The organism is Clavibacter phaseoli (assembly GCF_021922925.1).
Lineage (GTDB): Bacteria > Actinomycetota > Actinomycetes > Actinomycetales > Microbacteriaceae > Clavibacter > Clavibacter phaseoli.
The window spans coordinates 229,350-285,824 of record NZ_CP040786.1 but is presented as its reverse complement, the minus strand read 5'-3'; the positions used below and the strand labels follow the sequence as shown (position 1 = coordinate 285,824).

53 protein-coding genes and 1 tRNA gene (2 of these 54 running past the window's edge) are annotated in these 56,475 nt (G+C 73.7%); 21 read left to right on the top strand and 33 right to left on the bottom strand.

Going from position 1 to position 56,475, the window contains the following annotated elements; all coding sequences use genetic code 11:
- A protein-coding gene (locus FGI33_RS01345; RefSeq protein ID WP_119401529.1) for a three-helix bundle dimerization domain-containing protein crosses the window boundary here: on the bottom strand, positions 1–132 show its 5' portion. The gene continues 78 nt to the left of window position 1, outside the view; 132 of the gene's 210 nt are visible here — the first part of the coding sequence; its start codon is at positions 130–132; the stop codon falls past the left edge of the window.
- Positions 133–203: 71 nt separating this feature from the next.
- A complete protein-coding gene (locus FGI33_RS01340) occupies positions 204–800 on the bottom strand; it encodes a TetR family transcriptional regulator C-terminal domain-containing protein (RefSeq protein WP_119456842.1) in 597 nt (198 codons plus the stop codon).
- A gap of 50 nt (positions 801–850) precedes the next feature.
- On the opposite strand from FGI33_RS01340, the gene FGI33_RS01335 reads away from it, so the two are divergent.
- From FGI33_RS01335 to FGI33_RS01320, 4 genes are all read left to right on the top strand, one after another.
- Entirely contained in the window at positions 851–1,321 is a 471-nt protein-coding gene (locus FGI33_RS01335) for a GNAT family N-acetyltransferase (RefSeq protein WP_119435761.1), read from the top strand.
- A gap of 327 nt (positions 1,322–1,648) precedes the next feature.
- Entirely contained in the window at positions 1,649–3,172 is a 1,524-nt protein-coding gene (locus FGI33_RS01330; protein WP_237582142.1) for a tyrosine-protein phosphatase, read from the top strand.
- Positions 3,169–3,831, top strand: a complete 663-nt coding sequence (locus FGI33_RS01325) for a sortase family protein (RefSeq protein ID WP_204585729.1) — start codon at positions 3,169–3,171, stop codon at positions 3,829–3,831. Before FGI33_RS01330 ends, FGI33_RS01325 begins: the two co-directional genes overlap by 4 nt.
- Positions 3,832–3,893: 62 nt before the next feature.
- The gene (locus FGI33_RS01320) at positions 3,894–4,997 is read left to right on the top strand and encodes an FUSC family protein (protein WP_119435599.1); all 1,104 of its coding nucleotides are present in this window, start codon (positions 3,894–3,896) and stop codon (positions 4,995–4,997) included.
- Between the two features lie 4 nt (positions 4,998–5,001).
- Here the strand turns inward: FGI33_RS01320 and FGI33_RS01315 are convergent, their stop codons facing one another.
- Entirely contained in the window at positions 5,002–5,967 is a 966-nt protein-coding gene (locus FGI33_RS01315; protein ID WP_237582141.1) for an EamA family transporter, read from the bottom strand.
- A gap of 73 nt (positions 5,968–6,040) precedes the next feature.
- Here FGI33_RS01315 and FGI33_RS01310 point away from each other — a divergent pair, with 73 nt between their 5' ends.
- On the top strand, positions 6,041–6,601 hold the full coding sequence (locus FGI33_RS01310) for a CGNR zinc finger domain-containing protein (protein ID WP_204585726.1): 561 nt from the start codon (positions 6,041–6,043) through the stop codon (positions 6,599–6,601).
- Positions 6,602–6,612: 11 nt separating this feature from the next.
- On the opposite strand, the gene rsmI is transcribed toward FGI33_RS01310, so the two are convergent.
- From rsmI to FGI33_RS01290, 4 genes are all read right to left on the bottom strand, one after another.
- Positions 6,613–7,428: a 16S rRNA (cytidine(1402)-2'-O)-methyltransferase gene (gene rsmI, locus FGI33_RS01305; RefSeq protein ID WP_119401522.1), complete on the bottom strand. Its 816-nt coding sequence runs from the start codon at positions 7,426–7,428 to the stop codon at positions 6,613–6,615.
- Positions 7,425–7,766, bottom strand: coding sequence for a hypothetical protein (locus FGI33_RS01300; protein WP_119435297.1), 342 nt, complete (start codon positions 7,764–7,766; stop codon positions 7,425–7,427). Before FGI33_RS01300 ends, rsmI begins: the two co-directional genes overlap by 4 nt.
- A 3-nt stretch (positions 7,767–7,769) precedes the next feature.
- Positions 7,770–8,273 (bottom strand): SRPBCC family protein, encoded by a 504-nt coding sequence (locus tag FGI33_RS01295; RefSeq protein WP_119435298.1) that lies wholly within the window; start codon positions 8,271–8,273, stop codon positions 7,770–7,772.
- 117 nt (positions 8,274–8,390) lie between these two features.
- On the bottom strand, positions 8,391–8,669 hold the full coding sequence (locus FGI33_RS01290; RefSeq protein ID WP_182623349.1) for a hypothetical protein: 279 nt from the start codon (positions 8,667–8,669) through the stop codon (positions 8,391–8,393).
- Between the two features lie 209 nt (positions 8,670–8,878).
- Between FGI33_RS01290 and treS the strand changes: the two genes are divergently transcribed.
- The gene (treS, locus tag FGI33_RS01285) at positions 8,879–11,125 is read left to right on the top strand and encodes a maltose alpha-D-glucosyltransferase (RefSeq protein ID WP_119435325.1); all 2,247 of its coding nucleotides are present in this window, start codon (positions 8,879–8,881) and stop codon (positions 11,123–11,125) included.
- 40 nt (positions 11,126–11,165) lie between these two features.
- On the opposite strand, the gene FGI33_RS01280 is transcribed toward treS, so the two are convergent.
- The gene (locus FGI33_RS01280) at positions 11,166–11,702 is read right to left on the bottom strand and encodes a hypothetical protein (protein WP_237582140.1); all 537 of its coding nucleotides are present in this window, start codon (positions 11,700–11,702) and stop codon (positions 11,166–11,168) included.
- A gap of 1 nt (position 11,703) precedes the next feature.
- Entirely contained in the window at positions 11,704–12,228 is a 525-nt protein-coding gene (locus FGI33_RS01275; RefSeq protein WP_237582139.1) for a hypothetical protein, read from the bottom strand.
- Positions 12,229–12,453: 225 nt separating this feature from the next.
- Here FGI33_RS01275 and FGI33_RS01270 point away from each other — a divergent pair, with 225 nt between their 5' ends.
- On the top strand, positions 12,454–14,193 hold the full coding sequence (locus tag FGI33_RS01270; protein WP_119434778.1) for a dolichyl-phosphate-mannose--protein mannosyltransferase: 1,740 nt from the start codon (positions 12,454–12,456) through the stop codon (positions 14,191–14,193).
- On the top strand, positions 14,193–15,197 hold the full coding sequence (locus FGI33_RS01265) for a YeiH family protein (RefSeq protein ID WP_119434779.1): 1,005 nt from the start codon (positions 14,193–14,195) through the stop codon (positions 15,195–15,197). The genes FGI33_RS01270 and FGI33_RS01265 overlap by 1 nt, the downstream gene beginning before the upstream one ends.
- Before the next feature lie 22 nt (positions 15,198–15,219).
- On the opposite strand, the gene FGI33_RS01260 is transcribed toward FGI33_RS01265, so the two are convergent.
- Positions 15,220–15,651, bottom strand: a complete 432-nt coding sequence (locus tag FGI33_RS01260) for a hypothetical protein (RefSeq protein WP_119434780.1) — start codon at positions 15,649–15,651, stop codon at positions 15,220–15,222.
- A gap of 137 nt (positions 15,652–15,788) precedes the next feature.
- Between FGI33_RS01260 and FGI33_RS01255 the strand changes: the two genes are divergently transcribed.
- Together FGI33_RS01255 and FGI33_RS01250 are read left to right on the top strand one after the other, a co-directional pair.
- Positions 15,789–17,084, top strand: coding sequence for an O-acetylhomoserine aminocarboxypropyltransferase/cysteine synthase family protein (locus tag FGI33_RS01255; protein ID WP_119434781.1), 1,296 nt, complete (start codon positions 15,789–15,791; stop codon positions 17,082–17,084).
- A gap of 236 nt (positions 17,085–17,320) precedes the next feature.
- Entirely contained in the window at positions 17,321–17,839 is a 519-nt protein-coding gene (locus tag FGI33_RS01250) for a CoA-binding protein (RefSeq protein WP_119435346.1), read from the top strand.
- 40 nt (positions 17,840–17,879) lie between these two features.
- On the opposite strand, the gene FGI33_RS01245 is transcribed toward FGI33_RS01250, so the two are convergent.
- Complete coding sequence (locus tag FGI33_RS01245; RefSeq protein ID WP_119435344.1) at positions 17,880–18,389, bottom strand: DUF427 domain-containing protein; 510 nt, start codon at positions 18,387–18,389, stop codon at positions 17,880–17,882.
- Between the two features lie 185 nt (positions 18,390–18,574).
- On the opposite strand from FGI33_RS01245, the gene FGI33_RS01240 reads away from it, so the two are divergent.
- From FGI33_RS01240 to FGI33_RS01225, 4 genes are all read left to right on the top strand, one after another.
- A complete protein-coding gene (locus FGI33_RS01240) occupies positions 18,575–18,835 on the top strand; it encodes a GlsB/YeaQ/YmgE family stress response membrane protein (RefSeq protein WP_043583378.1) in 261 nt (86 codons plus the stop codon).
- A 122-nt stretch (positions 18,836–18,957) separates the two neighbouring features.
- On the top strand, positions 18,958–19,614 hold the full coding sequence (locus FGI33_RS01235) for a hypothetical protein (protein WP_119435345.1): 657 nt from the start codon (positions 18,958–18,960) through the stop codon (positions 19,612–19,614).
- A 9-nt stretch (positions 19,615–19,623) separates the two neighbouring features.
- Positions 19,624–20,991 (top strand): L-serine ammonia-lyase, encoded by a 1,368-nt coding sequence (locus FGI33_RS01230; RefSeq protein ID WP_237582138.1) that lies wholly within the window; start codon positions 19,624–19,626, stop codon positions 20,989–20,991.
- Between the two features lie 37 nt (positions 20,992–21,028).
- Positions 21,029–21,424 carry an SdpI family protein gene (locus tag FGI33_RS01225; protein WP_119435714.1) on the top strand — a complete coding sequence of 132 codons (396 nt, stop codon included), beginning with the start codon at positions 21,029–21,031 and terminating at the stop codon, positions 21,422–21,424.
- Here FGI33_RS01225 and FGI33_RS01220 read toward each other — a convergent pair.
- Genes FGI33_RS01220 through FGI33_RS01210 form a run of 3 tightly spaced genes read right to left on the bottom strand, consistent with a single transcriptional unit; the run spans position 21,421 to position 24,118 of the window.
- On the bottom strand, positions 21,421–22,527 hold the full coding sequence (locus FGI33_RS01220) for a hypothetical protein (protein ID WP_237582137.1): 1,107 nt from the start codon (positions 22,525–22,527) through the stop codon (positions 21,421–21,423). The two genes, FGI33_RS01225 and FGI33_RS01220, sit on opposite strands and share 4 nt — an antisense overlap.
- The gene (locus FGI33_RS01215) at positions 22,524–23,318 is read right to left on the bottom strand and encodes an IclR family transcriptional regulator (RefSeq protein ID WP_237582136.1); all 795 of its coding nucleotides are present in this window, start codon (positions 23,316–23,318) and stop codon (positions 22,524–22,526) included. Before FGI33_RS01215 ends, FGI33_RS01220 begins: the two co-directional genes overlap by 4 nt.
- Positions 23,315–24,118, bottom strand: a complete 804-nt coding sequence (locus FGI33_RS01210; RefSeq protein ID WP_119435123.1) for an NAD-dependent epimerase/dehydratase family protein — start codon at positions 24,116–24,118, stop codon at positions 23,315–23,317. The genes FGI33_RS01215 and FGI33_RS01210 overlap by 4 nt, the downstream gene beginning before the upstream one ends.
- 113 nt (positions 24,119–24,231) lie before the next feature.
- Between FGI33_RS01210 and FGI33_RS01205 the strand changes: the two genes are divergently transcribed.
- Together FGI33_RS01205 and FGI33_RS01200 are read left to right on the top strand one after the other, a co-directional pair.
- Positions 24,232–25,464 carry an enolase C-terminal domain-like protein gene (locus tag FGI33_RS01205; protein WP_182623335.1) on the top strand — a complete coding sequence of 411 codons (1,233 nt, stop codon included), beginning with the start codon at positions 24,232–24,234 and terminating at the stop codon, positions 25,462–25,464.
- On the top strand, positions 25,464–26,432 hold the full coding sequence (locus FGI33_RS01200) for a 5-dehydro-4-deoxyglucarate dehydratase (RefSeq protein WP_237582135.1): 969 nt from the start codon (positions 25,464–25,466) through the stop codon (positions 26,430–26,432). The genes FGI33_RS01205 and FGI33_RS01200 overlap by 1 nt, the downstream gene beginning before the upstream one ends.
- Before the next feature lie 4 nt (positions 26,433–26,436).
- Here the strand turns inward: FGI33_RS01200 and FGI33_RS01195 are convergent, their stop codons facing one another.
- The 4 genes from FGI33_RS01195 to FGI33_RS01180 are packed head-to-tail and all read right to left on the bottom strand — an operon-like array spanning position 26,437 to position 32,067.
- Positions 26,437–28,377 carry a thioredoxin domain-containing protein gene (locus tag FGI33_RS01195; protein WP_237582134.1) on the bottom strand — a complete coding sequence of 647 codons (1,941 nt, stop codon included), beginning with the start codon at positions 28,375–28,377 and terminating at the stop codon, positions 26,437–26,439.
- Positions 28,378–28,417: 40 nt separating this feature from the next.
- Positions 28,418–29,593 (bottom strand): magnesium and cobalt transport protein CorA, encoded by a 1,176-nt coding sequence (locus FGI33_RS01190; RefSeq protein WP_119435445.1) that lies wholly within the window; start codon positions 29,591–29,593, stop codon positions 28,418–28,420.
- A 48-nt stretch (positions 29,594–29,641) separates the two neighbouring features.
- Entirely contained in the window at positions 29,642–30,484 is an 843-nt protein-coding gene (locus FGI33_RS01185; RefSeq protein ID WP_237582133.1) for an aldo/keto reductase, read from the bottom strand.
- Positions 30,481–32,067 carry a long-chain-fatty-acid--CoA ligase gene (locus FGI33_RS01180; protein ID WP_119434816.1) on the bottom strand — a complete coding sequence of 529 codons (1,587 nt, stop codon included), beginning with the start codon at positions 32,065–32,067 and terminating at the stop codon, positions 30,481–30,483. The genes FGI33_RS01185 and FGI33_RS01180 overlap by 4 nt, the downstream gene beginning before the upstream one ends.
- 140 nt (positions 32,068–32,207) lie before the next feature.
- Here FGI33_RS01180 and hrpA point away from each other — a divergent pair, with 140 nt between their 5' ends.
- Positions 32,208–36,026: an ATP-dependent RNA helicase HrpA gene (gene hrpA, locus FGI33_RS01175; protein ID WP_237582132.1), complete on the top strand. Its 3,819-nt coding sequence runs from the start codon at positions 32,208–32,210 to the stop codon at positions 36,024–36,026.
- A 42-nt stretch (positions 36,027–36,068) separates the two neighbouring features.
- Here hrpA and FGI33_RS01170 read toward each other — a convergent pair whose 3' ends face one another.
- The 4 genes from FGI33_RS01170 to FGI33_RS01155 form a co-directional block, all read right to left on the bottom strand.
- The gene (locus FGI33_RS01170) at positions 36,069–36,914 is read right to left on the bottom strand and encodes a sulfurtransferase (protein WP_237582131.1); all 846 of its coding nucleotides are present in this window, start codon (positions 36,912–36,914) and stop codon (positions 36,069–36,071) included.
- Positions 36,915–36,942: 28 nt separating this feature from the next.
- On the bottom strand, positions 36,943–37,476 hold the full coding sequence (locus FGI33_RS01165) for a GNAT family N-acetyltransferase (RefSeq protein WP_119434598.1): 534 nt from the start codon (positions 37,474–37,476) through the stop codon (positions 36,943–36,945).
- Positions 37,477–37,610: 134 nt separating this feature from the next.
- The gene (locus FGI33_RS01160; protein WP_012039117.1) at positions 37,611–38,606 is read right to left on the bottom strand and encodes a ribonucleotide-diphosphate reductase subunit beta; all 996 of its coding nucleotides are present in this window, start codon (positions 38,604–38,606) and stop codon (positions 37,611–37,613) included.
- Positions 38,607–38,769: 163 nt separating this feature from the next.
- The gene (locus FGI33_RS01155) at positions 38,770–41,271 is read right to left on the bottom strand and encodes a ribonucleoside-diphosphate reductase subunit alpha (protein ID WP_119434597.1); all 2,502 of its coding nucleotides are present in this window, start codon (positions 41,269–41,271) and stop codon (positions 38,770–38,772) included.
- A gap of 408 nt (positions 41,272–41,679) precedes the next feature.
- Between FGI33_RS01155 and FGI33_RS01150 the strand changes: the two genes are divergently transcribed.
- The gene (locus tag FGI33_RS01150; RefSeq protein ID WP_119434596.1) at positions 41,680–42,891 is read left to right on the top strand and encodes an MFS transporter; all 1,212 of its coding nucleotides are present in this window, start codon (positions 41,680–41,682) and stop codon (positions 42,889–42,891) included.
- 98 nt (positions 42,892–42,989) lie between these two features.
- Positions 42,990–43,463 (top strand): hypothetical protein, encoded by a 474-nt coding sequence (locus tag FGI33_RS01145; protein WP_237582130.1) that lies wholly within the window; start codon positions 42,990–42,992, stop codon positions 43,461–43,463.
- A 65-nt stretch (positions 43,464–43,528) separates the two neighbouring features.
- Here FGI33_RS01145 and FGI33_RS01140 read toward each other — a convergent pair whose 3' ends face one another.
- On the bottom strand, positions 43,529–44,521 hold the full coding sequence (locus FGI33_RS01140; RefSeq protein ID WP_119403155.1) for an aldo/keto reductase: 993 nt from the start codon (positions 44,519–44,521) through the stop codon (positions 43,529–43,531).
- A gap of 9 nt (positions 44,522–44,530) precedes the next feature.
- Entirely contained in the window at positions 44,531–45,037 is a 507-nt protein-coding gene (locus FGI33_RS01135; RefSeq protein ID WP_237582129.1) for a hypothetical protein, read from the bottom strand.
- Positions 45,038–45,172: 135 nt separating this feature from the next.
- Here FGI33_RS01135 and FGI33_RS01130 point away from each other — a divergent pair, with 135 nt between their 5' ends.
- Complete coding sequence (locus tag FGI33_RS01130) at positions 45,173–46,831, top strand: S1C family serine protease (protein ID WP_237582128.1); 1,659 nt, start codon at positions 45,173–45,175, stop codon at positions 46,829–46,831.
- Between the two features lie 66 nt (positions 46,832–46,897).
- On the opposite strand, the gene arfA is transcribed toward FGI33_RS01130, so the two are convergent.
- From arfA to FGI33_RS01105, 5 genes are all read right to left on the bottom strand, one after another.
- Positions 46,898–48,436, bottom strand: coding sequence for an arabinosylfuranosidase ArfA (gene arfA / locus FGI33_RS01125; RefSeq protein WP_119434340.1), 1,539 nt, complete (start codon positions 48,434–48,436; stop codon positions 46,898–46,900).
- Positions 48,437–48,518: 82 nt separating this feature from the next.
- Positions 48,519–49,439 (bottom strand): carbohydrate ABC transporter permease, encoded by a 921-nt coding sequence (locus tag FGI33_RS01120; protein WP_119434341.1) that lies wholly within the window; start codon positions 49,437–49,439, stop codon positions 48,519–48,521.
- Positions 49,436–50,380, bottom strand: coding sequence for a carbohydrate ABC transporter permease (locus tag FGI33_RS01115; RefSeq protein ID WP_119434342.1), 945 nt, complete (start codon positions 50,378–50,380; stop codon positions 49,436–49,438). Before FGI33_RS01115 ends, FGI33_RS01120 begins: the two co-directional genes overlap by 4 nt.
- Before the next feature lie 93 nt (positions 50,381–50,473).
- Positions 50,474–51,823 (bottom strand): extracellular solute-binding protein, encoded by a 1,350-nt coding sequence (locus FGI33_RS01110; RefSeq protein ID WP_119434343.1) that lies wholly within the window; start codon positions 51,821–51,823, stop codon positions 50,474–50,476.
- 103 nt (positions 51,824–51,926) lie between these two features.
- On the bottom strand, positions 51,927–52,928 hold the full coding sequence (locus FGI33_RS01105) for a LacI family DNA-binding transcriptional regulator (protein ID WP_119434344.1): 1,002 nt from the start codon (positions 52,926–52,928) through the stop codon (positions 51,927–51,929).
- A 120-nt stretch (positions 52,929–53,048) separates the two neighbouring features.
- Between FGI33_RS01105 and FGI33_RS01100 the strand changes: the two genes are divergently transcribed.
- Positions 53,049–53,486 carry a pilus assembly protein CpaE gene (locus FGI33_RS01100; protein WP_119434345.1) on the top strand — a complete coding sequence of 146 codons (438 nt, stop codon included), beginning with the start codon at positions 53,049–53,051 and terminating at the stop codon, positions 53,484–53,486.
- Positions 53,487–53,505: 19 nt separating this feature from the next.
- On the opposite strand, the gene FGI33_RS01095 is transcribed toward FGI33_RS01100, so the two are convergent.
- The 4 genes from FGI33_RS01095 to FGI33_RS01080 form a co-directional block, all read right to left on the bottom strand.
- Positions 53,506–53,901, bottom strand: a complete 396-nt coding sequence (locus FGI33_RS01095) for a DUF3054 domain-containing protein (protein ID WP_119401821.1) — start codon at positions 53,899–53,901, stop codon at positions 53,506–53,508.
- A gap of 9 nt (positions 53,902–53,910) precedes the next feature.
- Positions 53,911–55,533 carry a DUF7059 domain-containing protein gene (locus tag FGI33_RS01090; protein ID WP_237582127.1) on the bottom strand — a complete coding sequence of 541 codons (1,623 nt, stop codon included), beginning with the start codon at positions 55,531–55,533 and terminating at the stop codon, positions 53,911–53,913.
- Positions 55,534–55,643: 110 nt separating this feature from the next.
- Positions 55,644–55,716 (bottom strand) — tRNA-Ala (locus FGI33_RS01085).
- 67 nt (positions 55,717–55,783) lie between these two features.
- Positions 55,784–56,475, bottom strand: partial view of a hypothetical protein gene (locus tag FGI33_RS01080; protein WP_194676076.1) — the 3' portion only. The gene runs 277 nt beyond the window's last position; only the last 692 of its 969 coding nucleotides appear in the window; the start codon falls outside the window, past its right edge; the stop codon is at positions 55,784–55,786.

Genomic DNA, 56,475 nt, shown 5'->3' with positions numbered 1-56,475 from the left:
CGCATCCCGGAGCGTCGCCAGCTCCTCCTCCACCACCGCCCGGAGCTCCGCCTCCGGACGATCGGGGTACTTCTTCTGGAGCTGCTCGGTGGAGTCGCGGACGATCTGGTCGTAGTCGACGTCGGTTGTCATGGCCTCATCATCCCCCGGGCGGGCGGACGCCAGCCCGGGGCGGCGCCTCCCGCGCCTGCGGAGAGGGATCCCTACGCGGGCGCGCCCGCGGACGTCACGGCCAGGATCACCGGGCCGACAGCCGCGACCTGCCGTGCCGCGGTCCACCGCTCGGGATCACCGGCCGCGAGGCTCGAGACGCCCTCGACGGCGGCGACGAGGGCGGCCGCTCGATCGGCCGCGTCGGCGACGAGGTCGGGGTGCGCGGAGACGATGAGGCGCGCGACCCTGTCGACGAAGGCCCTGCTGTTCGCGGCATGCCGTTCGGCGAGGACCGGGTCCGCGAGCGCCGCGGCGAGGAAGCCCACCCACACCCGCGCCTCGGCCAGCCGCTCGCGGTCCGCGGGCAGCGCGCCCAGCACGACGGCCCGCAGGGCCGACCCGGCGTCGGGGGCATCGGCCTCGAGCGCGTCGGAGCGATCGCGCGTGCGCTGGTGCATGAGGTCGCGGGCGTGCAGCAGGAGGGCCCGCTTGTCCCGGAACGTGTGCAGCACGAGTCCCGTCGTGCAGCCCGCGCGCTCGGCGACGGCGCGGAGCGTGAGACCCGTCGGGCCGCGATCGGCGAGCGTCTCGAACACCGCCTCCGACAGCCGCAGCCGGCTCGCCTCCGCATCCCGCGTCCTGGTCATGCAGTCACCGTAACAGGTGTTACCGTAACGATCGTCACGAGAGGATCCCCATGACCTGGACGATCGCCCCCACGCCCTTCGACCACCCCGACGCCGACCGGCTCCGGCGAGCGCAGCGCGTCGAGCTGGACGCGCGCTACGGGAGCGACGACCACGAGCCGGGCACTCCCCCGTCGGCGGACGACGTGCCCGTGTTCCTCGTCGCGCGGACGAGCGACGGTCGGCCCGTCGCCTGCGGGGGACTCCGCCCCCTGGCCGACGAGGTCGCCGGGCCCGGGAGCGTCGAGGTCAAGCGCATGTACGTCGATCCGTCGGCGCGGGGATCCGGGGTGGCGGCCGCCGTCCTCCGCGCCCTCGAGGCCGCCGCCCGCGATCGGGGCGCGCAGCGCGTGGTCCTCGAGACGGGCATCCTGCAGCCCGACGCCATCCGCTTCTACGAGCGCGAGGGCTACGCGAGCATCCCCCTGTACGGCCCCTACGTCGGGTGCGCCGAGTCCCGGTGCTTCGCGCGCGCCCTCTGAGCGACCGCCCCGGAGAGCTCCCGGTCGCGGCGGCGCCGGTCTGAGAGGCATCGTTCGCCGGACACCCGCCGACGCGCGGCCGGTGGTGCGGGAGACGGCCGACGGGAGACGGGCGACGTCACCCGATCCGCGTCGTGCAGCGGAAGCGATGCGCCGGTCGCGTCGGGAGCGCACGGGGCGGCAGGAGTTCACGGAAGCAGAACATCGCGTTCATGCACGGCCTCGCGCCGTGCCCCATGCTCCTGTCGCCGAGCCCGGCGCGTCCCCCGCGCGCCCGCACGGCGATCCCCGCGCGCCCACGCGCGCTCCTCCCACAGAAGGACGAACGTGAAGATCCCCCCTGCCCGCCGTGCCGCCCCCGCGCGCATCGGCGCCCTCACCGTGGCGGCCGCCGCGGTGGCGCTCTCCGTCGGCATCGGCGCGCCCGCGCACGCCGCCGACCCCGCGCTCCAGCCGGCTCCCACCGCGAGCGACCACCTCATCACCGACGTGCCGGGCCTCGTCAACGGGCGCGAGCTCGGCGCGTTCGCCGGCGTCGACGGGCGCACGGTCGCCGCGAGCCGCCTGATCCGCACGGAGTCGCTCGACAGGATCACCGCGGCCGGCGCCGCGACGCTCGCGAGCGTGCACCACGTCGACCTCGTGATCGACCTGCGCACCCCCGGCCAGATCCAGGCCAAGCCCGACGTGCCGATCCCCGGCGCGAAGACCGTCGCCATCTCGATGTTCGGCGACGCCGGCGACTACCCGGACGACACGGTCATGTACCGCGACCTCATCGACAAGGGCCACGTCGACGCGGGTACGCCCGGCGTCATGATCAACGCGTACCGCAGCATCCTGCGGACGCTGGCCGCGCACACCGGGGACGGCACGATCCTCATCCACTGCTCGCACGGCATGGACCGCACGGGCACCGTCATCGACCTGCTCGACCGGATCCTCGGCGTCGGCAGCTCCGACATCCTCCACGACTACCTGCTCTCGAACACGCAGCTCGGCGTCACGTGGGCCACGCCCGCGCTCCTCCAGGGCACGTTCGAGGCGGGCATCGCGTCGCGCTACGCGGGGATGGACTCCTACATCCGCACCACGCTCGGCGTCGACGACCAGGAGATCCGGGCCCTCCGCGCCGAGTTCCTCGTCTCGGACGACGCGGCGGCGGCCTCCATCACCGTGGGCGGCGTGGCCGTGCCGCTCGGCGACGCGGCCGGATCCGCCGGGGCCGTCGTGCCCGTCGGCCTCCCCGCCGTCACTCCCGCCGACGTGCGGGTGACCACCGCGGACGGATCAGCCTCGTCGTCCGTCGCGGTCGACGGCCGCACCGTGACCGTCACCGTGACCGCGGCGGACGGGCGCACGACGCGCACGTACCGCGTCACGGCCGGGCTCGCGGAGATCGCGCTGCCGGGCGGATCCGCTCCCACCGCGGGCGGCACCGTCGCGTTCCGCGCCGCCGGCCTCACGCCGGGCGCGACGTACCGGGTGATCCTGCGCTCGACGCCGACCGACGTCGGTTCCGTCACCGCGGCATCGGACGGCGCCGCGTCGGGCACCGTCACGATCCCCGCGGGCACCGACCCCGGCACGCACACGCTGACCCTCGTGGACGCGCAGGGCCGGGCGGTCTCGGATCCCGCGACCATCACCGTGAGCGCCGCGGCCGTCTCCGCCGTCACGGCGACCGCGACCGGCGCGCGTCACGCGGGCCCCATGGTCGCGACCGGCGGCGCGGCCGTCGCCGCCGACCCGTGGCCGGGCCTCGCGCTCGCCGCGCTCGGCCTCGCGGGCCTCGCCGCGATCGCGGGCCGCACGATCGCGCGCCGTCGCGTCGCGCCGCGCAGGCCGTGACGACGACTGCGACGACGGCTGGTCGGGCGACCCGGCGGCGGCTCCTCGCCGCCGCCGGCGTCGTCGTCGCGTCCGCGGCCGTGGTCGCGGGCGGGCTCGCCGCGGTGGGCGGGTGGCCGGTCCCGGCCGACCTCCCCCGCGACCTCGCGGGCGCCCCGGTGCAGGCTGACGTCCCCGCGCCCGCCGCGGGCGCCGACGGCGCCATCACGGCGGTCGACTCGGGCCTCGGCCGGTTCCGCGCCCCCTCGGTCGGTCTCGACGTGCCGCTCGGCGCGGTCGACGTGGTCGGCGGCGTCGTGGATCCCCCGGGCTTCTCCTCCGCGTACCGCGTGCGCGACCTCGGCGTCGCGCCCGAGGACGCCGCGACGGGCACGGTGTTCGTCGTGATGCACTCGGTGCGCGGCGGCGGCACGGGCCCCGGCGACCTGCTCATCGACGACCGGGCGGGCAGCGCGAGCGTCGCCCCCGGCGCGGTGATCGAGGTGGCGGGCGTCGACTACGCCGTCGGATCCAGCCGCGCGGTGCCCAAGGGCCAGCTGCCCGACGACGCCGAGGTCTGGGCCGACACCCCGGGCCGGCTCGTCGTGATCACGTGCCTGCAGCGCCCGGACGGCAGCCCGTCGCGCGACGACATGGTGATCGAGGCGACCCGCGCCTGATCGAGGCGGGGAGCGCGGCGGCCGATGCGGCCCGGCGCTCCCCGCCTCGATAGCCTCGGCACATGCGCATGGGGACAGCACGGCACGAGGTCGCGCGCGCCTGGCACGCCGCCGTCTCCCCCGACCGGCTGCTGCTCGCCGCCAAGACCGCGCTCGCGGTCGGCATCGCCTGGGCCGTCGCGCCGTACGTGCCCGGCGTCGCGAACGAGTACCCCTACTACGCGCCGCTCGGCGCGCTCGTGAGCATGTACCCGACGCTCATGGGATCCGCGCGCACCGGCGTCCAGACGCTCCTCGGCCTCGCGGCGGGCATCGTCCTCGCGACCGCCGTGATCCTCACCACCGGCCCCTCGTGGTGGTCGATCCCCGTGATCGTCGGCATCGGCGTGATCCTCTCCGGCTCCGGCTGGTTCGGCGCGGGCCGCGAGTACGTGCCGATGGCGGCGCTGTTCGTGCTCATCGTCGGCGGGCAGGACGCCGACCAGTACTCGCTCGGCTACCTCGTGCAGATGGCGGTCGGCGTGGTGACGGGACTCCTCATCAACGTGCTCGTCGCGCCGCAGCTGTCGAGCGGGGCCGCGGGCGCGCGCATCAGCGCGTTCCAGCGCGAGGTGGCCGACCGGCTGCGCGACGTGGGCGACGCGGTCGAGGCTGACTCCCCGCCCGCGCACGACGACTGGATCCGCGCGAGCGAGGACCTCGCGGGCACCGCGCGCGCCGTGCGGGCCGAGCTCGCCGAGGCCGACGAGAGCCGCAAGGGCAACCCGCGCGCGCTGGTGAACAAGCGCGACGTGCGCATCGACCACGCGCGGCTGGAGGCGATGGACCAGATCGTGTTCCACGTCCGCGACGTGTCCGCGGCGCTCGCGGACACCACCTGGCGGGAGCGGGGCGCGATGGGCCTCGACCGCGAGATCGCTGGGCCGATCCACGACGCGTGCCACGCGGTCGCGGGCGTGCTCGACCTCGACGACCCGGACTCCCCCGAGCGCCACCGCGCGATGGGCGAGGCGGCCAGGCAGGTGCGCCTGCTCGTGGAGGCGGTCGACCGGCGGGCCCAGGAGCTCGGCCAGGCGATGGGGCCGGGCGTGCTCACCGCGATGCACCTCAAGCGCGTGCTGCGGCACCTCGAGCCGGTCGACGCGGCGGAGTCGCCGGCGCCGTAGCGGATCAGCCGGCGGGCGAGGCCGTCGCCGCCGCTCCCGCGTCCTCGCCCACCGGCAGCGCCTCCGCCCGCGCGTCGAACCGCACCGCGACGATGCCCGCCACGATGAGCGCGCCGCCTACGAGCTGCAGCGCCGTCAGCTCCTCGCCGAGCAGCAGCCACGCCCAGGCGCCGGCCGCCGCGACCTCGAGCAGCCCCGTGAACGACGCGAGGCGGGATCCGAGCATCGCGCCCGCCGTGATCCCCGCGCCGTACGCGAGCGCCGTCGCGACGACCCCGACCACGAGCATCGGCACCCACCACGGCACGACGCTGCCCAGCATCACGACGTCGGCGACGGATCCCGTGAAGGGCAGGATCCCCGTCAGCCCCACGAGCGCGAGCAGCACGGCCGCGACCAGCAGCCCCGCGGCCGCGAGCGCCACCGGCGGCAGCCCGTCCGCTCCGCGGGCCGCGATGGCGAAGTAGCCCGCGCAGCCGACCATCGCGCCGATCGCGAAGAGGAGGCCGACGGGATCCAGCGCCCCGCCGCCCGACGGCGACACCACGAGCGCGAGCCCGCCCGCCGCCGCGACGGATCCGAGGAGCACGGGCACCGCGGGCCGCCGCCGGGTCATCGCCCACGCCACCGCCACGAGCAGCAGCGGCGCCATGAACTCGATGAGGATGGCCGTGCCGACGGGGATCCGCTCGATGGCGGCGAAGTACATGACCTGCGCGCCCGCGACGCCCACGAGCGCCATGCCGAGCACCCGGCGCCACGCCCGCAGCACCGGCCGCAGGTCGCCGCGCAGCTGCACGAGCGCGATGGGCGCGAGCAGCAGCCCGCCGATGAGCGCCCGCAGCGCGACGGCGGCGACCGGGCTCCACCCGGCCTCGAGCAGCGGCTTCACGAACGCGCCCGACAGCCCGAAGGAGGCGGCGGCCACGACCGCGAGGACGAGTCCGGTGGTCAGGTGGCGTCGTTCCATGGTGCGCTCGTCTCGTCAGGGGCCACGCGGCCTACGGTCCTGACGTTAGACTCGTCGCGGATAAGGAGTCAACTTGCTTTTCACCCCTGACACGGAGGACGTGCTCGCGTTCGACGCCGTCATCCTCAACACGGCCCCGCGCGCCACCCGCTCCGGCGACGACCTGCTGGCGACCCCGGAGCAGCTCGCCGACCTGATGACCCGCAGCGGCTTCTCCGGCCGCTTCGACCGCGACGACCGCGAGCTCCGCGAGGTGCACCGCGCCCGCGCCCGCCTGCGGGAGATCTGGGACCTCGACCGCGACGCCATGGTGGATCCCGTGAACGAGCTGCTCACCCGCCATCACGCGGCGCCGCGGCTCGTCCGGCACGACGCCCTCGACTGGCACCTGCACGCGACGCCGGAGGACGCGCCGCTCGCCGACCGGATCCTCGTGGAGGCCGCCATGGCCCTCGTCGACGTCGTGCGCTCCGACGCCACCGACCGCCTCCGCGTGTGCGCCGCCGACGACTGCGACGGGGTGCTCGTCGACCTCTCGCGCAACGGGTCGAAGCGGTTCTGCAGCGTGCGCTGCGGCAACCGGATGAACATGGTCGCGTTCCGCGAGCGCCGCGCGGCCGATCCCGTCGGCTAGGCGCGCTCCGGTCAGCGGGCGGCGAGCGCCGCCTGGTACAGGTCGCGCTTGCCGAGGCCGGTCGCCTCGGCGATGGTGCCCGCGGCGTCCTTGAGGCGCGCGCCGTCGGCGACCAGCTCGAGCACCTGCGTCACGCCGGTCGCGAGGTCGACCTCGAGCGCCGCGGCGCCCTCCGCGACCACGACGATCTCGCCGCGCACGCCCTCGGCGGCCCAGGCGGCGAGCTCCGCGGCGGATCCGCGGCGCACCTCCTCGTACAGCTTCGTCAGCTCGCGGCACACGACGAGGCGACGGTCGGGTCCCCACTCGGCGACGACGTCCTCGAGCGACGCCTGCAGCCGGTTCGGCGACTCGAAGAAGACCATGGTGCGGCGCTCGCGCACGAGCTCGCGGAGCACGCGGCGCCGGTCGCCGCCCTTGCGCGGCAGGAAGCCCTCGAACGTGAAGCGGTCGGTGGGGAGTCCGGAGACGGCGAGCGCGCTGAGGACGGCGCTCGGTCCGGGGATCACCGTGACGCGCACGCCCGCCGCGGCCGCTGCCTCCACCAGGTGGAAGCCGGGGTCGGAGATCGCGGGCATGCCGGCGTCCGAGAGGACGAGCACGTCGGTCTCGCGCGCGAGCTCCACGAGGTCGGCGGAGCGCTCCTGCTCGTTGTGGTCGTGCAGCGCGATGAGGCGCGGCCGGTTCTCGACGCCGAGCGCGCCGAGCAGGCGGATGGTCGTGCGGGTGTCCTCGGCGGCGATGACCGTCGCGGAGGTGAGCGCCTCCACGAGCCGCCGCGACGCGTCGCCCAGGTTGCCGATGGGGGTCGCGCCGAGGATGATCACCGGTCGATCATCCCATCCGGGGCGGGGCGGTCCCGGCCGGTGGCGTCCACCTCCGTCGCCTCCTCGTCGGGGAGGCCCGCCCGGTCGCCGACGTGCTCGGGGTCGTCGACCTCCTCGTCGCCCGGGTCGCTCCAACCGCGGATGGCGTTCGCGATCCCCATGCCGATCACGACGAGGCCGATGGGCACGCCCAACAGGACGATCGTCGAACCGCGCCCGGCTGCGCTGATCTCGCCGAAGACGCCCGTGAGGCCGAGCACCGACACCACGCAGAGGCCGACCCCCAGGATCACCAGCCCGAAGGTCTCGCGCCCGCGCGACCGGCTCCTCAGGAACACGCGTCAGCTCCCGTCGGACGCGAGGGCGCCCGCACCCACGTGCGCGAGCACCACCGGATCCGCGCACCCGCGCGCGAACCCGTCGATGCGCCGGTCCATGTCGCGCTGCAGGATCCACGCGCCGATGCGCTCGGCGACGGGCGCGAGCCAGGCGGGCCGGCACGCGAAGTTGTAGCGCCAGGTCGCGAGCGTGCTGCCCGGCTGGCCCTCCGCGGGCGCGAACCGCCACCCGCCGCCCATGCGCGCGAAGAACCACGACCCCTGCGTCATCTTCATGCCCACGTTCGACGGCGGCTGGTGCGAGACGTACTCGCTCACCATGCTGAGGCCGAGGCGCGAGACCGTGAACGTCCGGACGCCCTTCGCCGGCTCGGTCGCGCCGCCCATGAGGTGCTGGTGCGCGATGAAGGGATCCCACCGCTTGCGGATCGCCCCCTGCGTCTGCGAGATCGCGAACGCCACGGCGGGCTCCACGGGGACGATGCGGCGGGACTCGACGACGGGCACGGATCCATGCTGGCACGGCGGGTGCGGGCGGCGGCCGGCCGGCGCCCCCGCGGCACGCGGCGCGCCCTCCTCACCGGCGGCGGACCACGGCGGACCCGCGAGCACAGCGCGTCGCGCTCACGGCATGCCGAGCACGGCCAGCCCATCGGCACGCGGAGCGGCGTCGTAGTCCTGGACGCGGAGGACCCAGGTCCGCCCGCCGGACTGCGTCCACGCGGTCATCGCCACGGCAGGACGCAGACCCCACGAGCGCAGGACCGCGCGCAGCAGGCTGCGCTCTTCCGCCTCGCTGATGCCGCGGAAGCCGTCGGGCAGCGCGAGCGTGCGCCCGGGGACGTGCATCCCCCACGTCTGGGCATCGCCGTCGTACTCGATGGTGGCCAGCGCGGTAGTCATGCACGGACCGTACGCGGGCACCCGTGACCGGACCGCGACCGCCCCGTCACGCCCCCGCGCGCCCCGCCGCGCGCGCCGACCGAGACGATGCCGAACGACGGGCGACCCCGCACGCCGCCCCCGCATCCTGCGTACGCTCGTCACAGCGGCCCCGCGGGCCGACGGCGCCCGGATCGGGCACGACGCACCACCACCCCCGAGGAGCACCAGTGGACGACGCCATCGAGACGAACGCGATCCCCGAGCCGGAGCCCACGGAGATCACGTACGACGAGGACCGCTTCCCGGCGCGCCCCGCCCGCCTCCGTGCCCGTCCGCAGCTGCGCGCCAGCGGGATCCGCCGCTCGTCGAACGACCCGCGCGCCGCGGACGCGTCGAACCCCTCCTACGTCGAGTGGCTCCGCCGCCAGTCGATGCTCGGCGACGCCGACGTGCTGAGCCGCGGCCTCTCGGGATCGCCCAGCATGTGGTCGAACCCCTACGCCCGGCCGGACGCGCGCCGCGCCATCGACACCGCGTCCGTGTGGTTCACGGCGTACCCGATCTCGCTCATCACGAAGCCCGGCGAGTCGTACCTCGGCGCGCTCGGCGACCCGCAGCTGTGGGAGATCTTCCAGTCCATCGGCATCGAGGCCGTGCACACCGGGCCCGTGAAGCTCGCGGGCGGCATCACCGAGTGGTCGCAGACCGCGAGCGTCGACGGCCACTTCGACCGCATCAGCACCCAGATCGACGCCGCGTTCGGCACGGAGGACGAGTTCCGCCGCCTCACCGAGGTAGCCGACCAGCACGGCGGCAGCGTCATCGACGACATCGTGCCCGGGCACACCGGCAAGGGCGCCGACTTCCGCCTCGCGGAGATGGGCTACAAGGACTTCCCCGGGATCTACCACATGGTCGAGATCCCCGAGGAGGACTGGGGACTGCTGCCCGACGTGCTGCCGGGCCGCGACGCCGTCAACCTCGACGTGGCCGCCGAGCAGGCGCTCGCCGACCAGGGCTACATCATCGGCCGCCTGCAGCGGGTGATCTTCTACGCGCCCGGCGTCAAGGAGACCAACTGGAGCGCCACCGCGCCCGTGCTCGGCGTCGACGGCCGCACCCGCCGCTGGGTGTACCTGCACTACTTCAAGCAGGGCCAGCCCTCCATCAACTGGCTCGACCCCACGTTCGCGGGCATGCGCATGGTCATCGGCGACGCGCTGCACTCGCTCGGCGACCTCGGCGCGAGCGCGCTGCGGCTCGACGCGAACGGCTTCCTCGGCGTGGAGAAGAGCGTCGAGGGCCCGGCCTGGTCCGAGGGCCACCCGCTCTCGGAGGCGGCGAACCACCTCATCGCGAGCATGGTGCGCAAGGTCGGCGGGTTCTCCTTCCAGGAGCTGAACCTCACGATGGAGGACATCCGCGACACCGGCCGCGTCGGCGCCGACCTCTCCTACGACTTCATCAACCGGCCCGCGTACCAGCACGCGCTCGCGACCGGCGACACCGAGTTCCTGCGCCTCACGCTCCGCACCTCGCTCGAGGTCGGCGTCGAGCCCGTCACCCTCGTGCACGCGCTGCAGAACCACGACGAGCTCACCTACGAGCTCGTGCACTGGGCGACCGAGCACTGCGCCGACGTGTTCCCGTTCCGCGGCGACGAGATGACGGGCGCCGACCTCGCGGAGACGATCCGCGGCGACCTCCTCGAGGAGCTCACGGGCGACAGCGCCGACTACAACCACGTGTTCACGACGAACGGCATCGCCTGCACCACGGCGTCCGTCATCGCGGCCGCGCAGGGCTTCACGACCCTCGACGCGATCGGCGAGGGCGACGTCGACGGGATCCGCGCCGCGCACCTCCTGCTCGCGAAGTTCAACGCGTGGCAGCCGGGCGTCTTCGCGCTCTCCGCGTGGGACCTCCTCGGCGTGCTGCCGCTGCAGGCGTCGCAGGTGGCCGACCTCATCGAGGGCGGCGACACCCGCTGGGTGCACCGCGGCGGGCACGACCTGCTGGACGCGGCGCCCGAGGCGACCGGGTCCGGATCCGGCATGCCGCGCGGCCGCTCGCTGTACGGATCGCTCCCCGCGCAGATCGGCGACCCGTCGTCGTTCGCGTCGGGGCTCCGCAGCGTGCTCGAGGTGCGCGAGCGCTTCGACGTCGCGCTCGGCACGCAGCTCGACGTCCCGGACGTCGGTCACCCCGGCATGCTCGTCATGGTGCACCGCCTCGACAACGGCGACCTGGAGGCCGACGCGCGCCTGCAGCTCACGGTGCTCAACTTCACGGGCGAGCCGATCCTCGCGACGGTCCGCTCGGAGCACCTGCCGAGCCGCCGCGTCGTGCGCGACGCGACCACGGGCGAGGAGGTCGGCACGGTCGACGACCTGTCCAGCTTCCCGGTTCAGCTCGAGCCCTACGCGGGCCTGTTCCTCATGCTCGACGAGGAGCAGGAGGCCGAGGAGGCCTAGGCCTCCCCGCCTCCGGGCCGCGCGATCGCCGACCGGCGGATCAGCACCACGCCTCGAGGGCGACGTCGCGGATCCGCCGGTCGCGGATGTCCGCCCACTCCACGGCGATCCGCGGCGCGGCGATCGGGTGCCGCACGAGGTCGACGACGCGGTTCGTGAGGAGCCGCGGCGTCACGCAGCCGGACGCGAGGATCCCCGTCACGGCGACGTCCGCGCCGCGCGTGCGCTCGAGCCCCGCGTGCGTGCGCACCACCCACGCGTCGAGCGCGCGGAGATCCGGCCGGATCGCGCCGATCCGCCCGCCGACCACGACCACCAGGTGCCGCAGCTGCGGCAGGTGGTCCGGCACGCGCACGGCGCGGAGGCACCGGGCGGCGGCGTGCACCCCGCGGATCCCGCCGGCCTGCGCGTCGACGCCCACGACGAGCGCGCGCACGGGACGCGGATCCTCCTCGCCCCGGCCGTCGAGCGCGGCGCGGAGGTCGGCGAGCGCCGGGAGGGCGTCGCCCGCGAACGCGATGCGCGGCGTCCGCGCCCGGCTGCCGCCGGCGGACGGGTCGAGGAGCGGCGCGCGCACCTCAGTGCCTCCGCCGACGACGCGGCGGCACGCGGCGCTCCCCCGCGCCGCGCCCGCCCACGCGCCCGGTGCCGACGGGACGGCCGCCGAGCCGCACGTCGTGCAGGGCGGGCGATCCCCCGCACGGCACGACGACGAGGTCGCCCACCGCCAGGTCGGCGGGCAGCGCGACCGCGGCCGTCCCGGACGTCGGCGCCCCGGCCACGATCCGGACGACCGAGGACCGGCCGGATCCCCGGCCGAGGACGCGCGCCTCCCCCCAGCGCGCGTCCACGCCGTCGAGGTGCCCGTCGACGCACACGACGCGCTCCCCTCCGGCTCCCGCGAGGACGGCCGTCACCGCGACGACGACGAGCGCGCCGCAGCCGTCCTCGTCGCCGCGGATCCCCATGGCCTCGCCCGAGTGCACGCACGGGGTCCCGCACACCTCCACGAGCCGCCGCATCGAGACCCCGGCCACCACGACGTCGTCGAGCACGGCGGACGCATCCGAGCGCGGCGGCGCGACCGCCGCGAGCACGCTCATCGCCGCACCCCCGTCGGGCGGGCGGGGACGGGACGGACGGGGACGGGAGGCACGTGGCACGGGAAGGGCATGCGCCCAGTCCACCTCCGCGCGGATCCCGCCCGCGAGCGCGCTCACGACACCCCTACGGCTCCCGCCGGGAACCTCACGGGGTCCCGACGCGCAGCCGGAGCCGCGGAGGGTCCGCGACCCGGGCGCCCGCGCACCTGCATGCGATGATGAGCCGTGCCCGACTCGCCCTACCGCCCCGCCGAGCACGGGGACGACGGCACGGCGGCGGACGGCACGGCCGCTCCGGTCGCCGCGGACACCGCCCGCGAGCCCGCCCACGCTGACGACGCGACGCCGACCCGGGCATCCCAGCGCGCCGACGAGCGCGCCGTCACCGCCCGCGGATCCCGCCTCGACGACCTCTGGGCGCGCCTCGTCTCGACCCCCGCCCGCCGCCGCGCCTGGCACTGGGGCGGACCCATCGCCATCACGCTGCTCGCCGCGGTCCTCCGGATCCAGAGCCTCGGCCACCCCGCCACGCTCGTGTTCGACGAGACCTTCTACGTGAAGGACGCGTGGACCCTCCTCCACCTCGGCTACGAGGGCTCGTGGCCCACGGATCCGAACCCCGACTTCATCGCCGGGCAGACCGACGGCTACCTGCAGGCGCCCGCGTTCGTGGCGCACCCGCCGCTCGGCAAGTGGATCATCGCGCTCGGGCTCGCGGTCTTCGGCGCGGCGGATCCCGTGGGCTGGCGCATCGCGACGGCCGTCGTCGGCACGCTCGCCGTCCTCCTCCTCATGCTCATCGCCCGCCGGCTCACGGGCTCCGCGGTCGTCGCGACGATCGCCGGCTTCCTTTTCGCGATCGACGGCCACGCCATCGTGATGAGCCGCATCGCGCTGCTCGACACCCACGTCATGTTCTTCGGCCTGCTCGGCTTCGGCGCGATCCTCCTCGACCGCACCTGGCACGAGCGCCGGTTCACGGCGCTGCTCGCGCGCCGCCGCGCCGCCCGTCCCGACGACGCGCGCCCGATGGAGTTCGGCCCGGTCGTGCTGTGGCGTCCGTGGCTGATCGCGGCCGGCCTCGCGTTCGGCGCGACCTCGTCCGTCAAGTGGTCCGGCATCTTCTTCCTCGCCGGCTTCGGCCTCTACGTGGTGCTCACCGACATGCTGCTGCGCCGCCGGCACGGGCTCGCCGCGTGGTTCACGGCGGGCGCCGCGGTCCAGGGTCCCGTCTCGTTCCTCCTCCTCGTCCCGCCCGCGATCGCCGCGTTCCTCGCCTCCTACGCGGGCTGGTTCGCCACCTCGAACGGGTACTTCCGCAACTGGGCGGCCGAGGGCGCGAACGCCTGGCAGGGCTCTCTCGCGTGGGTGCCCCTGCCGCTGCAGAGCCTCTGGCACTACCTCGCGCAGCAGTACGCGTTCAACGTGGGGCTCGACGTGACGCACCCGTACCGGGCGGATCCGCGGCTCTGGCTGCTGCTCTACCGGCCGACGCAGTTCTACTACGAGGGCTACGGCTACGGGGAGTCGGGCTGCACGATCGACGCGTGCTCGGCGTCCATCACCTCGATCGCGAACCCCATCATCTGGTGGCTGTCCGTCGCCGCGATGCTCTACCTCGTGTACCGGCTCGCCGCCCGCCGCGAGTGGCGCGTGGGCCTCGTGCTCATGGGCATGGTCGTCGGATACCTGCCGTGGCTGCTCTACGTGAACCGCACGGTCTTCCAGTTCTACTCGATCGCCTTCGAGCCGTACCTGATCCTGTGCCTCGCGATGGTGCTCGGCATGATCCTGGGCGACCGCGGGGATGCGCGCTTCCGCCGCACGCGCGGCATCGTGATCGTGGGCGTCGTCCTCGTCGTGTGCGCGCTCGTCAGCGCGTTCTTCTACCCGCTCTGGACCGGGCAGCTCGTGCCCACGTGGTTCTGGCGGCTGCACGCGTGGATCCCGTCGGGCTGGATCTGATGCCCGCCACCGCCACGCGTCTCCACCCCGCGCTCCCCGGCCTCGGCGCCGCGGCAGCGGCCGCGCTCGTGGCGTGGGCCGTGCACGCGCTCGTCCCGGCGATCCCGCTGCTCACGGTCGCGGTCGCCCTCGGCATCGTCGCCGCGCAGATCCCCGCCGCCCGGCCCGCGCTCACCGGCCCGCTGAAGCCCGGCCTCACGCTCGCGTCGAAGCGGCTGATGCGGATCGGCGTGGTGCTCCTCGGCCTCCAGCTCGGCCTCTCCGACATCGTCGGCCTCGGCTGGCGCGCCGTGCTGCTCGTGGTCGCGGTCGTGGTCCTCGCGTTCGCCGGCACCTACGCGATCGCCCGCGCGCTCCGCATGCCGGGACAGCAGCCGCTCCTGCTCGCCACCGGGTTCTCGATCTGCGGCGCGAGCGCGATCGGCGCGATGGCCGGCGTCACGCGCGCGAAGCCCGCCGACCAGGGCGCGCCCGTCGCGCTCGTCACGCTCTGCGGCACGCTCGCGATCGCCGTGCTGCCGCCGCTCGCGGGCCCGCTCGGCCTCGACGACGTCGCCTTCGGCCACTGGGTCGGCGCGGGCGTGCACGACGTGGGGCAGGTCGTCGCGACCGCCCAGATCGCGGGATCCGCCGCCCTCACCGTCGCGATCGCCGTGAAGCTGACCCGCGTGCTGCTGCTCGCGCCCGTCGTCGCCGTCGCGGGCGTCGTGATGCGCCGCCGCGAGGGCCGCGTCGAGGGCGCCGCGCGTCCGCCGATCGTGCCGCTGTTCGTCATCGGCTTCCTCGCGGCCGTGCTGATCCGCACCTTCGTGCCGCTCCCGGTCGGCGTGCTCGACGCGGCCCAGGTCGTGCAGACCGCGCTGCTGGCGATCGCGCTCGTGGCGCTCGGATCCGCGGTGCGCCTCCGCGAGCTCGTCGGCCAGGGCGGATCCGCGCTCGCCGCCGGCCTCCTCTCCTGGGCGCTCATCGCCGCCCTGGCGCTCGCCGCCGTGCGCCTGTCCTGAACGGCGTTCGGCGATCCCCGCCTCACCGCCTCAGCGCGGTCCACCTCCACCAGAGCGCGTGGTGCTCGCCCTCCTCGACGCGGAAGCGCCGGCCGCACACGGCGCACGCGCACTCGTAGGTCACCGGCCACCCGGAGAGGTCGCGACGGAGGACCGTCGCGTGCCCGCGCTCCTCCTCCCGGGCCGGGTCGAAGGCGAGGAGCCTCGGGTAGTCGTCGCACCAGCAGCGCCAGCTGCGGTAGTCGCGCACCTTGCCGAGGGCGTGGTCGAGGGCGTCGCGGTTCGGCCGGATCATCCCGCCGAGCTCGACGTCCGCCGTCGCCCGCTGGATCTCCGCGAGCGCGGTCCGGAGGTCCTCGAGCAGCGCGGTGTCGCGCGTGCGGATGACCTCCCACGACGCCTGCCAGATGCGCTGCGGATCCGCGGAGAGCAGGTCGTCGAGCGCGTCGGTCACCCGGCCACCCTAGGGCGCCCCGGAGCGCCACGAGCCATCGCAGACGGGCCCGCGAGAGGACCACGATCCCCGCGCACGAGACCTCCTGTTACGCCCGCGCGCCGGACGCCCCGGGAGCACGGGTTAGCGTGAGGACCATGGTCGATCGCGAGTACGGGTTCAAGACGAGGGCGATCCACGCGGGCAACATCCCCGACGCCACCACGGGCGCGCGCGCCCTCCCCATCTACCAGTCGAGCGCGTTCGTCTTCGACGACACCGCCGACGCCGCCGCGCGCTTCGCGCTGCAGAAGTACGGCAACGTCTACTCGCGCCTGTCGAACCCCACGGTCGCGTCGTTCGAGGAGCGCGTCGCGAGCCTCGAGGGCGGCCTCGGCGCGGTCGCGACGGCGAGCGGGCTGAGCGCGCAGTACATCACCTTCGCCTCGCTCGCGGGCGCCGGCGACCACATCGTCGCCTCGGCGAACCTCTACGGCGGATCCATCACCCAGCTCGACGTCACCCTCCGCCGCTTCGGCGTCGAGACCACCTTCGTGCAGTCGAGCGACCCGGCCGACTACGCCGCCGCCATCACCGACCACACCAAGCTCGTCTTCGCGGAGACCGTCGCGAACCCGTCGGGCGAGATCGCCGACATCGAGGGCCTCGCCGCCGTGGCGCACGCCGCGGGCGTCCCGCTCGTCATCGACTCCACCATCGCCACCCCGTACCTCAACCGGCCCATCGAGTGGGGCGCCGACATCGTGATCCACTCGGCCACCAAGTTCCTCGGCGGGCACGGCACGACGCTCGGCGGCGTGGTCGTCGAGTCGGGCCTCTTCGACTGGGAGAGCGCCCGGTTCCCGCTGCTGGACCAGCCCGTGCCGAGCTACGGCGGCCTCAACTGGACCGGCAACTTCGGCGAGTACGCGTTCCTCACCCGCCTCCGCGCCGAGCAGCTCCGCGACATCGGGCCGTCGCTCGCGCCGCACTCCGCGTTCCTGCTCGCGCAGGGCGTCGAGACGCTCCCGTACCGGATGCAGGCGCACATCGACAACGCGCGGGCCGTCGCCGAGTGGCTGGACCAGGATCCGCGCATCACCGCCGTCAACTGGGCCGGCCTCCCCGCGCACCCGCACCACGAGCGGGCGCGCAAGTACCTGCCGACGGGACCCGGATCCGTGTTCACGTTCGAGGTCGCGGGCGGCCGCGCGGTCGGCCAGCGCTTCATCGAGTCGGTCGAGCTCGCGAGCCACCTCGCCAACATCGGCGACGCCAAGACGCTCGTCATCCACCCCGCCTCCACGACCCACGCGCAGCTGAGCGAGTCGCAGCTGGTCGACGCGGGCGTGCTGCCCGGCATCGTCCGCATCAGCGTCGGCATCGAGGACGTCGCCGACATCATCCACGACCTGGACCAGGCGCTGGCCGCCGCGACGGAGGGAGCGAAGTGAGCTTCGACACCGGCGGCGGGCCGCCCGAGCGCACGGGATCCACACCCCACCCCGCGGCGGACGCCGCCGACCTCGCGCCGCTCGACCCGGCCGAGGAGGCCGCCGACCGCGCGGCCGGCGACGCGGCCGAGGCGCAGGACGCCGACACGGACGCCGCGACCCCCGCCGAGCCGGTCGGCGACCCGGATGCCGACGGCACCCAGACCACGCAGCTCCAGAACGGCCTCACCTGCGCGATCCCCCGCTCCAGCCCGCTCGCCACGCTCCTGCGCAGCGAGCGCACGTGGACGGGCCCGACCGCCAAGGAGCGCCAGGCGATCCTCCGCCGCGCGAAGAGCGTCGCCATCGTCGGCGCCTCGCCGAACCCGGCCCGCTCCAGCTACTTCGTCGGCACGTACCTCCAGCAGTCGAGCGACTACCGCGTGTACTTCGTGAACCCGAACGCCACCGAGATCCTCGGACAGGAGGCGTACCCCGACCTCGCCTCGCTGCCCGAGGTGCCCGACATCGTCGACGTGTTCCGGAAGGCCAGCGACATCCCGTCCGTCGTGGACGACGTGGTCGCGATCGGCGCGCCCGTCATCTGGGTGCAGCTCGGCATCTGGAACCAGGAGGCGGCGGAGGACGCGGAGGCCCGCGGGCTCACGGTCGTGATGGACCGCTGCGTCAAGGTCGAGCACGCGCGCTTCCACGGCGGCCTGCACCTGCTCGGCTTCGACACCGGCGTGATCAGCGCGCGGAAGGCCGCGGTCTAGCGGAGGCGGTCGCGGCCGGGCGCACGAGGGCGCCCGCGGCTCACCAGCCGAGCGTGCCCGGCGCTCCCTTGAACGGGCCGACCACGCGCGGCGTGATCCAGCCGCCGTAGAAGTCGCCCTCCTGCGCCTCGACCTGGACGCCGTCGACCGTGATCCGGTCCATCGCGGAGGGGTACACGGCCACCTTGTCCGCGAGCATCTCGTAGCCGCGCGTCGGCGACGGGTACCACCAGGCCGCGCGGTCGGCCGTGACGCCGCCGGCGGTGAGCGAGAGGTACGAGGCCTCCCCCTTGTACTCGCACCACGACCGACCGGCGGCGGAGGCGAGCACGCCCGCGGCGAAGTCGGCCGAGGGGAGGTAGTAGACCGGCGGGTGGCTGGTCTCGAGCACGCGCACCGCGGATCGGCTGTCGAGGACGACGCGGCCGCCGAGCTCGATCACGACGCGCTCGGACGACGGGTCCACGCGCGGAGGACGCGGGTAGTCCCACACCGACTCCTGCCCCTCGCCGGGGATCTCGCGGGGACGGCGGGGCGGTGGGATGCGCATGCGCCGACGGTACCGCGGGTGCCTGAGCGCCCCGGATCCCGCGCCGGCACGGGCCGATCGCCCCCGTCCGGTAAAGGCGTATCCACTAAACGTTTTTGCACGAATGGTCCTCTGGGTGCTTGACTGGGGCACGTCCACCCGCATTCGGGTGTCACACAGCACGAAATCTTCGAGGAGTAACGCACATGGGCATCATCGGTTTTCTGGTTCTGGGTCTGATCGCCGGAGCGCTCGCCAAGCTGATCCTCCCGGGCAAGCAGGGTGGCGGAATCATCGTCACGCTGATCCTGGGCGTCGTCGGGGCCTTCCTCGGCGGCTTCATCGGCAGCGCGCTGTTCAACAAGCCGGTCGACGGCTTCGACCTCGGCTCGCTCGCGCTCGCCATCGTCGGCGCGATCATCGTCCTGCTGGTCTACGGCGCGATCGTCGGCCGCAAGAAGGCCTAGTCCTTCCTGCTGCATCCGGAGCCCCCGTCGCCCGACCCTCGTGGTCCGGCGGCGGGGGCTCCCTGCATGTCGGCTCCCTGGGCCGGGCGGGTCGCGCCGCGCGCCGTGCCTACGATGACCGCATGCCCGACGCCGTCGCCCTACCCTCCTCCCCCGCACGATCCCGCACCGCCGCCGTGCTCGTCGCCGTCGCGCTCCCGCCGCTCGCCCTCGCGGCCGCCGGCCTCTCGCACCCGAGCTCGCTGACCGACGGCACCGCGACGCACTGGCGGGACCTGCACATCGCGCTCCTCCCCGTCTTCCCGCTGCTCGCGATCGCGCCCATCCTCCTCACGCGCCGCCACGACCGCCGCCTCGGGATCCTCGCCGTGGTCCTCGGCTTCGTCTACGCCGTCTGCTACCAGGCGCTCGACATCCTCGCGGGCATCGCGGCCGGCGCCCTGAAGCTCGAGGGCGGGCAGGGCGTGACGACCATGTACGCGCTCGCGGACGGGATCGTCGTGGCGGGCGTCTGGTCGTACGTCGCCGTCACCGTGCTCGCGAGCGCGCTCGTGATCCGGCACGCGGGGCTCCGGGCGCTGCCGGGCGCCGTCATCGCGGTGATCGCGGCCGTCTCGTTCGTGGACAGCCACATCTTCTTCCCGCGCGGCGTGATCACCATGCTCGGCCTCGCGATCGGCTGGACCTGGCTGGCGCTCGCCTCCTCCGGTCCCGCCCGACGGGCGCCCCGCGGATCCGCCGGCGCCCTCGCGTCCGACCGCGCGGAGGCGGCGGCATAGTCTGACGGGATGACAGCGTACGTCTCGGCACTCGACCTCTTCTCCATCGGGATCGGGCCGTCGAGCTCGCACACCGTCGGCCCCATGCGCGCGGCGCTGCTGTTCGCCGAGGAGTGCGCGGCGTCGCCCCGGCTCACGGAGATCACGCGCGTCACCGTGCGCCTGTTCGGCTCGCTCGGCGCCACCGGACTCGGCCATGGGACGCCCGACGCGGTCGTCGCGGGCCTCGCCGGCCTCGCGCCCGAGACGTGCGACCCGGACGAGGTCCGCGGCCGCTGGTCCGGGCTCGGCGAGGGCGTCGACGTGCCGCTCGCCGGGATCCACCCCGTGCGCATGGTCGGCCGCGACCTCACGTTCGAGCCGTTCACGCGACTCCCCCGCCACCCGAACGCGATGCACCTCGCGGCGCTCGACGCCGACGGCGGCACGGTGCTCGAGAGCACGTGGTTCTCGGTCGGCGGCGGATTCGTGCTGCGCGAGGACCAGGCGCCGTCCGCCGTGCTGCCCACCGGCCTCCCCCACTCCTTCTCCAACGCCGACGAGCTGATCGCGCTGGCCGAGTCGACCGGGCGCTCCATCGCCGACGTCGCGCGCGACACCGAGGAGTCGATCCACGGATCCCGCCGCGCGGTCGCCGGGCTCGACGCGATCTGGGACGCCATGGCCGCGTGCGTCACCGCGGGGCTGGGCGGCCAGGGCACGCTGCCGGGCGGGCTCAACGTGCGGCGGCGGGCGGCGCGGGTCGCGTCGCAGCTCGCGACCATCGACGCCGGGGGAACGCGCGACACCTCGCACGAGTGGCTGCACGCGTTCGCGCTCGCGGTCAACGAGGAGAACGCGTCCGGCGGGCGCGTCGTCACGGCGCCCACGAACGGCGCGGCCGGCATCATCCCCGCGGTCGGCTCCTACTACCTGCGGTTCGTGCCCGGCGCCGACCGCGACGGGATCCGCGACTTCCTCCTCACCGCCACGGCGATCGGCTCGCTCGTGAAGGCCAACGCGTCCATCTCGGGCGCGGAGGCCGGTTGCCAGGGCGAGGTCGGCACGGCGTGCGCGATGGCGGCCGGCGCCCTGTGCGCGGTGCTCGGCGGATCCCCGCGGCAGGTCGAGAACGCCGCCGAGATCGCGATGGAGCACCACCTCGGCCTCACGTGCGATCCCGTGGGCGGGCTCGTGCAGATCCCGTGCATCGAGCGGAACGCGATCGCCGCGTCCACCGCCGTGAACGCGGCCCGCATGGCGCTGCACGGCGACGGCACGCACCTCGTCTCGCTCGACACCGTGATCGAGACGATGCGGCAGACGGGCCTCGACATGTCCACCAAGTACAAGGAGACGTCGACGGGCGGCCTCGCGGTCAACGTCATCGAGTGCTGAGCGCCCCGGGCGCCCCCGGCCGTGTCAGGCTGGGCGCATGGGTGTCCCCGCGCTGCTGCTCGCCGTCGCGGCGCTGCTGATCCTCGGCACCACGCAGCTCGCCGCCTGGGGCCTCCTCAAGCGCAACGGGTGGATCGGGATCCGCACGCGGCCCCTCATGGCGAGCGACGAGGCCTGGCGCGCCGGGCACGTGGCCGCGCTCCCCGCGCTCCGCAGCACCTGCCTGCCCGTCGCGATCGGCGGCGTCATCGGCGGGATCGCGGCCGGCGCCGGGATGAACAGCGTCGCCAGCTGGGGCGGGCTGCTGCTCCTGGGCGGCATCGTCTGGAGCACGTTCCGGGCGGGGCAGGCGGCGAAGCGGGTCGCCCGGCGACGCGAGGCCGAGCGGCAGGACGCCGAGCGGTACGGGCCGCCGCGCATCCGGCGCGACTAGGCCGGCGCGGCCGCCGCGCGCAGGGCGTCGCCCACGGCGTCCAGGCGCTCCCGCCCGATGAGGCCGAGGTGGTACACGTACGTGTCGTCGAGCCCGCGCACGGCGTCGGGCCAGCCCGCGCGGATGCTCGCGGGGGTCGCCGGCGGCAGCGCCCAGAGGTAGCCGCCGAGGCGCGTGCCGGGCAGCCGGTCCCGGAGCGCGCGCATCGCCTCCGCGTCGTGCGCCACGGCGTCGAGCACGACCGCGCCGTCCACCTCGTCGAGGTCGTCGAGGAGCGCGGCGAACGGGCCGGTGGCCCACGGATCCGCCTGCGCGTGCACCACCACGCGCGCAACGCCCGCGGCGCGCGCGGCGGCGACGCACGCGTCGAGGAGCATCCGCCGGGCCCGGCCGCGCACGCGCAGCACGGCGTCGAGGCCCGCGAGCCCGCCGCCGGCGTCGACGCGGGCGCGCACCTCGGCACGGAGCGCGTCCGGATCCTCGCCCTCCTCCGCGAGCAGCGCCGCGCACGCCGTGCAGAAGCAGATGGAGAGCAGCGCCTCCTGCTCTGCCGACCAGTCGGCGCCCGCGGTCTTCTCGTGGTGCCCGAGGTGGCCGACTCCCATCGGGCCGCACGCCTCGAGCATCACGCCGTCGAGGTCCGCCGCGGCGGCCGTCTCCGCGACCAGGGCCGTCGCGTACTCGCGCACCTCGGCGCGCGCGGGGCAGAGCGCGTACGGGTACGCCTCGCCGAACGCGTTGACGACGCGGCTGGCCGGGTTGCGGGTGCCGACCGACGTCGAGTGGGTGAGGACGATCCACGCCTCGACGCGCAGGCCCGCCGCGCGCGCGACCCGGGCGGCGCGCGCGAAGGCGTCGGGCCCGACCCAGGGCGTGTCGTCGTCGGGACGGAGCCCGCCCCACGCCCCCTCGCGAACGGGCAGGTAGAGCGCGGCGGAGCGCGCGTCGACGATGCGGTGCCGCGGATGCAGCGGCGTCGCGGCCCGGACCGAGTGGTACGCCGCCGCGATGGCCACGCCGTCGGCACCTGCGGCCCGCACGCGGGAGGCTGCATCGGGATCGTCGATGAGGTCCCACGGGTAGGCGCAGAACGCGACGCTCACCGCACGCCCGCCGACCGGAGCGTCTGGGCCAGCCGGTCCGAATGCGCGCGGATGATGCCCGCGACGCGCTCGACCTCCTTCGTCGTCGCGCGGTCGATCGGCATGGAGCAGCTGATCGCGTCGGTCGCTGGGATCCGGTACCCCACGCTCACCGCCACGCAGCTGACGCCGGCCAGGTTCTCCTCGCGCTCGTGCGCGTAGCCCCGCTCGTGCGCCCGGTCGAGCTGCGCGTCGAGGGCCGCGCGATCCGTCACGGTCTGCGGGGTGAGCGCGGCGAGCCGGCCGGATCCGAGCGCCTCCCGCCGCTCGTCGTCGCTGAGCTCGGCGAGCAGCGCCTTGCCGAGCGACGTCGCGTGCGCGGGCAGCTGCCGGCCGACGCGCGAGGTCGCGCGCCGGGACTCGGTCGTCTCGCGCGTGGCGAGGTAGAGCACCCGGTCGCCCTCGCGGCGCGCGTAGTGCGCGGTGTACCCGGTCTCGTCGCGGATCCGCTCGAGGGCGGCGAGCGCGTGCGGCAGCGCCCGGTCGCGGTCGAGGTAGGCGGTGCCGACGACGAGCGCGCGGGATCCGATGGACACGTGCGTGCCGTCCTGCAGCATCTCGATCCAGCCGCTCGCGGCCATGGTGTGCAGCAGCTGGTGCAGGCTCGAGCGCGGGTAGCCGGACGCGCGGTGGAGGTCGACGACCGCGACGGGTTCGACCGCCTCGGCGAGGCGCTCCAGGAGCCCGAGCGTGCGCTCGGCGGACTTCACCGGGGTGACGACCCGCCGCCCGTCGGAGGGGCCCGCGGTCACCACGGCTCCCCCAGCGGGTGCGCGTCGGCGGCGAACTCGCCGCCGATGAGCCCGTTCGCGTCCCGGTCCTCCCCGTCGCCGGCGCCCGCGAGGACCGCGGCCGCGAACGCCTCCGAGTCGTCCTCGGGGTGGTAGCCGATGCGCTCCCCGGCGTCGGGCGAGAACCAGGCGCGCGTGTTGCGCGAGACGCCCCAGACGACGTGCGCCCCGGGGGCGTCGAGCACGGCGGCGGCCTCGACGAGCCGCGCCAGGTCCGGGAGGGAGAGCCAGGTGGAGAGCGTGCGCCGGCTCACGGGCCGGTCGAGCACGCTCCCGATCCGCACCGACACGACCGACAGCGCGTGCCGGTCGGCGAAGACCGAGCCGAGCGCCTCCATCGCCGCCTTGCTCGCCCCGTAGTAGCCGTCGGGACGCGGCTCGAGCCGGTCGACGGGCTCGGCGGGGACGGGGTGGAAGCCCACGGCGTGCGTCGAGCTCGCGAGCATCACGCGGCGGACGCCCGTGTCGCGCGCCGCCTCGAGCACGATGCGGGTGCCCTCCACGTTCGCGTCGGCGAGAGCCGCCCACGGGCGCTCGCGGCTGAGGCCGCCGAGGTGCACCACGACGTCGGCGTCGCGGATGGCCTCGCGGACCGCCGCGGCGTCCGTGACGGAGGCGATCACGGCCGTCTCGCCGTCCACCGGATCCGGGTCGACGAGGTCGAGGAGGACCAGCCGGTGCCCGGCCGCGCGGAGGAGGGGCCGCACCCCGCGGGCGGCGGCCCCGGCGGCCCCGGTGATCACCATGCGTCGTGCGTCCATGCCCGCCCCCCTGCGGCCCGTCGACGTTGACGGCGGGTCCGATGCGGCCTACGTTAGCAGCGCATTCATGCTGCTGGTATGCATTCGCGTACATGAACGCGAGGGAGGGTTCCATGATCATCCACGACCTCGTGGTCACCCCCATCGCCTTCCGTGACCCGCCCCTCCTCAATGCCGACGGCGTGCACGAGCCGCTCGCGCTGCGCACCATCGTCGAGCTCGTCGTCGACGGCGGGGTCGTCGGCCTCGGCGAGGGGCAGGGCGGCGAGGTCGTGGCGGCGCGCGTGGCGTCCGTGCGCGACGCCGTCGTCGGCCTCCGCGTGACCGACCTCCACGGCATCGAGCGGGCGGTGGACGCCGCGCTCGGCGGGGACGCCGGACCGCTCAGCCGCCAGGAGCGCCGCGTCGTCCTCTCGATGATCGACGTCGCCGCGCACGACGCGTGGGGCCGGATCACCGGGCTGCCCGTGAGCGAGCTGCTCGGCGGGCGCGTGCGGGACGCCGTGCCGTACAGCGCGTACCTCTTCTACAAGTGGGCCGCGCACCCGGGAGAGGACCCCGACGCGTTCGGCGAGGCGCTGGATCCCGCGGGCGTCGTCGCGCAGGCCCGCCTCCTCATCGACCGCTACGGCTTCGGCTCGATCAAGCTCAAGGCCGGGGTGTTCCCGCCCGACCAGGAGGTCGCCGCGATCCGCGCCCTCGCCGAGGCGTTCCCGTCGCACCCGCTGCGCATCGACCCGAACGGCGCGTGGACGCACGAGACGGCGCTGCGCGTCGCGGCCGAGCTCGACGGCGTGCTCGAGTACCTGGAGGATCCCGTGCTCGGCATCGACGGCATGGCACGCGTCGCCGCCCGGGTGCCGCAGCCGCTCGCCACGAACATGTGCGTCGTGACCTTCGAGCAGATCCGCGAGGCGTTCGCGAAGGACGCCGTGCAGATCGTGCTCTCCGACCACCACTACTGGGGCGGGCTCGCGCACACCCGGGAGCTCGCGGCCATCTGCCGCACCTTCGGGGTCGGGCTCTCCATGCACTCCAACTCGCACCTGGGGATCTCGCTCGCGGCCATGACGCACGTCGCCGCCGCCAGCCCCGAGCTCGCGTACGCCTGCGACACGCACTACCCGTGGAACCGCGGCGACGACGTGATCGTGCCGGGCGCGCTCGAGATCGTCGACGGATCCGTCGCCGTGCCGACCGCCCCCGGCCTCGGCGTCGAGCTGGACCGTGACGCCCTCGCCCGCCAGCACCGCGTGTTCGTCGAGTCGGGGCGCAGCGCGCGCGACGACTCCGGCTACATGACGAGCATCCAGCCCGCCTACGACCCCACCCTCCCGAGGTTCTGATGACGACGACCGACACCGCCGCCCACCCCGCGCCCGCCGCCGCACCCGCGACCGCTGGCCTCCTGCCGCCCTTCGAGGGCGTGCTCTTCTTCCCCGTCACGCCGTTCGACGCCGCCGACCGTGTCGACGTCGACGTGCTGGCCGCGCACGTGTCCCACGGCCTCGACCAGGGCGCGGGCGCCGCCTTCGTCGCGTGCGGCACGGGCGAGTTCCACGCGCTCGACATCGACGAGTACGCCCAGGCCCTCCGCGCCGGGGTCGCCGCGGCGGGCGGCCGGCACCTCGTCATCGCCGGGGTCGGCGGCCCGCTCGGGCACGCCCGGCGCTGCGCGCGGCTGGCCACCGAGCTCGGCGCCGACGGGATCCTCGTGCTCCCGCCGTACCTCGTCGCCGGCCCGCAGGAGGGCCTCGCCGCCTACGTCGAGGCCGTCGCCCGCGCGACGCCGCTCCCCCTCATCGCGTACCACCGCGGCACCGCGCAGTTCACGGAGGCCACGGTCGAGCGGCTCCTCGCACTGCCGACGCTCGCGGGGATCAAGGACGGCGCGGGCGACGTGGCCCTGTTCCAGCGCTTCGTGCTCGCCGCGCGCCGGGCCGGGCGCCACGACGTGCAGTTCTTCAACGGGCTGCTCACGGCCGAGTCGAGCCAGGCCGCGTACCGGGCGATCGGCGTGCCGCTGTACTCGTCGGCCGTGTTCGCGATGGCGCCCCGCATCGCGGGCGCCTTCCACGCGGCGTACCGCGCGGACGACCACGAGCGGCAGCGGTCCCTCCTCCACGAGTTCTTCACGCCGCTCGTGCGCCTGCGCGACGAGACGCCCGGGTTCGCGGTGTCGCTGATCAAGGCGGGGCTGCGGCTCGGGGGCGTGCCCGTGGGATCCGTGCGCGCCCCGCTCGTGGATCCGTCGCCCCGGCAGCTCGCCGAGCTCGAGCGGATCCTCGCCCACGGGGAGGACGTGGTCGCCTGAGCCGTCAGGCCGCGTCGTCCAGCTGCGCCCGCAGCGCGTCCGCCGTCGTCACCGGGAGGCGGCAGACGAAGTCGGCGCACAGGTACGCGGTGGCGGCGGATCCCGCGGCACGGTCCGCGAGGAGCTCGAAGCCCGCGTCGGCCCACGCGCGCGCGGCCGTCTCGGTGACCACGAGCGCCACGTCGGGCGGGCGGATGCGGCCGCGCGCGAGCTCCGCGAGCGGGTCGCCCGCCGCGTCGGCGCCGTCCGGCAGCACCACGACGAGCTGGCGGCCGGCCGCCTCGAGCGCCACCGCCTGCTCGAGCGCCCCGCCGAACGCGATCGGCCGGGTGACGCCGCCCGCCGCGACCGTCGCGAGCGCGGCGCGGGCCGCCCGCTCGTAGCGCGGATCCGCCGTCAGCCGCCCGAGCACGCGCGCGGCCGAGGAGGCGGCGGTGAGGCCCGACGGGTAGGCGCCCTCGGACGGGTCGGCGGCGAGGTCGAGGCCGAAGCCCGCGAGCACCGGATCCGCGCCCGTGGGCACGCGGAACCCCGCGGCGCCGGGCTGCGACTGTCCCGACCCGGGCTGCCCGGCGGCGGCTTCGCCGGCGTCGGCGTCGGCGGCATCGACGAGCGCGTCCACGATCCCGCGGGCCCGCACCGCGTAGCCGACCTCGCCGGTCGCCAGCGCGAGCGCGAGCAGCCCGTCGGCGAGCATCCCATGGTCCTCGAGCGTCGCGACCGCGGGCGACACGCGCCCGTCGATCGACGCGCGCACGAGCGACCCGTCGGCGCGCACGTGCTCCTGGAGCAGCATGTCGGCGGCGGCGCGGGCCGCGTCGCTCCACGCGGGCCGGCCGAACGCGCGGCCGGCCCGGGCGAGCGCGCCGATCGCGAGCCCGTTCCAGCCGGTGAGCACCTTGCCGTCGACGGCCGGCGGCTCCTCGGCCGCGCGCCCGGCGGCGTCGAGCGCGTAGTACCCGCCCTCGACGCGGCGCCCGCCGACCGTGCTCTCGGAGTCCTGCGCCGACGCGAACCCGCCGGACGCGCGCCGCAGCGTCCCCGTGAGGAACGCCGCGATCCCCGCCGCGACCTCCTCGTCCCCGGCGCGCGCGTAGGCGTCGAGGAGCAGGGCGTTGTCGTAGAGCATCCGCTCGTAGTGCGGCTCGGACCAGTCGCGGCGCGTGGAGTAGCGGAAGAAGCCGCCCTCGACCCGGTCGCGCAGGTCGGATCCGGCCATCGCGTCGAGGGTGCGGCTGACGAGCGCGCCCGTCGCCGTCGCGCGCTCGGGCGCGAGCGCCCCCGAGGTCGCGAGCGTGTCGAGCAGCAGCACCACGGGCGCGACGGGGAACTTGGGCGCGGATCCGAACCCGCCGTGCTCGGGGTCCTCGAAGCCCGCGAGCTCGGCGGCGACCCGGTCGAGGGCCGCGCCGTCGGGGAGCGGCGAGGCGACGGATCCGCGCGCGGACGCCTCGCGGATCGCGGCGCTCAGCTGCCCCGCGCCCTGCTCGACCTGGTCGCGACGGGTGGTCCACGCGTCGGCCACGGCGTCGAGCACCTGGCGGAACGACGGGTGCCCGGCGCGCGGCTCGGGCGGCGAGTAGGTGCCCGCGTGGAAGGTGCGGCCCTCCGGCGTCGTGAACACGTTGAGCGGCCAGCCGAGCTGGTCGGTGAAGGCGCCGGCCGCGGTGATGAGCGCCGCGTCGACCTCCGGGTGCTCCTCGCGGTCGACCTTGATCGCGACGAACCCGTCGTTGAGGCGCTCGGCGAGCGCCGGATCCGAGAACGTCTCGCGCGCCATGACGTGGCACCAGTGGCAGGTCGAGTAGCCGACCGAGACGAGCACCGGCACGTCCCGTCGCGCGGCCTCCGCGAACGCCTCCTCGCCCCACGGCCGCCAGTCGACCGGGTTGTCCGCGTGGCTGAGGAGGTACGGGCTGACGGCGTCGGCGAGGCGGTTGGGCATGCGTCCACGCTACGCGCGGGGCGCGGCGCCGACCCCGGCGTCAGATCCAGTCGCGCTTGCGGAAGATCCCGTAGAGCACGCCGCTCACGCCGAGCATGAGCACGAGGGAGAAGGGGTAGCCCCAGTCCCAGTGCAGCTCCGGCATGAGGTCGAAGTTCATGCCGTAGACGCTCGAGACGAGCGTGGGGGCGAAGAGGATGGCCGCCCAGCCGGAGATCTTGCGGGTCTCCACGCTCTGCCGGTTGCTCGACTCGCTGAGCTCGCGCATCTCCTCGTTCTGGCGCTGCCCGACGAGCGTCGAGTTCACGGTGAGGATGTCGCGCAGCAGCACGCGGAACTCCTCCACGCGCTCGTTCACGACGATGACGTGGTCGGCCACGTCGCGGAGCGCCTGCTGGAGGTCCTCGCTCACCTCGTACTTGCCGGATCCCGCCTGCAGCTGCTGCAGCATGCCGCCGAGCGGCCGCACCGCGCGCTGGAAGTCGATGACCTCGCGGGAGAGCTCGTAGATGCGGCGGGACACGGCCGGATCCCCGTCGAACACCTGGTCCTCGATCTCGTCGATGTCGTTGGCGAGGCCGGTGACGACGGGCGCGTACCCGTCGACGACGGCGTCGAGGATCGCGTACAGCACCGACTGCGGGCCGTGCGAGAGGAGCTCGGGCCGCTCCTGCATGCGCGTGCGGATCGCGGAGAGGTCGGGCGACTCGGCGTGCCGGACGGTGATCACGAAGTTGCGCCCGAGGAACACGTGCAGCTCGCCGCACTCCACCTCCTCGCGGTCGTCCACGTAGCGGGCGGCGCGCAGCACCGTGAAGAGCGTGGAGCTGTAGCGCTCGGTCTTGGGGCGCTGGTGGGCCTGGACCGCGTCCTCCACCGCCAGCTCGTGCAGGTCGAACTCCTCGGCGAGCGCCTGCAGCTCCTCGACCGTGGGCCGGTAGAGGCCGATCCACGCCATGGCCTCGGGCCGCTCGTCCAGCTCGCGGAACGTGTCGGCGAGGGTGGCGGGCGAGGCGACGCGGCAGCCGTCGACGTACACGCCGTTGTCGACGAGGCTCGGGCGGCGGACGCCCGTCGGGTCGGCCACGCCGTCCGCCTCCCGCTCGGCCCGCGCGCGCGACGCCCCGCCGCCGGCATGCGCGCCGAGGGGCGAGATGCCCCGGGCGACCACGGACTTCAGGCGCGTGCGGATGCGGTGCTGGGACATGACGGACACCGTACCCGCCGCAGGTGACGCGATCGCCCGCGCGGGGGAGCGCCCGGGTCAGACCACGGCGTCCGGGTGGCTGCCGACGCGTCCGGCGGCCTCGAGCGCGGTGATCCCGGCCATCTCCTCCTCGGTCAGCGCGAAGTCGAAGACGTCCGCGTTCTCGACGAGCCGCTCGCGGCGCGTGGTCTTCGGGAAGACGATCGTGCCGCGCTGCACGTGCCAGCGCAGCACGACCTGCGCATCGGTCCGGCCGTGGGCGCGGGCGGCGTCGCGCACGACCGGCGCGTCCGCGACGGCGCCGCGCGCGAGCGGGCTCCACGCCTGCACGGCGATCCCGTGCTCCGCGAGGTGCGCCGTGGTGTCCCGCTGCTGGTGCCGCGGGTGCAGCTCGATCTGGTCGACCGCGGGTGCCGGGAGCCCGGCCGCGTCCAGCGCCTCGAGGTGCGGCACGAGGAAGTTGGAGACGCCGATCGAGCGGGTGAGCCCCTCCTCGCGCGCCGCGGCGAGCGCCTCCCACGTCTCGACGTAGAGGCCGCGCTCGGCGGCGGGCCAGTGGATGAGGATCAGGTCGACCGCGGGGAGGTCGAGCCGGTCGAGGCTGCGGCGCATCGCCGCATCCGCCCGCTCGCGCCCGTGGTCGTCGTTCCAGACCTTGGTGGTGACGAACAGCTCGTCGCGCGGGACGCCGGACGCGCGGATCGCGCGTCCGACGCCCTCCTCGTTGCCGTACATGGCCGCGGTGTCGATGTGCCGGTAGCCGACCTCGAGCGCCTCGGCGACGACGCGCTCGGCGTCGGCGTCCGTCACCTTGTAGGTGCCGACGCCGAACTGCGGGATGGGGATCCCGTCGCCCATCGGCACCGACGGGATGGGCGTGCGGAGGACGCCGCCGCTCACGCGCCGAACCGCTCGACGAGCGTCCGCTTGAGGACCTTGCCGCTCGGCCCGAGCGGCAGCGCCTCGACCACCTCGACGCGGCGCGGGTACTTGTAGGACGCGATGCGCTCCCTCATGTAGGCGACGACCTCCGCGGCGTCGACCGTCGCGTCCGCCTTCGCCACGATCGCGGCGACGATCTCCTGCCCGTGCTCCTCGTGCGGCACGCCGAACACCGCGCACTGCGCGACGGCGTCGTGCCGGGCGAGCACCTCCTCGACCTCGCGCGGGTACACGTTGTAGCCGTTGCGCAGGATCATGTCCTTCGTCCGGTCGACCACGCGGATGTAGCCGTCGTCGTCGATCGTGCCGAGGTCGCCCGTCCGGAACCAGCCGTCGACGACCGCGCGCGCGGTGTCCTCGGGGCGGTGCAGGTAGCCGTTCATGAGGTTGTGGCCGCGGATCACGATCTCGCCGAGCGTGCCGCGCTCGACGAGCTCCACGCGGTCCTCGTGCTCGGGGTCGGCGATCTCCACCTGAACGCCCCAGATCGGTCTCCCGACGGTGCCCGGCCGGGCCTCGACGCCCACGTGGTTGAACGACGCGACGGGCGAGGTCTCGGTCAGGCCGTAGCCCTCGTGGATCTCCGCGTCGAACTGCTCCCGGAACGCGTCGATGACGGCGACGGGGATCGCGGCGCCGCCCGAGATGGCGTACCGGAGGTGCGGGCGCGCGGGGTTCCGCCCGGCCGCCGCGAGCAGGGCGTAGTACATGGTCGGCACGCCCATGAACACCTGCGTGTCGTGCTCGACCATGAGCGCGAGCGCGGTGTCGCCGTCGAAGCGCGGCACCATCACGATGGTCGCGCCCGCGCGGAACGACGCGTTCATGGTGCACGTCTGCCCGAAGGTGTGGAACAGGGGCAGGCAGCCGAGGATCCGATCGCCCGCGCGCAGGTCGAAGGTGTCGAGCAGCAGCACGTCGACCTGCATCACGAGCGCGAGGTGGCAGCCCTCGGCGCCCTTCGGCTGGCCCGTGGTGCCGGACGTGTAGAGGATCGTCGCGGTGTCGGACGGCCGGCGCGGCACGTAGGTGCGGATGGGCGTCGCGGCCTGCGCGAGCTCCTCCAGCCGGTCGGGTCCGCCCTCGGTGGCGGCGGGCACGAGCACGCTGATCACGGGCACGTCGGCGAGCGCGGCGCCCTTCGCGCCCTGCTCGAGCAGCGGTCCGGCGCAGACGAGGAGCGCGGATCCCGAGTCGCGCAGCACGTACGCGATCTCGTCGGCCTTGAGCAGCGCGTGCACGGGCACGACGACGCCGCCGAGCGCGAGCACCGCGTAGTAGACGCGCGGGAAGTCGGCGACGTTCGGGATGAGCATCGCGACGCGCGTGCCCTCCCCCACGCCGCGCTCGGCGAGGGCGCCGGCGTAGGCGCGCGTCTCGTCCCAGAGCTCGCGGTAGGTGGTGGAGACGTCCCCCACCACCACGGCGACGCGGTCGGCGTGCCGCTCGGCGGACTCGGCGAGGATCGCGGCGACCGAGACGGAGGCGAACCCGCCGTGGGGCTGCTCGTGCTCGGGCTGGAGGGGCGTGTCGGAGGTCATGGGCGGATCCCGTCGGTCGTCGTCGACTCGGACGACGGATGCCGCCCGTGCGCCCAGCGGTCCGGCGCCTCCCTCACGACGATAGCCACCGGCGCCCGCCCCCGGGGTGCTCGACGGCCCGCGGATAGACTGACACCAGCATGGAATCCAGCATCGCGTACCCGCCCGAGCTCCCCGTCAGCCGGATGCGCGATGAGATCGCCGACGCCATCCGCGACAACCAGGTCGTCATCGTCGCCGGGGCGACGGGCTCCGGCAAGACCACGCAGCTGCCGAAGATCTGCCTCGAGCTCGGCCGCGAGAGCATCGGCCACACGCAGCCGCGCCGTCTCGCCGCGCGCACCATCTCGGAGCGCATCGCGGAGGAGCTCGGCGGCGAGGTCGGCCAGCTTGTCGGCTACCAGGTGCGCTTCACCGACAAGGTCTCGGCCGACACCCGCATCAAGCTCATGACCGACGGGATCCTGCTCAACGAGCTGCAGCGCGACCGGCTGCTGAAGAAGTACGACACGATCATCATCGACGAGGCCCACGAGCGCAGCCTCAACATCGACTTCCTGCTCGGCTACCTCAAGCAGCTGCTGCCGCGCCGTCCCGACCTCAAGCTCATCATCACGTCGGCCACGATCGACCCGCAGAGCTTCTCGAGGCACTTCGGCGACGCGCCCATCGTCGAGGTGTCCGGGCGGACGTATCCGGTGGAGATCCGGTACCGGCCGCTCGTGGCCGAGGCCGCCGTCGCGGGCGAGGACGACGACCTCGCCGACGCCCCGCTCGAGCGCCCCGCCGACGACCGCGACTTCCTCGAGGGGATCAACGCCGCGCTCGACGAGCTGGCGGCCGAGTCGTCGGGCGACGTGCTCGTGTTCCTCAGCGGCGAGAACGAGATCCGCGACGCCGAGGACGCGATCCGCAGCCGGAACCTCCCGCACACCGAGGTGCTTCCGCTGTACGGCCGCCTCTCCTCGGCGGACCAGCACCGCGTCTTCCAGCCGTCGACGCAGGCGGGCGTCCGCCGCCGGATCGTGCTCGCCACCAACGTCGCCGAGACGAGCCTCACCGTGCCCGGCATCAAGTACGTGATCGACGCCGGCACCGCGCGCATCTCCCGCTACTCCGTGCGCTCCAAGGTGCAGCGCCTCCCCATCGAGGCGATCTCGCAGGCGTCCGCCAACCAGCGCTCGGGCCGGTCCGGCCGCACGAGCGACGGCATCGCGATCCGCCTGTACTCGGAGGAGGACTTCGCCCGCCGGCCCGAGTTCACGGAGCCGGAGATCCTGCGCACGAACCTCGCGGCCGTGATCCTGCAGATGGTGTCGCTCGGCCTCGGCGACATCGCCGCGTTCCCTTTCCTGCAGCCGCCGGACTCGCGCGGCATCAAGGACGGCGTGGACCTCCTCACCGAGCTGGGCGCGGTCGTCCGCTCCCCCGACGGCACGCCGGCGCTCACCAAGGTGGGCCGCGACCTGTCGCGCCTGCCCATCGACCCGCGGTTCGCGCGCATGGTGGTCGAGTCGCGCAAGCACGGCGTGAGCCGCGAGGTCATGATCATCGTGGCCGGCCTCACCATCCAGGACGTGCGCGAGCGCCCGCTCGAGAAGCGCCCGCAGGCCGACCAGCAGCACGCGCGCTTCGTGGATCCGTCGAGCGACTTCATCACGCTCCTCAACCTCTGGAACCACCTGGAGGAGAAGGAGGCCGAGCTCTCCTCCAGCGCGTTCCGCCGCATGTGCAAGGCCGAGTTCCTCAACTACGTGCGCGTGCGCGAGTGGAAGGACGTCTTCCGCCAGCTGCGCCAGCTCGCGCGCCCGCTCGACCTCCAGATGAACGAGCCGAAGGCCGACCCGGACGGGATCCACAGGTCGCTCCTCGCGGGCCTCCTCTCCCACATCGGGCTGAAGGACGCGCAGAAGAAGGACTACGTCGGCGCCCGGCAGTCCCGCTTCGTGGTGTTCCCCGGATCCGCTCTCGCGAAGAAGCAGCCCGACGCGATCATGAGCGCCGAGCTCGTGGAGACCAGCCGCCTGTTCGCGCGCACGAACGCGGCCATCGACCCGGCGTGGGCCGAGCCGATCGCGGGCGGGCTCGTGAAGCGCACCCACAGCGAGCCGCACTGGGAGAAGAAGCAGGGCGCGACGGTGGCGTGGGAGCGCGTCACGCTCTACGGCGTCCCGATCGTGCTCAAGCGGCGCGTGCAGTTCTCCCGCATCGACCCGGCGTACGCGCGCGAGCTCTTCATCCGGCACGCGCTCGTCGAGGGCGACTGGGAGTCGCAGCAGGCGTTCGACCGCGCGAACCGGAAGCTCCGCGAGGAGCTCGCCGAGGTGGAGGAGCGCACGCGCCGCCGCGACATCCTCAACGACGACGAGGCCGTCTTCGAGTTCTACGACAAGCGGATCCCGCGCGACGTCGCCTCCACGCGCGCCTTCGAGGGCTGGTGGAAGAAGGCCCGGCAGGAGACGCCCGACCTCCTCACGATGACCGCCGAGGAGCTCCTCGCCGAGGACGCGGTGGACGTCGACGAGGCCGCGTTCCCGCCCACCTGGCAGCAGGGCGACCAGCGCCTGTCCCTCACCTACCGCTTCGAGCCGGGCGCGCCCGACGACGGCGTCACCGTGCAGGTCCCGCTCGCGCTCCTCGCGCGCCTCAGCCCCGCCGGGTTCGACTGGCAGGTGCCGGGCATGCGGCGCGACCTCGTGACCGCCATGATCAAGGCCCTCCCGAAGGCGCTCCGCAAGAACGTGGTGCCCGCCGCCGACTGGGCCGATCGGCTGCTCGAGGGGCTGCCCGAGCCGGATCCGCAGCACCCGGTGGCCTTCACCACCACCATCGCGGGCCTCATCATGCGGAAGGCGCACGTGCGCGTCGCGGACGACGACTTCGACCTCGACCGGATCCCCGCCCACCTGCGCATGGCGTTCCGCGTGGTCGACGAGCGCGGCCGCGAGGTCGCCGCCGGCCGCGACCTCACCGAGCTGCAGGCGCGCCTGTCCAGCCGCGCGCGCGACAGCGTCGCCCGCGCCACCGCGCGTCCCGCCGAGCGCGTCGCCGGAGCGAAGGGCCCCGCCACGCGCGGCATGGAGCGCACGGGCCTCACCACGTGGGACCTCGACGAGCTGCCCCGCTTCGTCGACACCGCGCAGGGCGGCACGGGCGACAGCCGGCACGTCATCCGCGCGTACCCCGCGCTCGTCGACGAGGGATCCACCGTCGCGATCCGCCTCATGGCGACCGCCGAGGACCAGGGGCGCGCCATGCCCGGCGGCGTCCGGCGCCTGCTCGTGCTCGCCATCGCCAACCCCTCCGCCTACGTGAAGCAGCACCTCACGAGCCAGGAGAAGCTCATGCTCGCGACGAGCCCGTACCCCAACGTGCAGGCGCTCTTCGACGACTGCCTGCTCGCCTGCATCGACCAGGTGCTCGAGCGCGTGGCCCCCGGCGGCGCGATCTACTCCAAGGAGCTGTTCGAGACGGCGCGCGACCGCGTGTCCGGCGTCGTCATGGACTCGATGTTCGACACCGTGGCGCTCGTCAACCGCGTGCTCACGGGCGCGCGCGACGCCGAGCGGGCGATCAAGCAGGCCACGAGCATGCAGCTGATCGGCGCGCTCACCGACGCGCGCGAGCAGCTCGCCGGGCTCGTGCACCCGGGCTTCGTCTCGGCCACCGGGCTCGCGCGCCTGCAGCGCCTGCCCGCCTACCTGTCCGGCCTCACGCACCGCGTGCAGCGCCTCCCCGACCAGCCCGCGCGCGACCGCGCCTGGATGACCGAGGTGCAGAAGGCGACCGACCTCTACCGCGAGGCCGGCGGCGTGATCCCGTCCGCGCCGCATGCGCCCGAGTCGCTCGTCCACGCCCGCTGGATGCTGGAGGAGCTGCGCCTCAGCCTCTTCGCCCAGCACCTGCCGACGGCCGAGCCGGTGTCGCTGCAGCGGATCCGCAAGGTGCTCGCGGGCTGAGGGGGGCGTCGTCACCCCGGGCGCGCGCCGGACGCGGCCGGGTCAGACCCCGCCCGGCTGCGCCCCCGTCGCCGCGGGCCGCTCCGGCCGGTTCGACCACGCCGACCACGATCCCGGGTAGAGCGCCGCGTCGATCCCGGCGATGGCGAGCGCCGCGATCTCGTGCGCGGCCGTGACGCCCGAGCCGCAGTAGACACCCACGGCGTCGCCCGGCCGGATCCCGAGGTCCGCGAACCGCGCCCGCAGCGCCTCGGCTGGCAGGAACGCGCCGTCCGCGTCGAGGTTCCGGGCGGTCGGCGCGCTCACGGCGCCGGGGATGTGGCCGGCGCGCGGGTCCACCGGCTCGACCTCGCCGCGGTACCGCTCCCCCGCGCGCGCGTCGAGGAGCGTCCCGGAGCGTGCGATCCCCGCCGCGGCGTCCTCGTCGATGCTCGGCAGCGCGCCGCGCGTGAGCGTCACGTCGCCGGCCTCCGGCGCGGTGGATCCCGTCTCGAGCGGCAGCCCCGCCGCTACCCACGCGGGCAGCGCGCCGTCGAGGATCCGCACGTCCCGGATCCCCGCGTCGCGCAGCAGCCACCACGCGCGCGCGGCCGCCGTGTTGCCGCCGCCGTCGTGCACGACGACCACGTCGCCCCGCCGGATGCCCCACCCGCGCGCCGCCCGCTGGAGGTCGGCCGTCGCGGGCAGCGGATGCCGTCCGTCCTCGGGCGCGCCGTGCCCGGCCAGCTCGGTGTCGAGGTCGGCGTACACGGCACCCGGGATGTGCCCGGCCTCGTGCAGCGGCCGGCCGGGAGGGCCGCCGAGCGACCAGCGCACGTCGAGCACGCGCACGTCGTCGCGGGTGCGCAGGGCGTGGTCGAGCTCGGCGGGGGCGATGAGGATCTCCATCGCCCCATGCTCGCAGCGTGGAGCGGGATCAGCCCAGCGGCTTCTCGAAGCAGACCGAGTTCGTGACGGGGATGTACGGCGGGTACACGTCGATGGGCAGCCACCCCGCGGTCGCGTACAGCTGGATGGCGTCGGGCTGCCGGTCGCCCGTCTGCAGGATCAGGCGACGCGCGCCGCGCTCGTGGGCCACGCGCTCCAGCTCCGCCATGAGCACGCGGGAGAGGCCCGTGCCGCGGTGCCCCGGATCCACGACGACCTTCTTCAGCTCCAGCTCGTCGCCGAGGTGCCGGATGACGCCGTGCGCGGCCGCGTCCCGGTCGTCGCCGTCGAGGACGAGCAGCACGATGGCTTCCACGTCGGCCGGGTCGAACGCGAACGCCACCGCCGCCTTCGCGGGCCAGTCGGGATCGTCGTCGTGCCGCCCCTCGTACCGCTCGTCCATCTCGGCCTCCATGGCCTGGCGGATCCGCGCCCCGCGCGGGTCGTCCCAGCCCACCACCTCGGTGCGGTAGACCCGCCCGTCGCGCGCGACGTGCCGGGCGCCGGTCTCCTGCTCGGTCATGCTCCCTCTCCCTTTCCGTCCCGGCCGATGACGGCGCGGGCATGACGACGCCCGCACCGGCATCCGGGTGGATGCGCGGCGCGGGCGGCGTCGATGGTGCGGTGCCGCGGTCTCCCGCGACGAGTCGATCGGCCCTACTTGGCGCCGACGGTGGCCGACGCGTTCGACTCGTACGACGTGTTGGTCGACTCGAAGAAGTTGACGAGCTGCAGCGTGTCGTTCGCCGTCGCCATCCACTTCGCCGGGTTCGAGACCTTGTACTCGGCCTCGAAGCCGAGCTCCTCGAGGCGGCGGTCGGCGAGGTACTTCACGTACTGGTTGATGTAGTTCGCGTTGAGCCCGAGGATCCCGTTGGGCAGGAGGTCGCGGTTGTACTGCTCCTCCATCTCGACGGCGTCGAGGATCATCTGCTTGATCTCGGCGGCGAACTCCTCCGTCTGCAGGTCGGGGTTCTCCTCGAGCACCGTGAGGATGAGGTTGATCCCGAACTTCAGGTGCAGCGACTCGTCGCGCACGATCCAGTCCATGAGCGAGCCGAAGTTGCGCAGCAGGTTCCGCTGGCGGAACGACAGCGACACCATGAAGCCCGAGTAGAACCAGATGCCCTCGAGGATCACGTTGTACGCGACGAGGTTCCGGACGAAGTCCTTCTTGCCCTCGGTGGTGGTGATGTCGAGGGTCTGCTCGGTCATGCGCTTGATGAACTTGACCTCGAACTCCTCCTTGCGCGCCATCGACGGGATGTCGACGTGGGAGTTGTACGCGGCCTCGCGGTCGATCGGGAACGTCTCCAGGACGTACTCGAACGACATGCAGTGGTTCGCCTCCTCCCACATCTGCTTCGCCAGGTAGAGGTGGCACTCCGGCGCGTTGATGTAGGGGTAGACGCCGAACGCCAGCGCCTTGTTCACGAGGAGCTCGTTCGGGTTGAAGTAGCTCATGAGGAACGTGATCGCGTGGCGCTCCTCGTCCGTCATCTTCTTGAAGTCCGCGATGTCCTCGCCGAGCTGGATCTCGTTGGGGAACCACGTGTTGGCGACGGCCTGGTCGTACAGGTCCATGGCCCACTGGTAGTTGACGGGCTTGAGGAGGAGGCCCTCCTGGATTCCCGTGCCGAGGATCTTCGACATCTGCTTCTTCTCTCCGAGTGCGTGGTGCGTGGTCGTGCGATGGGGGCGGCCGGTGAGGCCGGGTGGGCTCTAGGAGCGACGCCTGCCTACTGGCAGGAGTCGCACTGGAGCTCGTCCATGGGGTCCATGGGGACGACGTAGTCGCCGAACGTGTCGTCGTTCATCAGCGTGCACCTCCCACTCCGCCGAAGCCGAAGCCCTTGCGGGGCGCCGGAGCGGACTGCGGGGCCGGGGCCTCCGCGGTCGCGGTGGACGCGGGGGCCGACGCGGGGACGGCCGCGGGAGCGCCGCCGCCGAATCCGCCGAAGCCCTTGCGCTTGGTGCCGTCGGCGTCCTGCGACTTGTCGACCTTGACGGTCGACTGCTCGGCCGTGTGACGCGGCTTCATGTGCAGGTAGTACGTGGTCTTGACCCCGCGCTCCCAGCCGGCGAAGTAGATGTCCATCATGTCGCCGAGGTCGCGCGTCTCGAGGTACATGTTGCGGCTGATGGCCTGGTCGATCCACTTCTGCGCGCGCGCCGCGACCTCGAGGAACGCGTACGGCGAGAGCTGGAAGCTCGTGCGGTACGTGGCCTTGACCGAGTCCGGGATGGCGGCGATGTTCTGGATGTCGCCCTGGCTGCGGAGGATGCTCTCGCGCACCGTCTCCCAGAGGCCGAGCTCCTGCAGGTCCTTCACCAGGTTCCGGTTGACCTCGAGGAACTTGCCCGAGGAGGTGGAGCGGCTGAAGATCTGCGAGAACTGCGGGTCGAGGCCGGGCGTGGTGCCGGCGACGAGGCCGATGGACGCGGTGGGCGCGATCGCCATGAGCGTCGCGTTCCGCATGCCTCCCTTGACCTTGGCGCGCAGCGCGTCCCAGTCGAGGCGCGTGGTGCGGTTGACCTTGACGGGCACGCCGCGGTCGGCCTCCATGAGCGCGATCGAGTCGAGCGGCACGAGGCCCTCCGACCAGCGCGATCCCTCGAAGTTCGGGTACGCGCCGCGCTCCTTCGCCAGGTCGGCCGACTCGTCGATGGCCGCGTAGGAGACGTGCTCCATGATCTCGTCGATCAGGTCGTACGACTCCTCGGACTCGTACGAGAAGCCGAGCTTCTCGACGACGTCCGTGAAGCCCATGACGCCGAGGCCCACCGCGCGGTTCTGCTGGTTGGAGAAGTCCGCCTCCTTCACGCTGGAGCGCGTGATGTCGATGAGGTTGTCGAGCTGGCGCACCGCGAGGCGCGCGCTCTGCTCGATCTTCGCGAAGTCGATCTTCCCGTCGGAGAAGTGCTGCGACAGGTTGATGGACGCCAGGTTGCAGACGGAGACGTTGTCCTCGTCCTGCGGCAGCGTGATCTCGGTGCAGAGGTTCGAGAGGTGGATCGTGCCCGTGTTGTTGTTCAGGGCGCGGTTGTTGATCGTGTCCTTCCAGGTCAACCACGGGTGGCTGGTGGTCTGGAGCGAGATGAGGATCGACTTGAACTGCTCCCGCGCCTTGATGCGCTTGAACATGCGCAGGCGCCCGGCCTCGGCCTCGCCGACGTAGAACGCGTAGCGCTCCGAGAACGCCTTGCCGTACAGCTCGTTGAGGTCGGAGACCTCCAGCGGGTCGAAGAGGAACCAGTCCTCGTCGTTCTGGACGCGCTTCATGAACTCGTCGCTGATCCACACGGCCGTGTTGGCGGTGCGGGTGCGGCGGTACGGGTCGCCCGAGTTCTGGCGGAGGTCGAGGAATTCGGGGAAGTCGAGGTGCCAGTTCTCCATGTAGAAGCACAGGGCGCCGAACTTCTTGCCGCCGCGGCTGACGGCGCGGAGGACGGAGTCGATGGTGTGCATGAACGGGATCGGGCCCGTGGAGGTGGTGTTGTTCGAGCGGATGGGCGAGCCCTGCGCGCGCAGCTTGGAGACGGAGAGGCCGATGCCGCCCGTGCCCTTGGTGAGCCACATGACGTCGCGCGTGGTCTTCGCGATGTGCTCGATGTCGTCCTGCATCTCCATGACGAAGCAGTTCGCGAGCTGCGGGTAGATGGTGCCCGCGTTGACGAGGGTGGAGCCGGCCGCGAGGTACTCGAGCTTCGACATCTTCTCGTAGAAGGCGATGGCGGTCTCGGTCGGGTCCTGCTCGTTGAGCGTGAGGCCCATCGCGATGCGCATCCAGAAGTACTGCGGAACCTCGAGGGCGTCGCCGTTGCGGCCCTTGATGCCGTAGCGGTTGTTCAGCGTGACGACGCCGATGTACTTGAGCAGCTCGTCGTGCGCCGGCTCGAGGGCCTGGGCGAGGCGCTCCAGGTCGAACAGCTGCACGAGGCGGGAGTCGAGGAGCATCTCGTCGACGCCGCGCTGGATGTTGCGGGCGAAGTGCTCCGCGTGGAGGCGCTTGAGCTCCTCGGGCGACGAGTAGTCGCCGAGGACGCGCTTGTAGATGGTCTTGAGGAGGAGGCGCGCGGCGACGGTGTCGAACGCCGGGTCGTCCTTCACGTTCTGGAGCGCGACCTGGATGACGGCCTCATCCAGCTGCTGCGTGGTGATCCCGTCGAAGAGGGTGATCTCCAGCTCGGAGGCGATCTGCGTGACCCAGCCGATGTTCTCGTCGAGGCCCTGCGTGGCGTCCTCGATGGCCAGGTTGATGCGGTTCGCGTCGTACGGCTCCCGCGTGCCGTCGCGCTTCACTACGGTGATGGACACTCTTTTTCTGCTCCCTTAGGTCTGCGCGCTGAGCCTTCACGTGCTCTGCAACTCGTATGACGATGACAGCCTCACGGCCGAGCCGATCGCTCCGGATTCCTGCTGTCGCAAGCGGATCCCGGTTGATGGCTCCGGGCGCCTGCGATCGAGACTTTGAAGCGTCCCCGCTCGTTCACTATGCCACATCTGAGGAGTAGCGAGAACTAGATGCGGGGGTGTCGCAAGACATCGGACCCTACATGTAGTGCTCGCAGTTCCACAGGCTGTGGAAAAGCTCGCGTGGCTTATCCACATGGCTGAACCTACGAGGGGCCCCCGTCATTCAGGGGCTTGGGGCCCCCGATGCGCCTATCCGGACGCGTCGTCAGTGCTGATCTGTCCACAGGCGGCCGGTAGGATCTGACCCTCGTGAGCACGTACGGAAGCCTCCTCAAGACCCGCGGCGTGGGCCGGATCATCGCCGCCCAGCTCGTGGCGCGCTTCCCGGGCGGCATGCTCTCGCTGGCGTTCCTCATGCACGTCGAGCGGATCCACGAGTCGTACGGCGCCGCGGGCCTCGTGCTCGCCGCGACGAGCATCGGCCAGGCGGTCGCCGGTCCCCTCACGAGCCGGTGGATGGGCGTATGGGGCATGCGCCCCGTCCTCATCCTCACCTCGGCCGTGTGCACGGTCGCCGTGGTCGCGGTGGCGCTCGGCGACGCGGGCACCTCCGTCCCCGCGTTCATGGGCCTGGGGCTCCTCGCCGGCCTCGCGAACCCGCCCGTGCAGCCGGCCGTCCGCACCATCTACCCGAAGATGGTCAACTCCAAGCAGCTCACGCCGCTGTTCTCGCTCGACGCGTCGGCGCAGGAGATCATCTGGGTGCTCGGGCCCGTCATCGCGACGTTCCTCGCGATCCAGGTCGACACGAGCGCGGGGATCCTCGTAGCGGCCGCGTTCCTCGTCGGCGGCGGTGCGTGGTTCATCTCCTCCCCCGAGCTCGGCCGGGTCCGCATCCCCCGCAGCAAGCGGCGCTTCGGCGTCGTGCTCGGGCGTCCGCCGGTGCTCCTCAGCACGATCGTCGGCTTCCTCCTCATCGCGGCGTGCGCGGCCATCGAGGCGGGCGTCGTCGCCGTGTTCGGGCACGGCGGGCCCGAGGCGGGCTTCGTCCTCGCGATCTTCGCGGTCGGCTCGCTCATCGGCGGCCTCGCGCTCGGCCACATCCCCATCAGCCCGTGGGCCATGGCCCGGCGCATGGCGATCATCCTCGCCGGCACCGCCATCGCGGCCGTGTCGATGAACGTCGTCTGGCTGTCCGTGTTCCTGTTCTTCGCGGGCGTCGGCATCGCGCCCGCGCTGGCCGTGCTGTTCGCCGTGGTCTCGTCGTCGGTGCGCTTCAGCGACACCGCGGAGGCGTACGGCTGGGTCGGCACCGGGCAGCTCATCGGCGCCGCGCTCGGCTCCGCCGCCGCCGGCTTCGTCATCGACGCGCAGGGGGCGCAGGGCGCGTTCGTCGTCGCGGCGGCGCTCCTCGCGGCGGGCGCGGCCATCGCCGCCGTCTTCCACCGGCACAGCCCGGACCTCCGCGGCCGCGACGCGGGCCCCATCCCGGACACGGAGCCCGTCCCGGTCATGACCTGACGGCCGGCCGGCCGCCTGGACGACGACCCACCGGATCCGCGCCCCAGAGTCCCCGCCCCCGCGGAAGATCGCCTCGCTGCGCTGGATAGTGTGAGGGCATGACCTCTCCGCAGACCCCTCTGACCACGCGCCGCCTGCGCGCCGGGATCGCCGGGCTGGGCCTCGTGCTCGGCCTCGCGCTCGCCGGCTGCAGCTCGCCGGCCGCCGACGACGCCGCGACGCCGACCCCGTCCACCTCCGCATCCGCCGAGGCCGCGAGCCCCACGCCCGAGGCGACGACCGAGGGCGACGCCGGATCCGGCGACGCCGCCGCACCCGGCTCCCGCGAGGCCATCGCCGCGAAGACCCGCGACATCGCCTGCGGCCTGAAGGACAAGTCCACGCTCGAGGAGTCGGACGTCCAGGCGTTCCGCGACCTCGGCACCGAGATCTCCGCCTCGACCGAGAGCGGCGCCGCCGCGGCCGGCGAGCAGATCACGGCCCTCGCCGACCAGCTCGCGCCCGGCGTCGGCCAGCCGATCAGCGACGAGCTGAAGACGCAGATGTCGAGCGCCTGCGACTCCCTGCAGTAGCGCTCCCCGCACGCACGACGGCCCGGCCAGCGCGAAGCTGACCGGGCCGTCGTGCGTCCCGCGGACTACCAGCGCGGGTGGACCGCCGCGCGGAAGTACCGGTCGTAGACGTCCGCCACCTGGCGCTCGAAGACCTCGCCGAGCGCGGGGGCGTCGCCGGCGCGCGCGTTCGCCTGGGCCTGCTCCGCGTTGCGGGCGCCGGGGATCACGGCGGAGACGCCCTCGCGCTGCACGATCCAGGCGAGCGCGACCTGCGCGGGCGTGAGGTCGGGCGCCGCCTCGTGCGCGGCGGCCGCGAACTCGCGGGCCGCGGCGACGCCGTCGTCGTAGTCGACGCCCGAGAAGGTCTCCCCCACGTCGAACGCGGCGCCTCCGCGGTTGAAGTTGCGGTGGTCGGTCTCCGCGAAGGTGGTGTCCGCGGTGTACCGGCCGCTGAGGAGGCCGGACGCGAGCGGCACGCGGGCGATGATCCCGACGCCCGCCTCGACGGCGGCCGGCAGCACGCGGTCGAGCGGCTTGAGGCGGAACGCGTTGAGGATGATCTGCACGCTCGCGACGCCGGGGCGCGCGATGGCGAGGAGGGCCTCGTCGGTCGTCTCGACGCTCACGCCGTAGGACGCGATCGCGCCGTCGGCGACGAGCTCGTCGAGGGCGTCGTACACGCGATCGCTCGAGAAGACGGGCGTGGGCGGGCAGTGCAGCTGGACGAGGTCGAGGGTCTCGACGCCGAGGTTGCGGCGCGAGCGGTCGGTCCACTCGCGGAAGCGGTCGAGGGTGAAGTTCGCGGGGTCCTGCGCGTCGCGCCGGCCCATCTTCGTCGCGACCGTGACGCCGGCGTCCGGGTGCGCGCGGAGCCAGGATCCGATGATCGTCTCGCTGCGGCCGTCGCCGTAGACGTCGGCCGTGTCGAAGAAGGTGATGCCCGCGTCCGCCGCGGCGTCGAGCACCGCGAGCGCGTCGTCCTCGGCCACGTCACCCCAGTCGCCGCCGAGCTGCCATGTCCCGAGTCCGATGACCGAGACGTTCCGATGGGTCCTGCCGAGGCTTCTCTGCTCCATGGGTCGAGCCTACGCGCGGGGGACGCCGGCCTCGCGGTCGTCGGTCGCGGCCCGGGCGGGCCGGCGGCGCAGGGCGTGCACGGCGAGCGCCGCGATCACGGCCATCGGGCCGCCCGCGACGACGCCCGGCGCCAGGGTCACGAGCAGGGGCACGAGGTCGAGGAGCCAGCGCTCCCCCAGCGGGTCGCCGAAGCTGGAGTACGGCATCGAAGTCGCGATACCCGCGGCGAGCGCGCGCAGGCCGAGGCCCCCGGCGGGGAAGGCGAAGGCGAGGATCCAGAGCGCCGGGGCGAGCCAGCGGGCGACGGTCAGGCGATCGACGGTCTGCGCTCCTGGCTGGCTCTGCGCCGACGCCCGCTGCGGATCCTCGGGAGGCGGGGCCGGAGCCTCGGCGTCGGCGCCCGTACGCGGATCCGGCCGGGGAGCGGGCGGAGACGCCGCGGCCCGCTGGAAGGCCGGGTCGAACCGCGGATCCACGCCGGCCGGCTCGTCCTCGCCCTCCGACCTCCGCGTCATGCCGCTCAGGGTACGCCCGGGCAGGGCCCAGGATGCATGGCGGACGCTCGTGCGCGTCATGGGCTGCTCATAGGGTCGCCGGGTGTGATCTCCTCATGGCCCCCACCGGGCCACCCGAGACACGAAGGACCCGTCATGAACGAGACACCCCAGGAGCCGACCGGACGTCCGGACGAGGCCCCCATCGACGCCACCCGCCCGACCGACGCCGCGACCCCGGCTGCCGCTCCGGCCGCGCCCGCCGCTCCGGCAGCGCCTGCCGCTCCGGCCGACGGCGCGCCCGTGCCCGCGCAGCCCGCCTGGCCGGCGCCCGCCGGTCCCGCGGCCAGCGGCCCCGCCGCGCCCAGCGCGCCTGCCGCGCCCTCCACCCCCGCCGCGCCCGCCGCCTGGACCGCCCCGACCGACGCGCACGCCACCGCGGGCCCCGCGGTCGGCGCCGGCGCCCCCACCACGCCCCAGCCCACCGCGCAGCAGCCCACGGCCGCCTACGCGACCGCGATGCCCGCCGGCGGCCACCCCGCCGGACAGCCCTGGCCGGCCCCCGCGACCGACGCCTTCGGACGCCCGTTCGCCGTGGACGCCATGGGCGACCCCGTGCCGCCGAAGCGCATGCGGCGCGGCCTCCGCACGGGCCTCATCGCCGGGGCCTCGGCCCTCGCGCTGCTCCTCTCCTTCGGCAGCGGCACCGCGGTGGGCTTCATGGCCGACCTCGGCCGCTCGAGCTCGCAGGCCTCCGACACGCAGATCCAGGACCCGGGCTCGTTCACGCCGGGCCAGGGCTTCGGCCGCGGCACGACCACGCTGCCCGGGCAGGGATCCGGAAGCGGCTCCGGCTCGGGATCGGGCACGCAATCCGGCACCGGGACGGGCACGTCGGTCACCTCGCCCGAGGCGTCTGATGCGCAGATGTCCGGCGTCGTCACGATCGACTCCGCGCTCACCTACGAGAACGCGGCCGGGGCCGGCACGGGCATCATCCTGTCGTCCGACGGCACGATCCTCACCAACAACCACGTCGTCAGCGGCGCGACCAGCATCCGCGTCACGGTCGAGTCGACCGGCAAGGCGTACGTCGCGAAGGTCGTCGGCACCGACGCCACGAACGACGTCGCGGTCCTGAAGCTCGAGGGCGCGTCGGGGCTCACCCCGGCGAAGCTCGACACCGACGGCGTCCAGGTCGGCGAGGCCGTCACGGGCGTCGGCAACGCGGGCGGCACCGGCACGCTCACCGCGGCGAGCGGCCAGGTCACGGCGCTCGGCCAGACCATCACCACGCAGTCCGAGGGCACGGCGGCGGGCGAGACGCTCACCGACCTCATCCAGACGGACGCGCCCATCGTCTCCGGCGACTCCGGCGGGCCGCTGGTGGACGCGGAGAACGAGGTGGTCGGCATCGACACGGCCGCGTCCTCCGGATCCGCGCAGATCGCGGGCTTCGCGATCCCGATCGAGAAGGCCATGTCCATCGCGAAGCAGATCGAGAGCGGCGTCGAGTCCGGCACCGTGAAGATCGGCTACCCGGCGTTCCTGGGCGTGCTGCTCGCGAACGGCGCGGGCACCGTGGCGGGCGCGCCCGTGCAGGGCGTCGTCGACGGATCCGGCGCCGCGAAGGCCGGCCTCGCGCAGGGCGACGTCGTCACCTCGGTCAACGGGAAGGCCGTCGCCTCGGCCTCCGAGCTCAGCGCCGCGATCTCCGCGCACAAGCCGGGCGAGTCCGTGGAGCTCGGCTGGACCACCGCGGCCGGCGCCGCGAAGACCGGCACCGTGACCCTCACCGAGGGCCCCGTGAGCTGATCGGCTCCCCCACGACGACGGCCCGCCCTGCATCGCGCAGGGCGGGCCGTCGTCGTCGTGCGCGCGTCAGCTGCGGGTCACGTCCAGCACCACGACCGCCCACGACAGCGCCGGGAGGGTGAGCGCGAGGCGCCCGCCCTCGGCGTGCACGCCCTCGAGCGGCACGAGTCCGACCTGCTCGCCGGACTCGAGCGTGTTGCTCGAGTACCGGTCGCCGCCCTCGGGGACGCGCAGGACCTCGGCGCGGAGGATCCGGCCGGCGTCGAGCCCGCGCAGCGCGACCTCGGTGGACGCGTCCTCCTCGAGGCCGCGGTTGGCGAGGAAGAGCGAGACGGTGCCGGCCTCGTCATCCCAGGTGGCGCTCACGTCGACCACGTCGGCGGTGCCGAACCGGTCGTTGTCGTAGCGGTCGCTGTCGACCTCCACCTGGAGGATCCGGCCCGTGGCGAGCTGCGCCATGCGGGCGAACGGCCAGAAGATCGACTGCCGCCAGGCGGGCCCGCCCTCCTCGCTGCGGATCGGCGCGATCACGTTCACGAGCTGCGCCTGGTTCGCGATCTTCACCCGGTCGCCGTGCCGCAGCAGCGAGTTGAGCAGCGTGCCGACGACGACCGCGTCGGTCACGCTGTACTCGTCCTCGATGACCCGCGGGTGCTCGCGCCAGCCGGACTCCTCGATGCGATGCGGCTGGTCCTCGCCGTCGAGCCCGCGCTGGTACCAGACGTTCCACTCGTCGAACGAGAGGTCGATCCTCTTGCGGTTCTTGAGCCGCGCGCCGGTCGCGTCCGCGGTCGCGACCACCGACTCGATGAAGAAGTCCATGTCGACCGCGCTCGCGAGGAAGCTCCGCACGTCGCCCTCGTGCTCCTGGTAGTAGGCGTGCAGCGAGACGTAGTCGACGACGTCGTAGGTGTGGCCGAGCACGGTCTGCTCCCACTGCCCGAACGTCGGCATGCCCGAGTTGGAGCTGCCGCACGCGACCAGCTCGATGGACGGGTCCACGAGCCGCATGGCCTTGCCCGCCTCCTGCGCGAGGCGGCCGTACTCGTCGGCGGTCTTGTGCCCGATCTGCCACGGCCCGTCCATCTCGTTGCCGAGGCACCAGAGCTTGATGTCGAAGGGCTCCTCGGCGCCGTTCCTCCGGCGCATGTCAGAGTGCTTGGATCCACCGGGGTGGTTCGCGTACTCCACCAGCGAGCGCGCCGCGTCGACGCCGCGCGTGCCGAGGTTGACGGCCTCCATGACCTCGACGCCCGCGGCCTTCGACCAGCCCACGAACTCGTGCAGGCCGAACGCGTTGGTCTCCACGGTGTGCCACGCGCCGTCGAGGCGGCGGGGCCGGTCCGCGACCGGGCCGACGCCGTCCTCCCAGTCGTAGCCGGAGACGAAGTTGCCGCCGGGGTAGCGCACGACGGTGGCGCCGAGCTCCTTCGTGAGGTCGAGCACGTCCTGCCGGTAGCCCTCGGGCGTGGCGGTGGGGTGGCCCGGCTCGTAGATGCCGCTATAGACGCACCGGCCCATGTGCTCGACGAACGAGCCGAAGAGCCGACGGGGCACGTCGCCGATGGTGAAGTCGCGGTCGATGGTGATGCGGGCGCGGGTCATGGGCGTCCTCCTGGACGTGGGGTCCGGGCACGTGCGTCCCGGGCGGGATGGGCGGATGGGGCGGAGCGGGGCGCGGGGCGGGTCACTGGCCGCCGAACCCGGTGGTCGAGATGCCCTTGATGATCTGGCGCTGGAAGAAGAGGAACACCAGGATCAGCGGCAGCGCGGCGAGCACGGCCGAGGCCATGTTCTGCGCATACTGGATCCCGTAGGCGTTCTTCACGGTCTGCAGGCCGACCGGAAGGGTCATGAGCGTGGCGTCGTTCGTGGCGATGAAGGGCCAGAGGAAGTTGTTCCACGCGCCGATGAAGACGAAGATCGCCACCGCCGAGAGGATGGGGCGCGACAGCGGCATCACGATCTGCAGGAACACGCGGACGCGTCCGGCGCCGTCGACGCGCGCGGCGTCCTCGAGCTCGATCGGGATCTGGTCGAAGAACGCCTTCAGGATGAACACCATGGCGGGCTGCACGATCTGCGGCAGGATCACGGCCCAGAGGGTGTCCACCAGGTTGAACGAGAGCATCTGGTAGAAGAGCGGGACGATGAGGATCTGCGGCGGGATGATGATCGACGCCACGATCGCCCCCATCAGCACCTTGCGGCCGCGGAAGTCGATGCGGCTGAGCGCGTAGCCGGCGAGCGCCGAGAACACGACCGCGACGACCGTGATCACCGTGCTCGTGAGCAGGCTGTTCCAGGTCCACAGCGGGATCGTGCCGCCGTTCAGCACCGACGCGTAGGCGTCGAGCGTGAAGCCGCCCGCGGGGAAGATCGTCACGGGGAACGCCGCGGCGTCGGTCTCCGACTTGAACGACGTGAGCACCGCCCAGAGGAACGGCAGCAGCCACGCGGCGGCGAGGACGATGAGGATCAGGAGCGCGGCGATGCGCGAGGGCGCGAACCGGGGCGTGCCGGTACGGCCCTGGCGGGCGACGGCGCTGGTCGCGGGCTTCCGGGCGAGCGTGCCGGAGGAGAAGGCGGGACGGGTGGCGGTGGTCATGACTTCCTCCGTGTCGCGGTGAACTGGATGACCGAGATCACGACGATCAGGGCGAAGAAGATGTACGAGATGGCGGCCGAGTAGCCGAAGCGGAAGCCGGTGAACCCGGTCTCGAAGACGTACTGCACGATGGGCCGGGTCGAACCGCCGGGCCCGCCCGCGGTCATCTGGTAGATCTGGTCGAAGACCTTTAGCGACGCGAGCACCTGCAGGATCGCGAGGAGCGCGGTGGTCGGCGCGAGCTGCGGGATCGTGATGGAGAACAGCTGCCGCCACTTCCCCGCGCCGTCGAGCGCGGCCGCCTCGTACTGCTGGTCGGGGATGTTCTGCAGCGCCGCCAGGTAGATGAGGAAGTTGAACCCGACGGTCCACCACACGGTGGTCACGACGACGCTCGTCATGGCGAGGTTCGAGTCCTGCAGCCACGCGGGCTGCGGCAGGCCGAACGCGCCCGCGATCGCGTTGACGACGCCGAGCTGCGGGTTGTACATCCAGAGCCAGAACAGCGACACGACCGTGGACGCGAGCAGGAACGGCAGGAAGAACGCGAGCCGCCAGAGCCACTGGCCGGGGAGGCCGAGGTTCACGAGGAGCGCGAGCACGAGGCCGACGACCAGGAGGGGGATGGTGCTGGCGATCGTGAACACCACGGTGTTGCCGAGCGAGCGCCACATCTGGGAGTCGCCGAAGGCCTCGAAGTAGTTCGCGAAGCCGATGAGCTGGCTGTTCGCGCCCGTGAGGCTCTGCCCGGTGAGGCTCTGGTAGAAGCCGTAGAGGACGGGCCAGACCAGGAACAGCAGGAAGGTGATGAGGAACGGGGCGATGAAGAGCATCCCCTGGGTCTGCTCCTTGGCCCGGGCCTTCGGGCTGCCCGCGGCCGGCCGCGGGGACGGGGACCCGGCCGCGGGGGCGACCGGGGTGGGTGGTGCTGCTGTCGTCACGAGTGGACTCCTTCGTCGTTTCGCTGGGAAGAGGGTGCGGCGCCGCGCACGGGCGGCGACCGCGAGATCGATCGGGCGCTGCGTGGTCGCGCGCTACAGGGGGTTGGGCTTCGCGAGCAGGGCGTCGATCTGCCGGATGAAGGCGTCGAGGCCCACGCCCGCCTCCTGGCGCCCGAGGAACACGTTCTGCACGTTCTCGGCGAAGTACGTCTGGAAGTCCGAGCCGGATCCGGTGAAGTACGCCACGGGGTCGTATTCGATCTGCTCGGCCGCGTTCGCGTAGTGCGCCTGCGGCAGGAGCTCCGCGTACTCGGGGCTGTCGACGACGGGCTTGTACGCGGGGATGTGCCCGGCGCCCGCCCACTGCAGCGAGTTCTTCAGCAGGTCGGCGACGAAGGCGTACGTCCTCTCGCGCTTGACGGGATCCGGCGAGCTCTGGTGCGGCAGCACGAACGCGTGCGAGTCGGCGAAGGTCGCGGGCGTGCCGAAGAGGTTCGGGATGGGCATCGCGTCGAACGGCACCTCCGCCGTCTGGAAGGTGGGGAGCTCCCACACGCCCGTGACGATGGCGCCGCTCTTGCCGCCCGCGAACTCGGCGATGGCGGTGCCCGCGTCGCCGCTCGGGGTGGCGATCGTGCCGTCGAGCAGGCTCTGGATGTACTCGAGCGACGCGACGGCCTTGTCGCGGTCGTAGACGACCTGGCCGCCCGTGGGCAGCTCCATGTCGCCTCCCATCTGCTTGTACAACGTGTAGAACATGCGCCACATCTGGGCGCCGTCGCCGAGGTAGCCGTAGCTGAGGCCGTGCTCGCCGGTGACGCCCTGCATGGCGCGCATCGCCTCGAGGAAGCCGTCGGGCGTCGTGATCTCCGCGAGCTGCCCGTCGTCGCCGAGGATGCCGGCCTCGCGGGCGATGTCCGTGTTGTACATGAGGATGAACGGGTGGCTGTCGAGCGCGATGGAGTACAGCTGCCCGTCGACCACGCCCTTGTCCCACACCCGCGGCTCGAAGTCGGCCTGGGTGACGCCGAGCTCCGCGAGCCGGTCGGTGTCCCACGGGTCGAGCAGGCCGCCCGGCGCGAAGCCGGGCACGCGCGCCGCGTGCATGATCGCGACGTCGGGAGCGCGGCCGCCCACCGACGCCATCGCGAGCTTCGTGTAGTACGGCTGACCCCAGGCGAGGACGGTGGCCGTGACGTCGAACCCGCCGCCGGAGTCGTTCGCCTCCTTCACCATCTCCGTCATCCGGATGCCGTCGCCCCCGGACAGCAGGTGCCAGTACTTCAGGTCGACGATGCCGCCGGCCGACGCCACCTGGGGCGCGCAGCCGGAGAGGCCCCCGACCAGGAACGCGCCGCCGAGGGCCGCCGCTCCGCCCATGAGGATCTGACGCCTCGACCATGCCGAGGGACGTCCCCCGGCCTTTCCCGTAACAGGATCCATTGACCACTCCTTCGTGATGCAGCGATCATTACATCGTTGTAATGCGGAGCGCAACGTTTCCGTCGGACGATCAGCCGAACGTTCGCGGAGGGAGCAGGACGGGTCAGGCGGGGTCGCGCGTGCTGCCGCGGGCGACGATGCGGTGCGGGATCACGATCTGCACGGGCGGGCCGTCGCGCTCCTCGATCCGGCGGACGAGCTGGCCCACGGCCGCCTCCGCGTAGGCGCGGATGTCGAAGTGCACGGAGGTGAGGGCGGGGATCGAGAAGCGCGCCTGGTCGACGTCGTCGAAGCCCGCGACCTGGACGTCCTCCGGCACGCGCACGCCGTGGTCGGCGAGCGCGCGCAGGACGCCGAACGCGAGGCCGTCGGTGAAGCAGAAGAGCGCGTCGGGGAGGGCGTTGCCGTCCGCCAGCCAGGCGTCGACCGCCTCGGCCCCGGACGCGCTGTTCCAGCCCGTGCGGTCGATCTCGATGGGCGCCTCGCCCGCCTCCTCCATCGCGCGCCGGTAGCCGATCCGGCGGAGGTCGCCGGCCGCGGACTCCTCGCGGGTGGCCGTGCCGACCGCGGCGATGCGCCGGGCGCCCGTGCCGAGGAGGAAGCGCGTCATGTCGTACGCCGCCTGGACGCTGTCGACGAGCACCCGGTCGACGATCTCCTGCTCGACCTCGCCGATCACCACGACGGGCGGCAGCGACTCGGCGCGCACGATGGCGCTCCGCGAGAGGAGCACGGGATTGAGGATCAGGCCGTCGACCAGGTGCTCCCGCGCGCGGGACATGAGGTCGCGCTCGCGGTCGGGCCGCGAGCCCGTCTCCTCCATCTGGATGCTGTAGCCGGCCTCGTGCGCGACCTCCACCAGGTGGTGCGCGAGCTCCGCGGAGTACGCGGTGCCGAGGTCGGGCAGCGCGACCGCGATGACTCCCGTGCGCCCGTTGCGCAGGCCGCGCGCGGAGAGGTTCGGCACGTAGTCGAGGTCGGCGACGGCCCGCTCGACGCGCTCGCGCGTGGCGGGGCTCACGGCGACGCGGCCGGTGATGACGTTCGACACGGTCTTCGGCGAGACCCCGGCGCGCGCGGCGACGTCCTTGACTGTCGCGCGCATGGTCCTCCCCGTGTCCGACCGGCGGCGGCGTCTGCCGCAAGCGGTGCCCTGCGAATCTAATGCACACGCATTCCCCCGCCTGCGGAGGCGACGCCCGGGAGCGCCGGGCATACTGCACGGATGATCTCCACCGCGCATGCCACGACCCTCCTGGAGCTCGGACTCGAGTGGAGCCCCGAGCCCGGCGACCGGTTCCGGATCCGCGGCCAGGGCTTCGAGTCCGACGTCTTCACCATCAGCGAGCTCACGATCGAGGCGCACGAGCACGCGACCGGCACCGTGCTCGGCTTCAACGGCACGACGGAGTGGGCGCTCGACTCCGTGGCGCTCGAGGACAGCCTGTGGCTGCCGCGCGAGGACCAGCTCCGGGCGCTGCTCGGCGGCGCGTTCCGGTCGCTCCGGCGCGAGATCGGCGGCGCGGAGGACGGCGCGCACGTGGTGCTCGTCGTGATCGATGGCACCGAGGTCGAGCACCGCGACCTCGAGGCCGAGGAGGCCTACGCGAAGGCGCTCATCGCCGTGATGGAGGCCCAGGCCCCTACGCCGCCGGCCGCCTGACGCGGGGCGGCCGGAGGGATCAGGCCCGCGCGCGCCGGCGGACGACGACGGCCGCGACGGCGCGCCAGCCGAGCATCAGGACGGCCAGGATGATCGCGGTCGTGATCACGAACGGCACCACGACGCCCTCGCCGCTGAGTGCACGGAGCACCATGCCCACCACCAGCGTCACGCCCCAGACCACCAGGCCGGTGGGCACGACGCGCGACGGGCTGCGCCAGGCCCGCGCGACGATCCAGCCGACGATCCCGCCCGCGAGGAACGGCCAGGCGGTGCCGAGCACGCCCGACGGCGCGAGGTCCTCGCCGTGGCTCGCGCGGCCGATGAGGACGAAGACGACGATGAGCGCGGCGTCGAGGACGACGGCGCGGACGATCTCGGGACGGGCGGCGCGGCGGGCGGTTCGGGGAGTCACCCCGCGATCCTAGGCGTCGCGCGCTGGGCGGTCGGCGAGCCCGTCCCCCGCCGCCGTCGCGCCCGGCAGCAGGAGGAACCCGTCGGCGACGAGCCCGCGGATCCGCGGCAGCAGCTCGGCGCGCAGGGCGTCGGCGTCCACCGCGGTGAGCTGCGCGACGGCGTCGACGATGGCCCCCACCGCGAGCTCCCCGTCGCACGCGCCGACGAGCGCCGCGAGCCCGGTGTCGAGCGGCACCTCGCGTCCGAAGCCCGCGCCCTGGCGGAGCGTCATGACCGTGGGATCCTCGGCGCCCGGCCAGTAGTGCCGCTCCTCCGTGACGTCGCCGGCCACCACGAGCGCGAGCCCGGCGAGCGCGCGGTCGTCGACGCCGGCGAGGGCGTCGTGCGCGGCGAGGGAGGCCTGGAGGTGGTCGCCGAGGCCGGTCGGGTTGTGGCCGAGGCCCCCGTGCAGCCGCTCGATCCGGCGGAGCGTCGGCGCCCCTGCGGCCGGGCGGCGGAGGGTGAGGTAGCCGAAGCCGACCGCGTCCACCCCGCGCGCGGCGAAGTCGTCGAGCCAGGCGTCCATGAGCGCCTCCGACTCCGGGGTGCCGGCGCGGGTGCCGCCGTCGCGGATCCACGTCTCGGCGTAGAGCGCGGCCTCCTGCACCTCGCGCTCGACGATCCACGCGTCGAGGCCGGACCCGGTGCGCGCGGCCGCCCGATCGAGCCAGCCCGCGACGCGCGCGAGGCCGGGCTCCCCGGCGCGGTGCTCCCAGTTGCCGAGGAGCTGCGCGACGCCGCCGGGCGCGAGGTGGTCGGCGAGGTCGGCGACGACGCCCTCGACGAGGGCGTCGCCGACGAGGCCCGCGTCGCGGTACTCGTAGGCCGGCACGCCCTCCGCGCGCGGGGTGATCACGAAGGGCGGGTTCGAGACGATGTGGTCGAACCGCTCCCCCGCGACCGGCTCGAACAGGCTGCCGAGCCGCAGCTCGATGGTCGTGATCCCGTTGAGGGCGGCGTTCAGCGCCGCGAACGCCAGGGCGCGCGCGGAGATGTCGGTCGCGACGACGCGGTCGGCGTGCCGGGACGCGTGCAGCGCCTGGATCCCGCAGCCGGTACCGAGGTCGAGCGCGGTGGTGACCGGGGTCGAGATCATGAGCCCGCTGAGCGTGGCGGACGCGCCGCCCACGCCGAGCACGTGGTCCTCGTCGAGGGCGCCGCCGGTGGCGAGCTCGCCCAGGTCGGACGCGATCCACCACTCGCCGACCCCGTGCGCGTCGATGAAGCCGTACGGGCGGACGTCGACGGACGGTCGCACCCGGTCGCCGTCGACCTCGACGAGGCCGAGGCACTCTGCGCCGTCGAGGCCGAGCGTCGGCAGGGCGGCGCGGAGGTCGGCCGCGTCGACGGGGTCACCCAGCACGAAGAGGGCCGCGAGCGCGGCGGCCGCGGGCAGGCCGTCGGCGGTGCGCGCGGCGTCCACGGCGCGGCGGGCCGGGATCCGGTTCCCCCGGTGCAGCGCCTGCCCGGCCGCGTCGCCCCAGACGTCGAGCGCCGACGCGAGCGTGAACGGGGCCGCCTCGAGGTCGGCGCGCAGCGCCCGCACCTCGGGGGTGGCGATGGTCACGGACGGGATCGCGGGGCGGGGCATTGCTCGAGCTTAACCGGCGAGGCGCCGGTCGCCGGGCGGGTGCCCGGCGACCGGCGCCTCGGCGGCATGCCGCCCGGACAAGCAAAAACCCCGCCGGAGCGGGGTTCTTGTGGACCTAAGGAGATTCGAACTCCTGACCTCCTCGATGCGAACGAGGCGCGCTACCAACTGCGCCATAGGCCCTGACAACTCCACGAGACTACCACGTCGCGAGGAGCCCTCCGAACCGCGCGGGCCGGAGCACGGCGGATCAGCCGACGGCGCGACGGCGGCGCAGCACCTCGTCGAGGTCGCCCATGCCGGGCTCCGCGTCGTCGACGATGCCCATGCGCGAGAAGCGGCTGACGGGGGCGGTGCGCGCGGCCGGCGCGACCGGGGCGGCGGATGCGGCGGGCGCGGCCTCCTCGTCGTCGGCGGACAGGCGCGCGACCTCGGGCTCGAGGTGCGCGCGACGCAGCGTCTCCTCGGACGCGGCAGCGGCGCGGCGCATCTCCTCGACGGGCGACAGCGGCGTGCGGGGCGCGCTGCCCGCGCCGGGACGCGGACCGGGCGCCTGCGAGCGGGAGAGGTAGAGCGGCTTCGGCACGGGAACGGGGGTCCAGGACTCGCCCTCCTCGCGCTCGGCGACGGGCTCGGCGGCCTGCGCGGAGGACTCCTGGAAGTCGGTGAATCCGGTGCGCGGCATCGGGCGGGCCTCGGGCGCCTGGAGACGGCGGGCGGCGGCGACCTGCGACATGCGCTGCAGGAAGGCGAGCGACGCGAACGTGGCCAGCGAGGAGATCACGAGCAGCGTCCAGGCGCCGGCACCCGCGACCTGCGCGATGCCGGCGATCACGCCGACGAGGGCGAGGGCGAGCACCGCGGTGGCGGCGAGCCGGCTGCGGCGGAGGCGCGTGGCGGCGGAGGGCGACGTTGCGGACACGGGGGCCACTTTCGGTAGGG

Bases quoted from the DNA above. Each gene is read 5' to 3' on its own strand.
- FGI33_RS01130 (WP_237582128.1), top strand. From the start codon at position 45,173: ATGAACGAGACACCCCAGGAGCCGACCGGACGTCCGGACGAGGCCCCC.
- FGI33_RS01245 (WP_119435344.1), bottom strand. From the start codon at position 18,389: ATGCGCATCCCACCGCCCCGCCGTCCCCGCGAGATCCCCGGCGAGGGG.
- hrpA (WP_237582132.1), top strand. From the start codon at position 32,208: ATGGAATCCAGCATCGCGTACCCGCCCGAGCTCCCCGTCAGCCGGATG.
- FGI33_RS01160 (WP_012039117.1), bottom strand. From the start codon at position 38,606: ATGTCGAAGATCCTCGGCACGGGAATCCAGGAGGGCCTCCTCCTCAAG.
- FGI33_RS01180 (WP_119434816.1), bottom strand. From the start codon at position 32,067: ATGACCTCCGACACGCCCCTCCAGCCCGAGCACGAGCAGCCCCACGGC.
- FGI33_RS01120 (WP_119434341.1), bottom strand. From the start codon at position 49,439: ATGACCACCGCCACCCGTCCCGCCTTCTCCTCCGGCACGCTCGCCCGG.
- FGI33_RS01265 (WP_119434779.1), top strand. From the start codon at position 14,193: ATGCCCGCCACCGCCACGCGTCTCCACCCCGCGCTCCCCGGCCTCGGC.
- FGI33_RS01210 (WP_119435123.1), bottom strand. From the start codon at position 24,118: ATGGACGCACGACGCATGGTGATCACCGGGGCCGCCGGGGCCGCCGCC.
- FGI33_RS01315 (WP_237582141.1), bottom strand. From the start codon at position 5,967: ATGGAACGACGCCACCTGACCACCGGACTCGTCCTCGCGGTCGTGGCC.
- FGI33_RS01335 (WP_119435761.1), top strand. From the start codon at position 851: ATGACCTGGACGATCGCCCCCACGCCCTTCGACCACCCCGACGCCGAC.
- FGI33_RS01240 (WP_043583378.1), top strand. From the start codon at position 18,575: ATGGGCATCATCGGTTTTCTGGTTCTGGGTCTGATCGCCGGAGCGCTC.
- FGI33_RS01235 (WP_119435345.1), top strand. From the start codon at position 18,958: ATGCCCGACGCCGTCGCCCTACCCTCCTCCCCCGCACGATCCCGCACC.
- FGI33_RS01090 (WP_237582127.1), bottom strand. From the start codon at position 55,533: ATGCCCCGCCCCGCGATCCCGTCCGTGACCATCGCCACCCCCGAGGTG.
- FGI33_RS01170 (WP_237582131.1), bottom strand. From the start codon at position 36,914: ATGGAGATCCTCATCGCCCCCGCCGAGCTCGACCACGCCCTGCGCACC.
- FGI33_RS01340 (WP_119456842.1), bottom strand. From the start codon at position 800: ATGACCAGGACGCGGGATGCGGAGGCGAGCCGGCTGCGGCTGTCGGAG.
- FGI33_RS01100 (WP_119434345.1), top strand. From the start codon at position 53,049: ATGATCTCCACCGCGCATGCCACGACCCTCCTGGAGCTCGGACTCGAG.
- FGI33_RS01135 (WP_237582129.1), bottom strand. From the start codon at position 45,037: ATGACGCGGAGGTCGGAGGGCGAGGACGAGCCGGCCGGCGTGGATCCG.
- FGI33_RS01255 (WP_119434781.1), top strand. From the start codon at position 15,789: ATGGTCGATCGCGAGTACGGGTTCAAGACGAGGGCGATCCACGCGGGC.
- FGI33_RS01275 (WP_237582139.1), bottom strand. From the start codon at position 12,228: ATGAGCGTGCTCGCGGCGGTCGCGCCGCCGCGCTCGGATGCGTCCGCC.
- FGI33_RS01200 (WP_237582135.1), top strand. From the start codon at position 25,464: ATGACGACGACCGACACCGCCGCCCACCCCGCGCCCGCCGCCGCACCC.
- FGI33_RS01290 (WP_182623349.1), bottom strand. From the start codon at position 8,669: ATGACTACCGCGCTGGCCACCATCGAGTACGACGGCGATGCCCAGACG.
- arfA (WP_119434340.1), bottom strand. From the start codon at position 48,436: ATGACCCGCGCCCGCATCACCATCGACCGCGACTTCACCATCGGCGAC.
- FGI33_RS01205 (WP_182623335.1), top strand. From the start codon at position 24,232: ATGATCATCCACGACCTCGTGGTCACCCCCATCGCCTTCCGTGACCCG.
- FGI33_RS01140 (WP_119403155.1), bottom strand. From the start codon at position 44,521: ATGGAGCAGAGAAGCCTCGGCAGGACCCATCGGAACGTCTCGGTCATC.
- FGI33_RS01225 (WP_119435714.1), top strand. From the start codon at position 21,029: ATGGGTGTCCCCGCGCTGCTGCTCGCCGTCGCGGCGCTGCTGATCCTC.
- FGI33_RS01230 (WP_237582138.1), top strand. From the start codon at position 19,624: ATGACAGCGTACGTCTCGGCACTCGACCTCTTCTCCATCGGGATCGGG.
- FGI33_RS01165 (WP_119434598.1), bottom strand. From the start codon at position 37,476: ATGACCGAGCAGGAGACCGGCGCCCGGCACGTCGCGCGCGACGGGCGG.
- FGI33_RS01320 (WP_119435599.1), top strand. From the start codon at position 3,894: ATGCGCATGGGGACAGCACGGCACGAGGTCGCGCGCGCCTGGCACGCC.
- FGI33_RS01195 (WP_237582134.1), bottom strand. From the start codon at position 28,377: ATGCCCAACCGCCTCGCCGACGCCGTCAGCCCGTACCTCCTCAGCCAC.
- FGI33_RS01110 (WP_119434343.1), bottom strand. From the start codon at position 51,823: ATGGATCCTGTTACGGGAAAGGCCGGGGGACGTCCCTCGGCATGGTCG.
- FGI33_RS01145 (WP_237582130.1), top strand. From the start codon at position 42,990: ATGACCTCTCCGCAGACCCCTCTGACCACGCGCCGCCTGCGCGCCGGG.
- FGI33_RS01105 (WP_119434344.1), bottom strand. From the start codon at position 52,928: ATGCGCGCGACAGTCAAGGACGTCGCCGCGCGCGCCGGGGTCTCGCCG.